The 57534-nt window shown below is 70.6% G+C and carries 50 protein-coding genes (2 of these 50 running past the window's edge); 30 read left to right on the top strand and 20 right to left on the bottom strand.

Annotated elements, in window-relative coordinates:
* Positions 1–162 carry the beginning of a TIGR01777 family oxidoreductase gene (locus tag OG734_RS10965; protein ID WP_330287308.1) on the bottom strand. The gene continues 837 nt to the left of window position 1, outside the view, so 162 of the gene's 999 nt are visible here — the first part of the coding sequence; it begins with the start codon at positions 160–162; its stop codon lies off the left edge, out of view.
* A 73-nt stretch (positions 163–235) separates the two neighbouring features.
* Complete coding sequence (locus OG734_RS10960; protein ID WP_330287307.1) at positions 236–427, bottom strand: hypothetical protein; 192 nt, start codon at positions 425–427, stop codon at positions 236–238.
* Between the two features lie 185 nt (positions 428–612).
* Here OG734_RS10960 and OG734_RS10955 point away from each other — a divergent pair, with 185 nt between their 5' ends.
* On the top strand, positions 613–1278 hold the full coding sequence (locus OG734_RS10955) for a hypothetical protein (RefSeq protein WP_330287306.1): 666 nt from the start codon (positions 613–615) through the stop codon (positions 1276–1278).
* 248 nt (positions 1279–1526) lie between these two features.
* A complete protein-coding gene (locus OG734_RS10950) occupies positions 1527–2198 on the top strand; it encodes a sigma-70 family RNA polymerase sigma factor (RefSeq protein ID WP_443064851.1) in 672 nt (223 codons plus the stop codon).
* 49 nt (positions 2199–2247) lie between these two features.
* Here OG734_RS10950 and OG734_RS10945 read toward each other — a convergent pair whose 3' ends face one another.
* On the bottom strand, positions 2248–2745 hold the full coding sequence (locus OG734_RS10945) for a MarR family winged helix-turn-helix transcriptional regulator (protein WP_330287305.1): 498 nt from the start codon (positions 2743–2745) through the stop codon (positions 2248–2250).
* 128 nt (positions 2746–2873) lie between these two features.
* Here OG734_RS10945 and OG734_RS10940 point away from each other — a divergent pair, with 128 nt between their 5' ends.
* Positions 2874–3389, top strand: coding sequence for a YceI family protein (locus tag OG734_RS10940; RefSeq protein ID WP_330287304.1), 516 nt, complete (start codon positions 2874–2876; stop codon positions 3387–3389).
* Here the strand turns inward: OG734_RS10940 and OG734_RS10935 are convergent.
* Both OG734_RS10935 and OG734_RS10930 read right to left on the bottom strand, forming a co-directional pair.
* Positions 3386–5170, bottom strand: coding sequence for a hypothetical protein (locus OG734_RS10935; RefSeq protein ID WP_443064850.1), 1785 nt, complete (start codon positions 5168–5170; stop codon positions 3386–3388). The genes OG734_RS10940 and OG734_RS10935 overlap by 4 nt on opposite strands.
* A gap of 121 nt (positions 5171–5291) precedes the next feature.
* The gene (locus OG734_RS10930) at positions 5292–9425 is read right to left on the bottom strand and encodes a bifunctional nitrate reductase/sulfite reductase flavoprotein subunit alpha (RefSeq protein ID WP_330287303.1); all 4134 of its coding nucleotides are present in this window, start codon (positions 9423–9425) and stop codon (positions 5292–5294) included.
* A gap of 293 nt (positions 9426–9718) precedes the next feature.
* On the opposite strand from OG734_RS10930, the gene OG734_RS10925 reads away from it, so the two are divergent.
* From OG734_RS10925 to OG734_RS10910, 4 genes are all read left to right on the top strand, one after another.
* Entirely contained in the window at positions 9719–10108 is a 390-nt protein-coding gene (locus tag OG734_RS10925) for a cell division protein SepF (protein ID WP_330287302.1), read from the top strand.
* A gap of 93 nt (positions 10109–10201) precedes the next feature.
* Positions 10202–11374, top strand: a complete 1173-nt coding sequence (locus OG734_RS10920; RefSeq protein WP_330287301.1) for an AAA family ATPase — start codon at positions 10202–10204, stop codon at positions 11372–11374.
* Entirely contained in the window at positions 11371–11712 is a 342-nt protein-coding gene (locus tag OG734_RS10915; protein WP_330287300.1) for a nucleotide pyrophosphohydrolase, read from the top strand. The genes OG734_RS10920 and OG734_RS10915 overlap by 4 nt, the downstream gene beginning before the upstream one ends.
* A 159-nt stretch (positions 11713–11871) precedes the next feature.
* Positions 11872–12345 (top strand): DUF6099 family protein, encoded by a 474-nt coding sequence (locus OG734_RS10910; RefSeq protein ID WP_330287299.1) that lies wholly within the window; start codon positions 11872–11874, stop codon positions 12343–12345.
* A gap of 144 nt (positions 12346–12489) precedes the next feature.
* Here OG734_RS10910 and OG734_RS10905 read toward each other — a convergent pair whose 3' ends face one another.
* Entirely contained in the window at positions 12490–12660 is a 171-nt protein-coding gene (locus OG734_RS10905; protein ID WP_330287298.1) for a hypothetical protein, read from the bottom strand.
* Between the two features lie 271 nt (positions 12661–12931).
* Here OG734_RS10905 and OG734_RS10900 point away from each other — a divergent pair, with 271 nt between their 5' ends.
* Positions 12932–13855 (top strand): LLM class F420-dependent oxidoreductase, encoded by a 924-nt coding sequence (locus tag OG734_RS10900; protein WP_330287297.1) that lies wholly within the window; start codon positions 12932–12934, stop codon positions 13853–13855.
* Positions 13856–13928: 73 nt separating this feature from the next.
* Here OG734_RS10900 and OG734_RS10895 read toward each other — a convergent pair whose 3' ends face one another.
* On the bottom strand, positions 13929–15443 hold the full coding sequence (locus OG734_RS10895; RefSeq protein WP_330287296.1) for an alpha/beta hydrolase: 1515 nt from the start codon (positions 15441–15443) through the stop codon (positions 13929–13931).
* 155 nt (positions 15444–15598) lie between these two features.
* On the opposite strand from OG734_RS10895, the gene OG734_RS10890 reads away from it, so the two are divergent.
* The 10 genes from OG734_RS10890 to OG734_RS10845 all read left to right on the top strand — a co-directional run bounded on the left by OG734_RS10890 (position 15599) and on the right by OG734_RS10845 (position 27295).
* Complete coding sequence (locus OG734_RS10890; RefSeq protein ID WP_330287295.1) at positions 15599–16858, top strand: ATP-grasp domain-containing protein; 1260 nt, start codon at positions 15599–15601, stop codon at positions 16856–16858.
* Entirely contained in the window at positions 16855–17694 is an 840-nt protein-coding gene (locus tag OG734_RS10885; protein ID WP_330287294.1) for a Rossmann-like domain-containing protein, read from the top strand. The genes OG734_RS10890 and OG734_RS10885 overlap by 4 nt, the downstream gene beginning before the upstream one ends.
* On the top strand, positions 17691–18776 hold the full coding sequence (locus OG734_RS10880; protein WP_330287293.1) for a PLP-dependent cysteine synthase family protein: 1086 nt from the start codon (positions 17691–17693) through the stop codon (positions 18774–18776). The genes OG734_RS10885 and OG734_RS10880 overlap by 4 nt, the downstream gene beginning before the upstream one ends.
* A complete protein-coding gene (locus OG734_RS10875) occupies positions 18773–19930 on the top strand; it encodes a dipeptide epimerase (RefSeq protein ID WP_330287292.1) in 1158 nt (385 codons plus the stop codon). The genes OG734_RS10880 and OG734_RS10875 overlap by 4 nt, the downstream gene beginning before the upstream one ends.
* Positions 19914–21161 carry an MFS transporter gene (locus OG734_RS10870; protein WP_330287291.1) on the top strand — a complete coding sequence of 416 codons (1248 nt, stop codon included), beginning with the start codon at positions 19914–19916 and terminating at the stop codon, positions 21159–21161. The genes OG734_RS10875 and OG734_RS10870 overlap by 17 nt, the downstream gene beginning before the upstream one ends.
* 347 nt (positions 21162–21508) lie before the next feature.
* Positions 21509–22294, top strand: coding sequence for a class I SAM-dependent DNA methyltransferase (locus OG734_RS10865; RefSeq protein ID WP_330287290.1), 786 nt, complete (start codon positions 21509–21511; stop codon positions 22292–22294).
* A 69-nt stretch (positions 22295–22363) separates the two neighbouring features.
* On the top strand, positions 22364–23947 hold the full coding sequence (locus tag OG734_RS10860; RefSeq protein WP_330287289.1) for an ABC transporter substrate-binding protein: 1584 nt from the start codon (positions 22364–22366) through the stop codon (positions 23945–23947).
* Complete coding sequence (locus OG734_RS10855; protein ID WP_330287288.1) at positions 23944–24897, top strand: ABC transporter permease; 954 nt, start codon at positions 23944–23946, stop codon at positions 24895–24897. Before OG734_RS10860 ends, OG734_RS10855 begins: the two co-directional genes overlap by 4 nt.
* A complete protein-coding gene (locus OG734_RS10850) occupies positions 24894–25736 on the top strand; it encodes an ABC transporter permease (protein ID WP_330287287.1) in 843 nt (280 codons plus the stop codon). Before OG734_RS10855 ends, OG734_RS10850 begins: the two co-directional genes overlap by 4 nt.
* Positions 25733–27295, top strand: a complete 1563-nt coding sequence (locus OG734_RS10845; RefSeq protein WP_330287286.1) for an ABC transporter ATP-binding protein — start codon at positions 25733–25735, stop codon at positions 27293–27295. The genes OG734_RS10850 and OG734_RS10845 overlap by 4 nt, the downstream gene beginning before the upstream one ends.
* A gap of 46 nt (positions 27296–27341) precedes the next feature.
* Here the strand turns inward: OG734_RS10845 and OG734_RS10840 are convergent, their stop codons facing one another.
* A complete protein-coding gene (locus OG734_RS10840) occupies positions 27342–28742 on the bottom strand; it encodes a M1 family metallopeptidase (RefSeq protein WP_330287285.1) in 1401 nt (466 codons plus the stop codon).
* Positions 28743–28956: 214 nt separating this feature from the next.
* Between OG734_RS10840 and OG734_RS10835 the strand changes: the two genes are divergently transcribed.
* Both OG734_RS10835 and OG734_RS10830 read left to right on the top strand, forming a co-directional pair.
* Positions 28957–30486 carry a 3' terminal RNA ribose 2'-O-methyltransferase Hen1 gene (locus tag OG734_RS10835; protein ID WP_330287284.1) on the top strand — a complete coding sequence of 510 codons (1530 nt, stop codon included), beginning with the start codon at positions 28957–28959 and terminating at the stop codon, positions 30484–30486.
* Positions 30483–33095, top strand: a complete 2613-nt coding sequence (locus OG734_RS10830) for a polynucleotide kinase-phosphatase (RefSeq protein WP_330287283.1) — start codon at positions 30483–30485, stop codon at positions 33093–33095. Before OG734_RS10835 ends, OG734_RS10830 begins: the two co-directional genes overlap by 4 nt.
* Before the next feature lie 120 nt (positions 33096–33215).
* Here the strand turns inward: OG734_RS10830 and OG734_RS10825 are convergent, their stop codons facing one another.
* Together OG734_RS10825 and OG734_RS10820 are read right to left on the bottom strand one after the other, a co-directional pair.
* Complete coding sequence (locus OG734_RS10825; RefSeq protein ID WP_330287282.1) at positions 33216–34115, bottom strand: hypothetical protein; 900 nt, start codon at positions 34113–34115, stop codon at positions 33216–33218.
* The gene (locus tag OG734_RS10820; RefSeq protein WP_330287281.1) at positions 34112–35113 is read right to left on the bottom strand and encodes an SPFH domain-containing protein; all 1002 of its coding nucleotides are present in this window, start codon (positions 35111–35113) and stop codon (positions 34112–34114) included. Before OG734_RS10820 ends, OG734_RS10825 begins: the two co-directional genes overlap by 4 nt.
* 200 nt (positions 35114–35313) lie before the next feature.
* Between OG734_RS10820 and OG734_RS10815 the strand changes: the two genes are divergently transcribed.
* Both OG734_RS10815 and argF read left to right on the top strand, forming a co-directional pair.
* Positions 35314–36540: an arginine deiminase gene (locus OG734_RS10815; protein WP_330287280.1), complete on the top strand. Its 1227-nt coding sequence runs from the start codon at positions 35314–35316 to the stop codon at positions 36538–36540.
* Positions 36541–36655: 115 nt separating this feature from the next.
* Positions 36656–37663, top strand: a complete 1008-nt coding sequence (argF, locus tag OG734_RS10810) for an ornithine carbamoyltransferase (RefSeq protein WP_330287279.1) — start codon at positions 36656–36658, stop codon at positions 37661–37663.
* Between the two features lie 284 nt (positions 37664–37947).
* Here argF and OG734_RS10805 read toward each other — a convergent pair whose 3' ends face one another.
* On the bottom strand, positions 37948–38400 hold the full coding sequence (locus tag OG734_RS10805; RefSeq protein WP_330287278.1) for an ATP-binding protein: 453 nt from the start codon (positions 38398–38400) through the stop codon (positions 37948–37950).
* 324 nt (positions 38401–38724) lie between these two features.
* Here OG734_RS10805 and OG734_RS10800 point away from each other — a divergent pair, with 324 nt between their 5' ends.
* Together OG734_RS10800 and OG734_RS10795 are read left to right on the top strand one after the other, a co-directional pair.
* Complete coding sequence (locus OG734_RS10800) at positions 38725–39555, top strand: enoyl-CoA hydratase family protein (protein ID WP_330287277.1); 831 nt, start codon at positions 38725–38727, stop codon at positions 39553–39555.
* Positions 39540–41945 (top strand): bifunctional salicylyl-CoA 5-hydroxylase/oxidoreductase, encoded by a 2406-nt coding sequence (locus OG734_RS10795; RefSeq protein WP_330287276.1) that lies wholly within the window; start codon positions 39540–39542, stop codon positions 41943–41945. Before OG734_RS10800 ends, OG734_RS10795 begins: the two co-directional genes overlap by 16 nt.
* Positions 41946–42020: 75 nt before the next feature.
* Here the strand turns inward: OG734_RS10795 and OG734_RS10790 are convergent, their stop codons facing one another.
* Together OG734_RS10790 and OG734_RS10785 are read right to left on the bottom strand one after the other, a co-directional pair.
* Entirely contained in the window at positions 42021–42836 is an 816-nt protein-coding gene (locus OG734_RS10790) for a PaaX family transcriptional regulator (RefSeq protein ID WP_330287275.1), read from the bottom strand.
* Between the two features lie 114 nt (positions 42837–42950).
* Positions 42951–44621, bottom strand: a complete 1671-nt coding sequence (locus OG734_RS10785) for an AMP-binding protein (RefSeq protein WP_443064849.1) — start codon at positions 44619–44621, stop codon at positions 42951–42953.
* A gap of 140 nt (positions 44622–44761) precedes the next feature.
* Between OG734_RS10785 and OG734_RS10780 the strand changes: the two genes are divergently transcribed.
* Together OG734_RS10780 and OG734_RS10775 are read left to right on the top strand one after the other, a co-directional pair.
* Positions 44762–45901, top strand: a complete 1140-nt coding sequence (locus tag OG734_RS10780; RefSeq protein ID WP_330287274.1) for an acyl-CoA dehydrogenase family protein — start codon at positions 44762–44764, stop codon at positions 45899–45901.
* Positions 45898–46296, top strand: a complete 399-nt coding sequence (locus OG734_RS10775; protein WP_330287273.1) for a RidA family protein — start codon at positions 45898–45900, stop codon at positions 46294–46296. The genes OG734_RS10780 and OG734_RS10775 overlap by 4 nt, the downstream gene beginning before the upstream one ends.
* Before the next feature lie 15 nt (positions 46297–46311).
* Here the strand turns inward: OG734_RS10775 and OG734_RS10770 are convergent, their stop codons facing one another.
* The gene (locus OG734_RS10770) at positions 46312–46500 is read right to left on the bottom strand and encodes a DUF5999 family protein (protein WP_053747071.1); all 189 of its coding nucleotides are present in this window, start codon (positions 46498–46500) and stop codon (positions 46312–46314) included.
* Positions 46501–46758: 258 nt separating this feature from the next.
* On the opposite strand from OG734_RS10770, the gene OG734_RS10765 reads away from it, so the two are divergent.
* A complete protein-coding gene (locus OG734_RS10765) occupies positions 46759–47238 on the top strand; it encodes a DUF6299 family protein (protein ID WP_330287272.1) in 480 nt (159 codons plus the stop codon).
* Between the two features lie 76 nt (positions 47239–47314).
* Here OG734_RS10765 and OG734_RS10760 read toward each other — a convergent pair whose 3' ends face one another.
* The 6 genes from OG734_RS10760 to OG734_RS10735 all read right to left on the bottom strand — a co-directional run bounded on the left by OG734_RS10760 (position 47315) and on the right by OG734_RS10735 (position 54844).
* A complete protein-coding gene (locus OG734_RS10760) occupies positions 47315–47620 on the bottom strand; it encodes a hypothetical protein (RefSeq protein WP_330287271.1) in 306 nt (101 codons plus the stop codon).
* A gap of 76 nt (positions 47621–47696) precedes the next feature.
* Positions 47697–49322 carry a M6 family metalloprotease domain-containing protein gene (locus tag OG734_RS10755; RefSeq protein WP_330287270.1) on the bottom strand — a complete coding sequence of 542 codons (1626 nt, stop codon included), beginning with the start codon at positions 49320–49322 and terminating at the stop codon, positions 47697–47699.
* Positions 49323–49587: 265 nt separating this feature from the next.
* A complete protein-coding gene (locus OG734_RS10750; protein WP_330293624.1) occupies positions 49588–50949 on the bottom strand; it encodes an aminopeptidase P family protein in 1362 nt (453 codons plus the stop codon).
* Positions 50950–51448: 499 nt separating this feature from the next.
* Entirely contained in the window at positions 51449–52153 is a 705-nt protein-coding gene (locus OG734_RS10745; protein WP_330287269.1) for a GntR family transcriptional regulator, read from the bottom strand.
* A 304-nt stretch (positions 52154–52457) separates the two neighbouring features.
* Entirely contained in the window at positions 52458–53669 is a 1212-nt protein-coding gene (locus tag OG734_RS10740; RefSeq protein ID WP_330287268.1) for an allantoate amidohydrolase, read from the bottom strand.
* Complete coding sequence (locus OG734_RS10735) at positions 53666–54844, bottom strand: FAD-dependent oxidoreductase (protein ID WP_330287267.1); 1179 nt, start codon at positions 54842–54844, stop codon at positions 53666–53668. Before OG734_RS10735 ends, OG734_RS10740 begins: the two co-directional genes overlap by 4 nt.
* A 440-nt stretch (positions 54845–55284) precedes the next feature.
* Here OG734_RS10735 and OG734_RS10730 point away from each other — a divergent pair, with 440 nt between their 5' ends.
* The 3 genes from OG734_RS10730 to pruA all read left to right on the top strand — a co-directional run.
* Positions 55285–56196, top strand: coding sequence for a proline dehydrogenase family protein (locus OG734_RS10730; RefSeq protein ID WP_330287266.1), 912 nt, complete (start codon positions 55285–55287; stop codon positions 56194–56196).
* 83 nt (positions 56197–56279) lie between these two features.
* Complete coding sequence (locus OG734_RS10725; RefSeq protein WP_330287265.1) at positions 56280–56969, top strand: GntR family transcriptional regulator; 690 nt, start codon at positions 56280–56282, stop codon at positions 56967–56969.
* Positions 56970–57042: 73 nt separating this feature from the next.
* Positions 57043–57534, top strand: partial view of an L-glutamate gamma-semialdehyde dehydrogenase gene (gene pruA, locus OG734_RS10720; RefSeq protein ID WP_330293623.1) — the beginning only. 1134 nt of this gene lie beyond the right edge of the window; 492 of the gene's 1626 nt are visible here — the first part of the coding sequence; the start codon lies at positions 57043–57045; its stop codon lies off the right edge, out of view.

Raw genomic sequence — 57534 nt, 5'->3', positions numbered from 1 at the left:
GACCGCCTCGGCCCAGGCGCCCAGGGTCTCGCCGTCCCAGCCGATCTCACGGTCGCGCGTCGGTCGTCGGGTGAGGACGGTGACGTCGTGACCGGCGGCGGTGAGCGCACAGTTCAGGACAGCGCCCACCTGGCCGGTTCCTCCGGGTATGACTACCTTCATGGCTCCCCCTCGAGCTTGGAACGTGTCCCGTGAGCGTAGCGCAGAAAGTTGAACACGTTCAAAACTGGTTGGCCTACTTCACGGAGCGGGCGATTTTCGTCGCGTCCCCCTTAAGGCGTTCCAGGGACCCGGCGGCCGTCATCAGGATGATCGAGAAGCCCGCCAGGAAGGCGAAGCGCGCGGAGGAACGGCCGTGGAACAGTGCCATCACCTGGCCGGTCACCCCGCCGGAGGAGGGGGCGGGGCCGACAACAGGGGCGTACATCCAGGGCTGACAGGAACTGTGGGTTCGATCTGAATGCGGAGCGACGAGTTCGGCGGGGAGGCGTTCTGCGCCATGCTTCCGGCCTGGAAACTCGCAGTTCGCCACAGTATCCGCCGAACGGTTGATCAGTAATTTACGTACCCACCAGTGACGTTCGCCCCCTGGATGGGAGGATGAGGGCCGTCATGACTGCCGGGTGGGGTTCACGCACGCTACGGGCCGCGGTGTTCGCGGCCGTCTGTGTGCTGCTCGCCGCCCTCGGGCACGTCCTGATGTCCGGCTCGACCGTCGCCTGGTGGACGCTGGCCGCAGGGGCTTTGGTCACGGGCGGTGCGGGCTGGTGCCTGACCGGCCGCGAGCGCGGACTCCCGCTGGTCGTGGGCGTGGTGGTCGTCGCCCAGGGCGCGCTCCACTCGGCGTTCTCCTTCGCGCAGGGCTCGGGCTCGGGCGCGGGCTTGGGTTCCGGCGGCATGCCGATGGACTCCATGGACATGGCCCACGCGGACACCGGCTCGGACATGGGCATGGACATGAGCGTGGGTCACATGGCCCACGGCGGCCACGGCATGGACGTCCTGTCGTCCTCGTACGGCATGCTCGCCGCCCACACGCTCGCCGCGCTGCTGTGCGGTCTGTGGCTGGCGTACGGCGAGCGGGCCGCGTTCCGCATCCTGCGGGCGGTGGCCGGCCGGCTGGCCGCTCCGCTGCGGCTGGCGCTCGCGCTGCCGGCGACGCCGGAACGTCCCCGTCCGCGCCCGCGACACGGCAGCTCGGACCGGGCGCCGAGGCTGCTTCCGCTCGTCCACACGATCACTTCTCGGGGCCCGCCGACGGGGATCGCTGTCGTCTGAGACAGCTGGTTCCCCGGGCCGCTCCAGGTGACGCCGACACGATCCACGTCGGCCGGCCTCCGCAGGCGCCTCGGGCCTCGGTCGTACCCGTCCACGCGCGTACGGCCGTCCTCCCTCCACCGGTAGCGGCGTGCGCCCACGGCTCACGCAATGCATCGCAACGCATCGTCATGCCTTGCGTCGCGGCAGCTTCGTGGGCCGCCGCCCTGCCGGATTCCGGATGATCGATGATCCGAGAAGGACACCAGGTGATCACTCCTGTACCGCCCGCCCCGACCCTCCCGGCCCCTGCTGCCTCGCCGGCCTCCCCTGCCTCGCCGACCTCCTCGGCTCTCCCGCTGGACGAGTCGATAACCGCCTGGGCGCTCGCGGCCCGTGGTGGCGACGCGGCCGCCGTCGAGCGTTTTGTCGGCGCCCTGCACCGCGATGTGGTGCGATACGTCGCCCATCTGTCCGCCGATCCGCAGGCCGCCGACGACCTCGCCCAGGACACGTTCCTGCGGGCGCTCGGCAGTCTGCACCGGTTCGAGGGGCGGTCCTCGGCGCGCTCCTGGCTGATGGCCATCGCGCGGCGCGCGGTGATCGACAGCTTCCGGCACGCCGCCGCCCGGCCCCGGCTGTACGACGCCGAGGACTGGCGGCTGACCGTCGAACTGGCCCAGCCGCGCGGGCTGCCCGGCTTCGACGACGGAGTCGCGCTCCTCGACCTGCTGGCGGCGCTGCCCGACGAACGGCGCGAGGCATTCGTCCTCACGCAGCTGATGGGGTTGCCCTACGCGGAGGCGGCCGAGGTCAGTGACTGTCCCGTCGGGACGGTGCGTTCGCGCGTGGCCCGGGCCCGCGCGACCCTCGTCGACCTGCTCACGGAGGCCGAGTCCGAGACGGAAGCGGAGTCGCGGTCGGCGGTTCTGGCCGCCTGACGGCGGGGAGATGGGGGAGGCGGGGGAGACGGCGGGCGCGACAGGAGAGTCACCGCTTCTCCTCGACGGCCTCCTCCGGCAGCAGCCCGCACATCGTCTCGCGCTCCTCGGGGCCGATCTGCTCGAGCCCCGAGACGACGGTGTCGGCCAGGGCCGGCGAGGCCTCCGTGAACAAGCGGCGGCCCTTGCCGGTGAGGGCCACCTCGACGCCCCGCTTGTCGCCGCACACCGAGCGCCGGGTGACCAGCCCGGCGTGCGAGAGGCAGGCGATCTGGTAGGTGAGCCGGGTCTTGGGGCGGCCGAGGAGCTCCGCGATCCGGGTCATCCGCAGCCCTCCGTCGGGCCGGTCCGCGAGCAGGCACAGCACCAGGAACTCGTCGTGGGAGACCCCGAGCGTCTCTTTGAGGACGGGGCCGAGCCGCTGCTCGATCGCACCGGTCGCGGCGAGCAGGACCATCCAGCCCCGTAGCGCGGCCGGGAGCAGCCCGCCCTCCTGTGCGGCGGGACATTCGGGCATGTCGGCGGGGTGTTCGGAAGGGGCGGCCATGCCGTCGATTCTACCGGTAGTCCAATTTTGCACGATGGGGTTGTTCATATTTGGATAACGAGCTACCTTGGGATCATCACCCCGTCGTCCAAATTTGGATGACTCTCGTTCCTGTAGGAGACAAGCTCATGACCGTTGCCGTCGAAACCGGCCTCTGGCAGCTCGACCGGACGGCCTCCACTGTCGCCATCGCCCACAAGACGATGTGGAACCTGGTCACCGTGAAGGGCACCTTCGCCATCACCGGCGGCGGTGGCGAGGTCCTTCCCGACGGCACCGCCACAGGCACCCTGACCCTGGACGCCGCCTCCCTGGACACCAAGCACGCCAAGCGCGACAAGCACCTCCACGGAGCCGACTTCTTCGACGCCGAGAACCACCCCGAGATCACCTTCGCGGTGCGCGGCGCCGAACTCCGTGACGGCGACTCCGTCCACGTCACAGGTCAGCTGACCGTGCGCGGCATCAGCCGCCCCACGAGCCTCACCGCACGCCTCACCGGCGCGGGTGCCGACGCGCTCACCCTGGACGCGGAGTTCAGCGTGGACCGGGACCAGTTCGGCCTGGGCTGGAACCAGCTGGGCATGATCCGCGGCCGTACGACGGTCACGACCAGCCTCCGCTTCACCCGCGCCAAGGCTTAGGACACAGGCCGGACGGCGTCCTGCGACCGCCCGCCCGGCAGGCGGATGTCCATGCTCGACACGGTGTCCGGCGACGCCGTGAAGACGCGCAGCCGGATGCGCGTCCCCGGGCGCCGGGGCACCCGGAACACCGGCCCGGGTGGCTGGAGCCGGTAGACGGCGCTCGCGCGCGCGGGCAGCGTCGCCGGCCCCTGGGCCACCGTCCACCAACGGGTCATGCCCTGGCCGGTGGTGAGCGTGAAGTGGGGTACGAGGGCGCTGTCGTCCGTGTTCGTGACCCGGACGGTCAGTTCCGACACGGCGGCCGGACCGATCGTGAGCGCCCTCGTCACCCGCAGCCGCAGCGGCGGCGATCCCGTCGTCGCCACAACGGCACACGTCAGCGCCGGTACGAGGAGCAGCGCCGCCGCCGCGACCAGTGCCGGGCGCCGGCGCGGGCCCGACAGGAAGCGCGGCCGGGGCTGCCACGCACCGGCGAAGGACGCGACCGGTGTGGTCACCGCGGCCGCCAGCCACAGCGGGGTCATCAGCAGGTAGTAGCCGTCCTGCGAGCGCGTCGCCAGGAAGAAGGCGCACCACGGCAGCACCACCGTCGCGGGACCCAGCCGCCGCACGAACAGGACGAGCAGCGCCAGCAGGGCCCCCGTCAGCAGCACGCTCGCGTGCGAGTACCAGGCCAGCCGGTCGCTGCCGTCGGTGAAGTAGAGCGCGACGCCCACCAGGCCCTGCCCGTGGATCGTCGCGTCCTGCGTCAGCGGCAGTGCCACGCCGGTCGCCCAGGTGCGTGGCTCGCTGACGATGAAGTAGGTGTTGATCAGCAGCCATGCGATGCCCGCCGCACCGGCGATCCGTAGCACCACCCCGGCGGCAGGACGGGCGCCCAGCTCACCCCGGCGCACGGCGTAGATCCCGGCCAGCAGGAACGGCACGAGGAACCACGGCAGTTGCTGCGCCGCGCAGGCCGCGCCCAGACAGGCGGCCCGCGCGAGTCCGCCCCACCCCAGCCGTCCGCCCGCGCCGATCCGCGGCCAGTGCACCACCACCGGGATGAGCAGCGCGAGAGCGACGATCGCCGGGTAGCCGAGCCGCGCGTAGCTCGGCAGGAAGCCGAAGCCCAGACACACCATGGTCGCCGCCGACCGCCACGGCACCGGCAGCAGCCGCCACAGCGTCACCGCGCCGACGAGCAGCGCCCCCGTCGTCACCGCGGTCGCGGCGAGTGCGCCCTGCCCGAGCCACAGAAGCGGCGCGGTCAGCAGCGGGACGAGGGGCGGGTAGCCGTACGTGAGGTCGTAGCCGCCGTTCGCCGTCGGGGTCAGGGCGACGTCGGGGTTGTGCTGGAAGAGCCATGGCCAGGGCTGCCCGTACACGGGGTGCCCGGCGACCAGTTCGCGAGCGGCCTGCGCGGTGAGGACACCCTCGTCCCCGCCGGCGTGGTTCAGGGCGAACGTGCACAGGGTCAGCGTCATGGCCGTGACCAGGACGCACAGGTCGAGGCGGGCGAGCGTTCGGGTCCGCCGCACGGTCAGCGCCAGCACTCCGCTGACCAGGATCGACAGATAGCAGAGCGAGATGACGGCGGCGATGACGAGCCGGTGACTGGCGGCCTGCGTCCACACCGCGCGCGTACCGATGAACAGACTGACGGTTGCGAGCAGCGTCAGGACACGATGCCACTGCGCGGGGGCGTCGGACCCCGGTACGGCCGCCGGGGTCCGGGGCCGGGTCCGGAGAGGGCTCGTCTTCGCCGCTGCGTCCGGCGCTGTTTCTGCCAAGTGCACGACACCGGAAGGTAATCGGGCCCGGTGTGCCGCGCGCGTTCGGAGGTGAAGCTTCCGGTGTGATGTCGGTAAGAATGTCGGCCAGTAGTTATTTATGCGTATTCAGTGGGCGAGCAGGTATTCAGTAGACATCTCGCACATAACGCTTCGCCGCCGTGAGCTGCTTCACGTACACACCCGCCTCGTCCTCGCTCAGGCCGCCGTGCGCCACCGCGATGTCCCGCAGCGCCCGGTCCACGTCCTTGGCCATGCGTGAGGCGTCACCGCAGACGTAGAAGTGGGCGCCCTCCTGCAGCCAGTGCCACAGCTCCGGTCCGTGCTCACGCATCCGGTCCTGGACGTAGACCTTGTTGCGCTGGTCGCGGGAGAAGGCGGTGTCCAGGCGGGTCAGCGTGCCCTCGGCCACCAGGTCGGCCAGCTCGTCCGCGTAGTAGAAGTCGGTGGCGCGGTGCTGCTCGCCGAAGAACAGCCAGTTCGGTGCCGAGTGCCCGAGCGCCCGCCGCTCCTCCAGGAACCCCACGAACGGCGCCACCCCGGTCCCCGGCCCGACCATCACCATCGGCGTCGAGGCATCCGCAGGGGGCCTGAAGTGCGGCGAACGCTGTACGAAGACGGGCACCGCCGTGTCCGGCCCGGCGTCGGCCAGGAAGGGCGAGCAGACTCCGCCGCGCGGTCGGCCGTGCAGGTTCTCGTACCGCACCACGGACACCGTCAGCGACACCCGCTCCGGGTCGACGAGCGGGCTCGACGATATGGAGTACAGGCGGGGCTGAAGCCGCCGCAGCACATTCGCCCACTCCTGCGCGGACGCCCGCACCCCGTACTCGGCGACCACGTCGACGGCCTGGCGCCCCCACGACCAGCGGGCCAGCCCGTCCTTGTTGTCGGACCGCATCAACTTCTTCAACTCACGGTTGTCCCGCGCCCGTTCGGAGACGAAGCGCAGCAGGTCGGGCGTGATCCGGGTGATGTCGAGCTGCCGGTGCAGCGCCTCGGAGAGCGAGAACATTCCGACTCCCTCCACCTCCACGCCGGTTGACGCGCCCAGCCCGGTCGCGGCCAGCCATTCCTCCACCAGGGACGTGGAGTTGACGGGCCGCACCCCGAGCGCGTCACCCGCTTCGTACGTCAGTGCCGTACCGCTGATGTCGAAGGTGAACCGCCGCACTTCCTTGGTCGCGCCGGACAGGCTGAGCAGCCGGTTGCCGACGAGTCGGGCGGGGGAGGGGGCGGGCTTGGCGGTCCGGACGGCGGGAGAGGGGGCGGCAGCGGGGGCCCGAGTGGCCGCACTGCCCGCTCGCTGCTCCTGCTCAGCCTCCGTGTTCTGCGTGTCCTTCGTGTCCAGCACGTCGAGCACCTGGTCGAGCCACGCGTCCGCCGACGGCTCGAAATCGGGCTCGCAGTCGGTGCGCGGCGCGATGCGCACCGCCCCCAACTCGTCCAGCCGCGCGTCCAGTCGGCGCCCGTGCCCACAGAAGTCGTCGTACGAGGAGTCGCCCAGCGCGAGTACGGCGTACCGCACGCCGTCGAGCCGCGGTGCCTGCTCCCCGGAGAGCGTGTCCCAGAAGCCGGAGCCGTTGTCGGGGGCGTCGCCGTCGCCGAACGTACTGGTGATGAAGAGGAGATCGGCACTGCGCGCGAGGGCGGTCACATCGGCCTCGTCCATGCCGACGAGCCTCGCCCGGTGACCGCCGGCGTTCAGCCGCTCGGCGGCCGCGCCGGCGAGTTCCTCGGCGTTGCCGGTCTGTGAGGCCCACAGAACGACGACTTCGCGGCCGTCCACCTCGACCCCGACACCGACCCGTTCCTGCGGCGGCGCGTCCACCGCCCTGGAGTACATGCCGGCGAGCATCCCGTTCACCCAGTCGGCGTGCTCGGCGCTGAACGGAGCGGAGGCGGGCAGCACGGGAATCCCCACGGAGCCGCTGGGCAGCCCGGCGAGGAAACCCGAGAGGTACTGGCGCTCCTGCGAGCTGAGAACGGGCGGGGGAGCGGGCGTGAACGCGAACTCCGGTACAGCGACCGGCACTTGAGGGAGGACTTGAGGGAGGGAGGCGGGAGGGGCTGCGGGCTGCTGCACCGGGGACGCGGGGCGATGCACCTTCACCAAGGACACCGCACACACCTTGAACTCCGGCTGCAGGGACAGCGGATCGACCGCGTCACTCGTCACCGCGTTGATGCTGAGGTATTCCCCGAAGAGGTCGTTCCAGTGGAAGGGCGCGAAGACGCACCCCGGCCGCACCCGGTCCGTGACGACCGCCGGCAGCACGGCCCGTCCACGCCGCGACGCGACCTCGACCGAGTCGCCGTCCACGACCCCCAACTCCCGCGCGTCCTCGGGATGCACCTCCACGAACGGCCCGGAGTTCAGCTTGTTGAGCTTGGCGACCTTCCCCGTCTTCGTCAGGGTGTGCCACTGGTGCTGCACGCGCCCGGTGTTGAGGACGAACGGGAAGTCGTCGTCGGGCAGTTCGGCGGCGGGCAGATACGGCCGACCGAAGAAGACACCACGCCCGCTGGCCGTGGGGAACCGCAGCCCCTCGCCCTCCATCTCCCGGTACCGGATGGGATTGCGCGCGGGCCCGTCCGCCGAGGCGGCCGGCCACTGCACGGGAGTCTCCCGCAGTCGCTCGTACGTGACTCCGCGAATATCCCACCCGGTCTTCGGGTTCCACGCCCGCTTGAGCTCCTCGAAGACGTCCTCAGCACTCTCGTACGAGAACCCCTCGAACCCCATCGCGCGCGCGACGGCAGCGATGATCCGCCAGTCGGCCATGGCGTCACCGGGCGGGTCGACGGCGGCCTGGGCCAGGGTGAGATTGCGCTCGCTGTTGACGAGGACGCCCTCCGCCTCGGTCCACATCGCGCCGGGCAGGACGACATCGGCGTACGCGTTGGTCTCGGTCTCGGCGAACACGTCCTGGGTGACGACGAACTCTGCCGCCTCCAGGCCCTCGATGACGGTACGGCGGTTGGCGACCGAGGCGACCGGATTGGTACAGATGATCCAGCAGGCCTTGATGTGCCCCTCGGCCATCCGCCGGAACATCTCGATCGTGCCGTGCCCGGCGCCGTCCTTGCGGAGCGTGCCGGCCGGCAGCTCCCACAGATCCTCGACGAACGCCCGCTCCTCGTCGACGAGTACGGACCGCTGCCCGGGTAGTCCCGGCCCCATGTACCCCATCTCCCGGCCGCCCATGGCGTTGGGCTGCCCGGTGAGGGAGAAAGGACCGCTGCCGGGGCGGCAGATCGTGCCGGTGGCGAGATGCAGATTGACCAGGGCGTTCGTGTTCCAGGTGCCGTGCGTGGACTGGTTGAGCCCCATGGTCCAGCAGCTCATCCACTCACCGGACGCACTGGCCTCACCGATGATCCGCGCCGCCTCCCGGATGTCGTCCTCGGGGATACCGGTGATCGCGGAGACGGCGTCCGGCGCATAGTCGGCGAGGAAGGCCGGCATCTCCTCCCAGCCCTCGGTGTGGGCGGCGATGAACTCCGGGTCCGTGTACCCGTCGGCGTGCAGGAGATGGAGGAGACCGTTGAGGAACGCCAGATCCGTCCCGGGCTTGATCTGCAGGAACAGATCGGCCTTGGCAGCGGTGGCGGTACGCCGTGGGTCGACGACGATGAGCCTGGCCCCCGCCTTGACCCGCTCCATCATGCGCAGATACAGGATCGGATGGCAGTCGGCCATGTTCGACCCGATGACGAGGAAGGCATCGGCGTGGTCGAAGTCGTCGTACGAGCCGGGCGGCCCGTCGGCGCCCAGCGAGAGCTTGTATCCGGTGCCCGCGCTCGCCATGCACAGCCGGGAGTTCGACTCGATCTGGTTCGTGCCGACGAACCCCTTGGCCAGCTTGTTCGCCAGATACTGCGCCTCGAGGCCCATCTGCCCGGAGACGTAGAAGGCCACGGCGTCCGGCCCGTGCTCGTCGACGATCGCACGCAGCCGTCGCGCGGTCTCCGCGATCGCGTCCGCGACGGGCGCGGGGACCAGTTCCTCGCCCCGGTCGTCCAGACCGTCCCGGACCAGCGCGGTGGTCAGCCGGCCGGGCGCGCTGAGCATGTCGGCGGTGGTCGCACCCTTGGTGCACAGCCGCCCGGCGTTCGCGGGGTGGGCCTTGTCCCCGGACGCCTTGAAGACCGTCCGCCTGCCGTCGGGTCCCAGTCCGACGTCCAGCACGATTCCGCAGCCCACCCCGCAGTACGAGCACACGGTGCGCACCTGCGTTGTCGTGGGGGTTGTGGTCACGTGCTGCCTTTCTCGTCTCTCTCCGTCTTTCGCCGGCCTTCGCTGGCTTTCTCCATGCCGGGCCTGCTACCGGTAAGCGTACGAATTGCCCGTTACGTCGATGTCACGTGATCCGATCATGAGCGGTTACGCCCGCTGCACAGCCAGAGTGTCAGTGCTGTGAGGTACGTATAGATGTTCGGATGTTTCTCACATAGGGGGTCGCTGAGCGTGTCGTATTGGGCCGATCGGGTGACCATGAGTAAGAATTGGCTGATGCAGACTGTCAGTGCGAGCCAGGGCGGAGTGCGCCGATGAACAGCCACGATGTCACCGACGAACAGTGGGAGGGGCTCGCTCAGGTCGTACCGCTGAGAGGCCGGGACGCCTGGCCGTCCGCTGTGGGCCACCGGTCGATACCCGAGGCGGAAACCGAGGCCAGGCGGCGTTTCGTCGTCCTGCGCGTCAATGTCTTCGCGGACGCGCGCGAGGTCGCCGAGACGCTGATGGCGGGCATCCCGGTGCTCCTCGATCTGACGGGCGCCGAGACGGACACCGCCAAGCGGGTCCTCGATTTCAGCACGGGCGTCGTCTTCGGCCTGGCGAGCGGGATGCACCGGGTCGACCGGAACGTGTTCCTTCTCACCCCGCCCGGCACGGAGGTCGCGGGGCTCATGGGAGGAGCCGGCCACCCCGGACACTGAGACCGGCCTCACAGGCGGATCCGGTCCCCCGTTCGTAGGAAGGTGCGGCGGGCGGAACGGTTCGCCTTGCCGGCGGAGGCCTACGGTCCGGATATGACCCTGTCACTGGACTTACCGCCTTCCCCGGCCGCCGCAGCGCAGAGGGCGCCGCGTCCCGACCGGCCGAGCCTCACCGAGCTGAGGCTGTCCGCCTACGCGGGGCACCGCCGGGCCGGTTTCCCGATCGGACGGCTCACCCTTCTCGCCGGGCCGAGCGGCAGCGGCAAGTCGACCGCCCTCAGGGCGTACGAGTCGCTGGCCCGCCTCGGCTCCGGCGCCGCCGTCGGGGAGGCGTTCCCCGACCCGGCCGCCTGCGTACCGGAACGCGCCCGCCCCGACGCCCAGCGCCGGCGCGGCTTCCGCATCGGCTGCACGGCGGACGGCCCCGAGGGTCCCGTACGGCTCGACGTCGCCGTCCAGGCCGAACCCGAACTGCGCATCGTGGGCGAGCGGTTGAGCGCCGGCGGGGTGGTCCTGCTGGAGACGGCCCTCCGCGATCCCAGCCGGCGCGCCGTCCAGGCCGCCTGGCACACCGCCGGTTCGGCGTCGGTCACCCGCGCCCCGATGCCGGACGACCGGCTCGGTACGGCCCTGCTGCCGCTGCGGGTGGCCGGGAAGACGGACGGGCAGCGCCAAGTCATCGCCGCCGCCGAGCAGATGGTGGTCGCGCTGCGCTCCGTCTTCGCCTGTGATCCGCTGCCCGATCGGATGCGCGGGGCGGTCCCGGTGAGCAGCGGGCGGCTCCTGCCGGGCTGCGACAACCTGGCCGAGGTCCTGTGGCGCACACGGTCCGAATGTTCCATCCGCCACGGGCTGTTGGTCGCCGCCGTCCGCGAGGGCTGCGCGGGCCCGGTCACGGACGTACGGGCCGACCAGGTAGCCGACGGCCGCGTCCGTGCCGTACTCGACCGGGGCGACGGTCTGCTCACCCACTTCGGCAGGCTGGGCGACGGCGAGTTGAGGTACGCGGGCCTGGCGCTGGTCCTGCTGACCGGCCCTGGGGTCCTGGCGGTCGACCGGCCCGGCGAGGTGCCAGACGCCCTCCAGTCACTGACGGTCCTGGCCGACGGTTTCGACCGGGCTCTCGACGTGCACCAGCGCGCGGAACTCCTGCGGCTGGCGGCCCGGATGTGCGACCGCGGGCACATCCGCCTTCTCGGGACGGTGAGCGACGCGTCCTGGGCGGAGGGGGTGGAGGGGGTGACGGTGGTACACCTTAAGCCGTGACGGACAAGGGGCATGCCGAGTTGGACGTGGCGCAACTCCAGCGCAGACTGGCCGACTTCGCGGCGGCACGGAACTGGCAGCCGTTCCATACCCCCAAGAACCTCGCCGCCGCGCTCAGTGTGGAGGCGTCCGAACTGGTCGAGATCTTCCAGTGGTTGACGCCCGAGGAGTCGGCGCGGGTGATGGAGGACCCGGACACCGCCCACCGGGTGACCGACGAGGTCGCGGACGTGCTCGCGTATCTGCTCCAACTGTGCGAGGTGCTCGGGATCGACGCGCTGACGGCTCTCGACGCGAAGATCGACCGCAATGAACGGAGGTTCCCGGCGGCAGAATAATTACTCTCCGGAGTAAAGCGGCGGTCCGTTTCCCATTTGTTGTCCGCAGATTTCCGCCTTCCTCTGGCTTTTCGCCCCACAGGCCTTCACTCTGGGTAGTGGACGGTGGAGTTCGGGCGGACGTGCGAAAAGCGCGTCGAGGACAGACGGGGGCAGCGCATGGACGCGGTGCAGCTCATTCTGACGAGCAGACATGCCCTCGCGATCAGCGAAGGTGTGTCCCAGACCCTGGCGGAGGTGTGGCAGGCGCAGGCCCTCGCGCAGGCGATAGGCAGCCGCCTCGCAGTCACCGGGCCACCCGAACTGCGGGGCGAGGCACTGGGGTTGACCGAACTGGCAGGCCGGGGCTGCGGTGTACTGGACGAACCAAGCCTCGCCATCGGCGACTTACGCGCGGCCCAGCTCACCGAGCTGGGTGACGCCCGCCAGACCCTCCTCTGCCTCGGCAACCTCCTCGGCGAGGCCGGCATAGCCCTCGTCGGCATCGCCAGCGCGGCGGACGACGAGACGACGTACTGGCAGTGCATGGAATCCATCGACGCGGCGGACGAGTCCCGCGACCGAGTCCTGGAGATGCTCCGCAAACTGGCGGCCAGGGAGGCGGCGGGGGGAGCGGAGCGGGTGGCTGGGTAGCCCTGTCTAACAGGGGGCCGAGCTTTGCAGCTCGGCCCGGGCAATCTCGGCCCGTCTGGGGGTCCCCCCTCTGGGGGAGATTGAGGACGAGGCCGTTCAGGCCGAACGGGGGTCTGGGGGCGGAGCCCCCGGCAGGGGCCGCCGTCAACCCGCCTCAGTCTCCTTCGCGGACGCCGACGACACCCCCGCCGACTGAAGGTCCGCATCCAGCGCGGACAAATCCGCGTTCAGCGCGGCCATCATCTCCTCCATCTGCTGCAGCAGCCCCTTCGGCTGTGCGGGCCCCGCCTGCTGCGGCACGACTTCTTCGGACAATGGACGGCCTCCTCGGCCCCTGGCCCCCGAAGGGGCCGACACGGGTGCGCGCCGGAAACGAGCGGGCCGGCAATCGAACTGGCCGGCCGGTCGATGCCGGTGCGGGCGCCGGTCGGGCCGGCACCGACGGAGCCAACGATCACCGCCGTGAGGGGTCACTGGTGCGGAGCCGCACCTCACGCGGGGTTGACGGTTTTTCACCCGCCCGGGGAGGCGTGGGGCAGGGGGCACCGGTGGGGTTGACCGGTGTTCGACCGTGCAGGATGGGGGCATGGATCTTCGCATCTTCACCGAACCCCAGCAAGGCGCTACCTACGACACCCTGCTCGCCGTGGCGAAGGCCACCGAGGACCTTGGTTTCGACGCGTTCTTCCGTTCCGACCACTACCTCCGCATGGGCGAAGGGGACGGCCTGCCCGGCCCCACCGACGCCTGGATCACCCTCGCCGGACTCGCCCGTGAGACCAAGCGCATCCGCCTCGGCACCCTGATGACCGCCGCCACGTTCCGCCTCCCGGGCGTCCTCGCGATCCAGGTCGCGCAGGTCGACCAGATGTCCGGCGGCCGGGTCGAACTCGGCCTGGGCGCGGGCTGGTTCGAGGAGGAGCACAAGGCGTACGGCATCCCGTTCCCGCAGGAGAAGTTCGCCCGCCTCGAAGAACAGTTGGCGATCGTCACCGGCCTGTGGGGGACAGGGGCCGGTGAAACGTTCAGTCACCACGGCACGCACTACGACCTCACCGACTCACCGGCCCTACCGAAGCCGGCGCAGGCGAAGATCCCCGTACTCGTCGGCGGCCACGGCGCGACCCGCACCCCGCGGCTGACCGCGCAGTACGCCGACGAGTTCAACATGCCGTTCGGGTCGGTCGAGGACGCCGAGCGCCAGTTCGGGCGGGTGCGTGCGGCGGCCGAGCAGGCGGGCCGCAAGGCCGGCGAGCTGACGTACTCGAACGCGCTCGTGGTCTGTGTCGGCAAGGACGACCAGGAAGTGGCCCGGCGCGCCGCCGCGATCGGCCGCGAGGTCGACGAGCTGAAGGCCAACGGCCTGGCGGGCACCCCGGCCGAGGTCGTGGACAAGATCGGCCGGTACGTCGAGATCGGCTCCCAGCGGCTCTACCTCCAGATCCTCGACCTCGACGACCTGGACCACCTGGAGCTGATCTCCTCGCAGGTGCAGTCGCAGCTGTCGTAATCCCGGCGTGTGGCCGGTGCGTACCCCGTCGGTCGCCCCCCTTCCGGTTGCGACGGGGTACGCCCGGGTCGCGCTACGGACCGGCCACCACCGGCAGCCCCGGCCCCGCGCACCGCATGTCCGTCGACGGCACCCGCCCGTCGACCAGATAGGCGGCGGCCGTCGAGTCCACGCACGCGTTGCCCCGGCTCGCGAACACGCCGTGGGAGTAGTCGTCGTCGAGGGTGACCAGGCGGGAGCCGGGCAGCAGGCGGCGCAGTTCGCGAGCGCCCTCGATCGGGGTGACCGGGTCGTGGGCGGAGGCGATCAGGAGGACGGGCGGGGCTACGGGGCTGCCCAGGGGGGTGCGACGGGCGGGCCGGTGCTGCCAGAACGCGCAGGCCGATGCCTCCATGCCGGTCAGTACGGGCTGTGGGTCCAGGCGGCGGGTGCGGTGGAGGTCGGCCAGGATGCGTCCGGGTGTCGGACCGGGGCCGTCGGCGCACTTCACCGTCCGGTTCGCCGCCTCGAAGGTGCGTGAGTCCGCAGAGTCGAGGGCGGACGCGGGGCGGAGTGTGCCAGGCGTACCGTCCCGCAGGTACGTACGCAGTCCGTCGGCCAGGCCCGCCCAGCGTTCGGTGCGGCCGAGGGCGCGGTAGACGGCCCGGTCGAAGGCCGCCGCCCCGAACCCGTCCACGGGACGCTCGCGAAGCCCGTCCCGAACCCGTAGATACGCGCCGCGCACCGCCGGGCTGTCGTCGCCGAGTCCGAACCGGTGCGGGTGCCGGGCGGCCCAGGTGAAAAAGGTGTCGCGCTGACGCAACAGCGCCCGGCTCTGTACGACGTCGAACTCGTACCAGTCCCACGGCCCGACGACACTGTCCAGCACCATCTTCCCTACCTGGTAAGGGAATTGGGCCGCGTAGGCGGCGCCGAGATAGCTTCCGTACGAGACACCGAGGAAGCTCGTCCTGCGCTCGCCGAGGGCGGCACGGATCGCGTCCATGTCCCGTGCCGTCTGCTCGGTGGAGAGGTACGGCAGCGCCTCGTCGCCGACGCCCGCCGCGCAGTCGTCCGCGAGGGCGCGCAGTGAGCGGAGGTACGCCGACTCGGCCCGGGGGCCCACGGGTACAGGGTCCGCACCCGGACGGTCGCCGTCGAACAGGCCGCCCATCGCACCGCAGTCGGCGGGTGAACTCAGGCCGGTGCCACGCGCGTCGAAGCCGATCACGTCGTACGCCCGCCGCACGCTCTCGGGCAGCTTGGCCCGCTTGGTGACCGCGTAGGGCAGCCCGGAGCCGCCCGGTCCGCCCGGGTTCACCAGGAGGATGCCGCGCCGCTCCGCGGCCGTACCGGAGGCGCGGACCCGGGAGACGGCGATCCGCAGCCGTGGGCCGTCTGTCGTCGGGGCGTCCCAGTTCAGGGGTACCTCGATCCAGCCGCACTCGACGGTGTCGGGCGCCGTCGGCCTCGGTACGGAGTCGGGGCAGGTGCCGAAGTGGATGTGTGTGGGGGTGGGGGTGGCCTGGGCTGTCGGTGCGGGGATGAGGGTTGCGGCGCCGGCCAGGAGGGCGCACAGCAGGGCCGTACGGCGTGGGGGACGGGTCACGGGTCTCGCAATCTCGGTTCGGTAATCGTCGGGTCATCAGATGACAATGAAAACGATTGTCGATAACGTGTCCACGGTCAAGTCTGGAGCCCTCCCTGAGGGGGTGCCTTCGCGCTGCCCTGACGGCTGTGGCCGCCAGGGTGGAAAGGGGAGTTGTGGCTCATTTGCTGGTGGTCGAGAGCTGGGTCGGGTCGATGAGCAGGCTGCTGCCACGGGCGATCCGGGAAAGCGGGCACGAGTTCACGTTCCTCACCCGTGACCTGCACCACTACCTGCGCAGCGCGCCCGAGGGAGCCGCGCATCCGCTGCTCGGCGCCCGCAACGTGGTCACCGCGGACACCAACGACCTCGACGAACTGCTGCCGTACGTCGAGCTGTTGCACGGGGCGCTGGGCTTCGACGGGGTGATCACCTCGTGCGACTACTACCTGCCCACGGCCGCCCGGATCGCCGGGCACCTCGGACTGCCGGGCTCCGGCCCCGAAGCCGTGGAGAACGCCTGCCGCAAGGACGCCACCCGGCGCGTCCTGGCGGACGCCGGGGTGCCCGGGCCGCGCTTCGCCGTGTGCGAGGAGTGGGGCGACATCGTGCGCGAGGCGGCCGGCATCGGCTATCCGCTCGTCGTCAAGCCGGTCGACCTGTGCGCCGGAATGTACGTCCGCCGGGTCGACGACGAGATCCAACTCGCCGAGGCATGCCGGGCGTTGAGCGCGTTCCCGGTCAACGCGCGGGGGCAGCGGCGGCCGCCCGTCGTGCTTCTCGAAGAGTTCCTCGACGGGCCCGAGGTGAGCGTCGAGACCGTGTCCTACGCAGGCGCGGTCCAGGTGGTCGGGGTCACCGACAAGAGCATCGGCGGAGCGCCCGCCTTCATCGAGACCGGCCATATGTTCCCGGCCGCGCTCACGGCCGCCGACACCGAGGCCGCCGAGCAGACCGCGCTGGGCGCCCTGAAGGCGCTCGGGCTGGTGGAGGGGGTCGTGGCGCACACGGAGATCAAACTGACCTCCGCAGGGCCGCGCGTCGTCGAGGTCAACCCTCGCCCGGCCGGCAACCGGATCACCGAACTCGTCCGCCACGTCACCGGCATCGACCTCGCCGCCGCCTTCGTGGACGTCTCCCTCGGCCGCGCCCCCGACCTGCGCCGCACCGACACGGGTCTGCGCAGCGCGGCCATCGGCTTCCTCGTCCCGGAGACGGCGGGGACCTTGGAGTCGCTGGACGGGGGAGACCAACTCCACGACCAGGAAGGCGTATTGGAGGTGCAGCTCGCGCAGCCGGGAACCATCGTCAAGGCGGCGGGCAGCAACAACGAATACCTGGGGCACGTCATGGCCGCAGACCCGGACGGACTCGGCGCGCGGGATCGTGTGGACGCCCTGCTGGATGAGCTGCGGACCGGGCTGGTGATCCGGTGAACGCCGGACTGCGCACGCCCGCAGTGACCTACGAGGAACTCGCGGCCCGTGCCCTCGCCGGTGAACTCGGCCCCGACCCGCGTACGGAACGCCTCGTCGTGGCCTTTGCCACCCGGCAGGCCGTACGGCACGACGGACGGGGGAGCGGATACCGCAACGAGGTGCTCAGCCTGCGACTGGGCGCGGCCGTCGGGTCGTGCGCGGTCGAACCCGGGAAGCTGCCGGAGGACGCGATCGACACCTGCGTCGGCGCGGACGTCGCCCGGCTCCTCCAACACCCCCTGCTGCCCGTGCGGGTGGCCGCTCTCGACGCCTACCTCATGCACGTCACCCCGCACACCCCCGAGCATGGCGCCCGGACGGTCCAGCTCCCGGCCGGGTCCTCTCTGGTGAAGTCGCGGGCGCGGGCGAAGGCCGTCGTGGCGCTGCTCGACCTGCCCGCCGGGGCCACGGTCCTTGTCGTCGGGGTCGTCAACTCTCTTCTGGAGGCACTGCGTTCACGCGGACTGAACTATGTGCCGTGCGATCTCAAGGGCGGTACCACGGAGTGGGGCGAGCCGGTGGTCACCGACGCCCTCGCCGAGGTGGAGAGCGGACGCTGTGACGCCGTACTCGCCTCCGGGATGACCCTCGGCAACGGGACGTTCGAGCCGCTGCGACACCACGCGCTCGCGCACGGACGGCAGTTGGTGATGTTCGCCCAGACCGGCAGCGCGATCCTGCCCCGCTTCCTCGGGCACGGAGTGAGCGCGGTGTGCGCGGAGCCCTACCCCTTCTTCTGGCTCGACGGCGGCCCCGGCGCCATCCACTGCTATGGCGGCGGTGGCCTCCGATGACCACGGCCGCCATACGGTCCGCCCCCGCCGCACGCCATGAGCTGCTGGCACTCCTCGGCCGCACCCCGCTCGCCCGGATCACCGCCGAACTCCCGGGCCCACAACCGGGGTTCTGGGCCAAGCTCGAAGGACTCGGGGCGGGCGGCATGAAGGCGCGCGCCGCCGTGTCCATGCTGCTCGGCGCCCGTGAGCGGGGGGAACTGCGCCCCGGCGCACCGGTGGTGGAGTCGACCTCCGGCACCCTCGGAGTCGGACTGGCCTTCGCCGGGCAGGCCCTCGGGCATCCTGTCGTGCTGGTCGGCGACAGCGAACTGGAGCCGTCCATGCGGCAGTTGCTGCGCTCACACGGAGTACGGCTGGAGATCGTCGACCGGCCGGCGGCACAGGGCGGCTGGCAGGCGGCGCGGCTCGCCCGCCTCCGTGAACTCCTCGCCGCGCTGCCCGACGCCTACTGGCCCGACCAGTACAACAACCCCGACAACATCGCCGGATACGCCTCCCTGGCCGCCGAACTCACCGCCCAGCTCGACCACTTGGACATCCTGGTCTGCAGCGTCGGCACCGGCGGGCACAGCGCCGGAATCACCGCACCACTGCGTCGACGTTGGCCCGCGTTGCGACTCATCGGCGTCGACGCGACCGGCTCCACCATCTTCGGCCAGCCCGCCCGCCCCCGCCTGATGCGCGGCCTCGGCAGCAGCATCCACCCGCGCAACGTCGCCTACGACGCCTTCGACGAGGTCCACTGGGTCGGCCCCGCCGAAGCCGTGGACAGCTGCCGCAGACTCGCCCGCCAGAGCTTCGTCAGCGGCGGCTGGAGCACCGGCGCCGTCGCCCGTGTCGCCGCCTGGGCGGCCCGCGTCAACTCCGGCGCCGTCGTCGCCACCGTCTTCCCCGACGGCCCGCACCGCTACCTCGGCACCGTCTACGACGACGACTTCGCCCTCGCCCACGGCCTCGACGCGAACACGGCGGCGACCCGCCCGGTCGAGATACCGCACCCCCGCGCCGCCGAGGCCACCGGCTGGGTGCGCTGCGCCCGCGTCACCGATCCGCTCTCCCCGCAGGAAAGGAACCAGTGAAGGCCAGCCTGCGCACCGTCCGCCTCGAACTCACCGAGCCGCTGCGCATCTCCCGCTCCACCATGGCCGCACGCGACGCCGTGTGGCTCGGCATCGAACACGAAGGGCTGCACGGCCACGGTGAGGCCGTCACCAGCGTGTACTACGGCCTCGACGCCGACACGCTCCAACGGCATTTCAGTGGCGTGGAGTTGAGTCGCTTTGCCACTCCCGAGGACGCCTTGGAGGCTTTGCGGGAACGGGAGTTGGCGTCCGGCGACAACACGCCGGCCGCTGTCACCGCCGCCGTCGAGGCCGCGCTCCTCGATCTCGTCGGCAAGCGCGCCGGAGTGCCCGTGCACCGGCTGCTCGGGGCGTCCGCCGCGCCCGTCGCCGTGACCGCCCGCACCATCGGCATCACCTCGGTGCGGAACGCGGCGCACGAGGCCCGACGGTTCGCCGCGAGCGGCTTCCGGATCCTCAAGGTCAAGGCGGGAACGCCGGACCCGGAGGACGACGTGGAGCGCGTACGCGTCATCCGCGACGCCGCGCCCGGTGTACGACTGCTCCTCGACCCCAACGGGGCCTGGAACATCGCCCAGGCGCGTGAGTTGCTTCCTCGGTTCGCCGAACTCGGCGTCGAGGCAGTGGAACAGCCCGTCGCTCCCGGCGACCCGGAGGCCTTCGGCGCCTTGGCCGAGAGGTCGCCGTTGCCGCTCATCGCCGACGAGGACGCGGTGGACCTGGAGGACGCGCGTCGGCTCGCCGGGCGCGTGCAGGGCATCAACGTCAAGCTCGCCAAGTGTGGCGGGGTGCACGCGGCCCTACGTATCGCCAGGCTGATCGAGGGCAGCGGTACGGAGCTGATGCTCGGCTGCCTCACCGCCAGCACCCTCGGCATCGCACCCGCCGTCCACCTCGCCGACCGCGCCCGCTGGACCGACCTCGACGGGCATCTGCTGCTGGCCCGGGACCCATGGTCCGGAATCGGCGGCACCGACGGCGTTGTACGCACAAGTGGCCGACATGGACTGGGAGTTGAGGAGACCGGAGTCCAGGGCCTCGGGGCCGAGAGGTTCGGAGCCGAAGAGCTTGGAGCTGAAGAGTCTGGAGCCGAAGAGTTTGGAGCCGAAGAGTCTGGAGCCGAGGTGGTCGAGCATGAAGACGTGGCGTGAGATGCGGCGCTTCCCGGTCGCCATCCAACTGCTCCTCGTCAACCAACTCGGCGTCAACACCGGCTTCTACCTGCTGATCCCCTACCTCGCGACCCACCTCAGCGAGGACCTGGGGATGTCGGCGGCTGTCGTCGGGATCGTCCTCGGGGTGCGCAACCTCAGCCAGCAGGGTCTGTTCATCATCGGCGGTTCCGCCGCCGACCGGCTCGGCGCGCGTGGGGTGATCATCGCCGGGTGCGGGCTGCGGACGGTCGGGTTCGGGCTGTTCGCGCTCGGCGACGGACTGCCGGTGCTGCTGGCCGCGTCCGTGCTGAGCGGGCTGGCCGGGGCGCTGTTCAACCCGGCCGTACGTGCCTACCTCGCGCAGGAGGCGGGGGACCGGAAGGCGGAGGCGTTCGCGCTGTTCAACGTGTTCGCCACCACCGGCGCGCTGGTCGGACCGCTGCTCGGCAGCGCGCTGCTCCTGGTCGACTTCCGGGCGTCCGCACTCACCGCCGCCGCGATCTTCGCGGTCCTCACGGTCGCCCAGGCACTTGTCCTGCCGGCGCGAGAGGTCGAACCCGCGAAGGGCGGGGTCCTCGCCGACTGGCGCGAGGTGGTGAGCAACCGCGCGTTCGTGGCGTTCGCGCTCGCCATGGTCGGCATGTTCACCCTGGAGAACCAGCTCTACCTGCTCCTCCCCGACGGTGCCCGCCGGGCAACCGGCTGGGACGGCGCGGCCGGCCTCGTCTTCCTCGTCGGCACACTCGCCAACCTCGCACTCCAGCTCCGGATCACCCGCTCGCTCAAGTCGCGAGGGATGAGGGCCCGCTGGATCGCGACGGGGCTGGCGCTGATGGGGCTGGCGTTCGTCCCGCCGATGCTGGTGGCGGGGGAGGGGGAGGCGTCGTGGTGGGCCGCCGTACCGGTTCTGGTGGGGGCGCTGATCCTCTATCTCGGCGTGATGGTCGCCTCGCCGTTCGTCATGGAGCTGATCCCGGGCTTCGGGCGGCCCGAGCTGACGGGCACCTACTTCGGCATCTTCTACGTCGTCTCCGGTATCGCCGCCGCCGTGGGCAACACGGTCGTCGGCTGGGCCATGGACGCCGGTGACCGGGGCGGCGCCGAGTGGCTGCCGTGGGCGTGGTGCGCGGCGTTCGGCCTCGCCTCGGCGGGAGGCGTGGCCTGGCTGCACCGGTTGGGGGCGCTGCCGGTGAGCCCGGCGCCCGTGGCGGAGAGGAGCGCGGTGTGAACAGAGCGGGAGAGGCGGGGGCTGTGAACCGGCGTGGGGAGGCGGCGGCTGTGAACCGGAGTGGGGAGGCGGCGGCTGCGAACCGGTGTGGTGAGCCAGGGGCTGTGAACCGGCGTGGGGAGGCGGCGGCTGTGAACCGGAGTGGGGAGGCGGCGGCTGCGAACAGTTGGGTCGGCGAGCGCAGTGTGAACAGCTCTGGCGCAGACAGCGGTGTGAACGGTGGCCGCGCGGACAGCGGTGTGAACAGTTCTGGCGCGTGCCGCAGTGTGAACGGCGTCAGCGCGGACCGTGCTGTGAACAGTGGCAGCGGCGAGCGCGCTGTGAATCCCCACGCCGGGAATCCCCCTGTGAACAGCGGCAACCTGCTCACCGACCACCCCGAGCTGTACGAGGCCCGCTTCCCCGACCGAGACCACCTGGCCGCGCGCTGGGCCGAGGACTGCCTGCGTCGGCACGGCGACGGTAAACGGGTGCTCGACATCGGGTGCGGTACAGGGCGCGACGCCGAGTATCTGCAGCACGCCGGGCGTACCGTCACCGGAGCCGATCTCTCCGAGGCGATGCTCGCGCACGCCCGCGAGAGACATCCGGGGCCCGAATACGTCAGCGCCGACCTCACCGGGTTCGAACTGGGCGCCGGTGCCTTCGACGCCGTGGTCTGTCTCGACAGCGCGCTGCTGTACTGCCACACCAACGACCAACTCGACGGGTTCCTCGCCTCCTGCCGGAGAGCCCTCGCCCCCGGCGGGCTCCTCGTCGCCGAGATGCGCAACGGGGCCTACTTCCTCGGCCGTACCGACCTGCTCGACACCCCCGCCGTCGGAGGCTTCAGCTGGCGGGGCACCGCCTACCGGTCCGTCACCACGCTCACCGTGGACCGGACGGCCGGGCTTCTGCGACGCGTACGGGACTGGACGGCGGACGACGGCACGCCGCCCGTCCAACAGCGCTCCGCCTGGCGGCTGCTGTTCCCGCAGGAGCTGCGTCACGTACTCGCCGCGCACGGCTTCGACGTACTCGAACTGCACGACGGCCCGGGGCCGCGCACCGAACCGCCCTGGCAGGAGGGCGAGTTGCCCGGCGAGACCGCCGACGCGGACCGGCTGCACCTCGTCGCGCGCCGCCGGCACTGACGGCGACGCGATCGCCGGCAGCCAGGCCCACACATGTCTCCGTACCTCCCAAGACACTCAAGGACTCCCATGAACGACTTCCCTGCCCTGCGCCGGCGCGGTTTCCTCACCGCCGTGGGCGGAACCGCCGCGCTCGGTGTGCTCGGCCTCGCGGGCTGCGCCGACTCCACGGACGACACGTCCGACGGCAGCGGCTCCGGCAGCGGTACGCCCAGACGTGGCGGGCGACTGCGCGCCGCCTTCGCCGGCGGGGGTGCCAGCGAGACCCTCGACCCGCATCTGGCCAGCCTGTTCGCCGACGCGGCCCGCGCCAAGGCGCTCTACGACAAGCTCGCCGACTACGGCGCCGACCTCTCCGCGCAGCCCCGCCTCGCCGAGAAGTGGGAGGCCAACAAGACCCTGGACCGCTGGCAGGTCACCCTGCGCAGGGCCACCTTCCACAACGGCAAGGCGGTCACCGCCGAGGACGTGCTGTACAGCTACCGGCGGATCGCCGATCCCGACCAGGCGTTCCGCGCGAAGGCGTCCCTGGAGCCGATCGACCTCGACGCCAGCCGGGCCACGGGCACGCACGGGATCGAGTTCGTGCTGAAGCGGCCGACAGCCGAATTCCCCAACATCCTCGCCGCGTTCGGCGCGTACATCGTGCCCGACGGCGCGACGGGAACCGACTTCGACAGCAAGCCCGTCGGGTCAGGGCCCTTCCGGTTCGTGTCCTTCGCGCCCGGCCGTTCCGCCCTGTTCCGCCGCTTCGACGACTACTGGGAGGGTGCCCCGCACCTCGACGAGATCGAGTTCCTCGTCGCCAACGAGGAGTCCGCACGCGTCAACGCGCTGCTCGGCGGCCAGGTCGAGTACGCCCACGAGCTGAATCCGACCACCGCGCGGGCCCACCAGGGCAAGGGGCAGATCGAGATCGTGCGGCTGCGCAACAGCTCCATGCAGGGCTTCGCGATGAAGACCGACCGTGCGCCCTTCGACGACAAGCGTGTCCGCGAGGCCTTCTTCCTCATCGCCGACCGGCAGGAACTCGTCGACGGCGCGCTGTCCGGCGCCGGCGTCGTCGGCAACGACCTGTTCGGGAAGGGGTACGAGTACTACGCCGCCGACCTCCCGCAGCGCGCCCAGGATCTCGACCGGGCCAAAGCCCTGCTGAAGCAGGCCGGAGCCGAGAACCTCAAGGTCACGCTCGACACATCGACCGTCGCCGCCGGATTCACCGAGGCCGCCGGGATCTTCCGCGACCAGGCCGCGAAGGCGGGCGTCACCGTCGACGTGAAGATGGGCAGCAAGGACTCGTACTGGAGCGATGTCCTCGACTCCGGTGAGATCTGCTGCTACCGCTCCGGCGCCATGCCCATCGAGGCCCACATCTCGCAGCGGCTGCTCACCGACTCCACCACCAACGCGACGAAATGGCACCACAAGGACTTCGACGCGCTCTACCAGCAGGCCCAGTCGACGAAGGACAAGACCGAGCGGACCGCCGTGTACGAGCGGATGCAGCGCAGGCTGTACGCCGAGGGCGGGTTCCTGGTGTGGGGGTTCGCGGACTGGATCCTCGGAACTGCCAAGAATGTCAAGGGGGTTGAGGTGAAGGCGCCGGCCAACTCGCTCGACTGGGCGCGGTTCGACAAGGTCTGGCTGGCGTGAGCGGACTGCGTTCCTTCGTCGTCCGGCGGCTGCTCCTCGGCGGCGCGCAGACCGTGGCCGTGGTGCTGCTGGTCTTCGCGCTCACCGAGGCGCTGCCGGGCGACGCGGCCGTCGCACTCGCCGGGGACCAGCCCGACCCGGCGCGTGTCGCGGCCATCCGCGAGGCCATGCACCTCGACCGGCCCGCGTACGAACGGCTGCTGGACTGGGCGGCCGGCCTCGCACACGGGGACTTCGGCACCTCGCTGACCTCCGGGCGCCCGGTCGCCACGTACATCGAGGACGGGTTCGGGCCGACACTGCTGCTCGCGACCATCACGGTAACCCTGCTGATTCCCCTGGGAGTCGGGCTGGGCGTGCTGGCCGCCCGGCACGAAGGGCGGTTCGTGGACCGGCTCGTCAGCTCCGTCACCCTCGGCGTCTACGCCGTACCGGAGTTCGCTCTCGGGGTGCTGCTGGTGACCGTCTTCGCGCTCCGGCTGGGCTGGCTGCCGCCGACCGCCGTCGGCTACGGCACCGACCTCCTCGGCCACCCCGCCGCCCTGGTCCTGCCCGTCCTGATCCTGCTGTCCCGACCGGTGTGCTCACTGTCCCGGCTCGTACGCGCCGGCATGGTCGACGCACTGAACTCGCCGTACGTCGCCCAGGCGCGCCGATACGGCATCCCGGGCGCCCGCGTCCGGTACGCCCACGCCCTGCCCAATGCCGTCGCCCCGGCGGCGCAGCAACTCGCGCGCACCGTCGACTGGTTGCTGTGCGGAGTCATCGTCGTGGAGGCGCTCTTCGTGATTCCGGGTCTGGGAACCGTGCTGATGAACGCCGTCGCCGAACGTGATGTGCCGGTGGTGCAGGGGCTGGCGGTGGTGTTCGGTGTGCTCACCGTCGTCCTCAACCTGGGCGCCGATCTCGTCGCGCACCGGTGCGCACCCAGGGCAGGGGCGGCCGCGTGAAGGGCCGTTCGCGGTTTGTGTTCGGGGCCGCCGTCATCGGCGTACCCCTCGTACTCGCCCTCCTGGGACCGCTGTTCGCGGGTGAACCGGGGCCGCGGGCCGTCTCGTTCACACTCGGGGGCGGGCACTGGCTGGGCACCGACTTCGTGGGCCGCGATGTGTGGCAGCAGGTCCTGCACGGCGGCAGGCCGGTGGTGGTGACCGCGCTCGCCGCGACCGCGCTCGCCTACGTCGTGGCGCTGCCGCTCGGCCTCATCAGCGCGCTCACCCACCGGAGTTGGCTTGAAGAGCTGCTGATGCGGCCCCTGGACGTGCTGATCGCCGTGCCCTCGCTGCTGCTGATCCTGCTCGTGGCCTCGGTGTTCGAGCCGGGTGCGGTCGGGCTCGCCCTGCTGGTCGCGCTGGCCAACATCCCGGACGCGGCCCGTATCGTGCGCGCGGCAGCAGCGGAGGCCGCCGCCCGCCCGGCCGTCGAGGCGCTGCGGATGCAGGGCGAGACGTGGTGGCGCCTGGCCGTCGGCTATGTCGGCCGCGCCATCCTCCGCACCCTCGCCGCCGACGCGGGCATCCGGCTCACCGGTGTGCTGTACCTGGTGGCCACGGCCGCCTTCCTCGGCGTCGGGGTCGCACCGGACGCCGCAGACTGGGCGGTCATGGTGGACCGCAACCGCACCGGGCTGTTCGTGCAGCCCTGGGCCGTGGTCGTGCCCGCACTGCTGATCGTCGCGCTGACGACGGGCAGCAACCTGCTCTTCGACGCGGCGCTGGACCGGCGTACCGGCGGCAACCGACGCCCCGGCGACGACCAACGTACTGGTGAGAAGGGACAACAGGCATGAACGCCCCCGTCGGCGCCGCTCACAGCGCTCACCTCGACGCTCCTGTCGCCGAGATCGAGAACCTCCGCGTCGAGATCGACGGCCGGGCCATTGTCGACGGAGTCAGCTTTCGTGTCCTTCCCGGCCGGGTGACCGCGCTGGTCGGCGCGTCCGGCAGCGGCAAGACCACCACCGGCCTGGCTCTCCTCGGCGAACACCCGCCCGGCGCCCGGGTGTCGGGCGAGGTACGAGTGTCCGGCGGCGGGCCGGTCGGATACGTCCCCCAGCATCCCGCCGCCGTCCTCAACCCCGCCCGCCGGGTGGGTGCCCTCCTCGTCGACATCGCCCGCGAACAGGTACGGGACCTGCCCCGGGCGACCCGCCAAACGGAGGCTCGCACTCGCGTGCTGCGCGCCCTGGCGGATGCCCAACTGCCGGTGGGCGCAAGTTTGTTGAGCCGCTACCCCCATCAACTCTCCGGCGGCCAGCAACAACGGGTGGTGCTGGCCCAGGCGCTGCTGCTGGGCGCCCGGGTCGTCGTCGCGGACGAACCGACCACGGGCCAGGACGCGTTGACGAAGAGCCGCATCGTCGACGAGCTGACGGCCGTCGTCGCACAGGGCATCGCCGTGGTCCTGCTCAGTCACGACCTCGCCGTCGTCCGCGCGCTGGCCGACGAGGTGCTGGTGATGCGTGAGGGCCGGGTCGTCGAATCGGGCCCGACGGAGCGCGTGTGGTTCGCGCCCCGACATGAGTGGACCCGTGAACTCCTGGCCCAGCAGACGCAGTTCACCGGCGGGAGCACCAGTGACGGTGACACCGTCGACCGGGCCGGCGCCGCCGTCCTTCACGTCCGGGACCTCACCGCCCGCCACCACCGCACCCAGGTCCTTCGCGTCCCCGAACTCGCCCTGCACGCGGGTGAATGCCTCGCCGTCGTCGGCCGTTCGGGCAGCGGCAAGACCACCCTCGCCCGCTGTCTGGCCGGACTCCACCGGGATCACGACGGTCGGGTGACCCTCGACTGCGGCACCCTTCCGCGCAGCCTGCGCGACCGCGACCAAGGTCAACTGGCCGCCGTGCAGTACGTGTTCCAGGACGCGCGAGCCGCGTTCGACGAGTACCGGCCCGTCGTCGACCAGGTCGCGCGTACGGCCGTACGACTGCGCGGCGCCGAAGCCCTGGCCGCCGAGGCGGAGGCCCTCGCCGTCCTCGCGGAACTGGGCCTCACCAAGGAGCAGGCCCACCGCCTCCCCGGCCGGCTCTCCGGCGGCGAACTCCAACGTGCCGCGCTTGCCCGGGCGTTGCTGGCCAGGCCCCGCGTCCTCATCTGTGACGAGATCACCTCGGGCCTGGACACGGTCACCCGGCGCGGCCTCCTTGACGTCCTCGCCGGGCTCCGGCGCGAGCGCGACGATCTGTCCGTCGTACTCATCACGCACGACCTGGACACCGCGGCACTGGCCGACCGGATCGCCGTACTCGATGCGGGGGAGGTGGTCGAACAGGGGCCGGTGGCGCGGGTGTTGACCGCGCCTTCGCACCCGTTCACGAGGCGGCTGTTGGCGGCAACGGGCTAGAGGGAGCCCGGGGACGAGGGGGAGTGGTGCGGTCGGCGCGGTGGGCTCACCGGATGCGGTGTTGCTTCCAGAAGGGGCCCAGGTCCCTGCCCGTCATGGACTGGGCGGCCTTCTTGAAGTCGGCGGTGGTGGAGACGCCGTACCAGTGGTCGCGGGCGTACTGCCTGAGGAGGCGCGCCATGGTGCCGGCCCCGAGAGTGCGCTCCAGATCGGCCAGGGCGCAGGGGCCGGCCGTGTACACGAGGTGGTACTCGCCACGGTGCGTGGACCAGTAGGCCATCGAGTTGGTGAGGGCGGCGCGGTCGCTCGGCCAGTCGTCCTCCGACCAGCAGCCGCGGGTGTCCCAGCCGTAGAAGCGCGCGTTGGCGTACTGGGCGAAACTCTCGTCCAGCCAGGGCGAGTTGTACTCGTCGTTGCCCACGATGCCGTACCACCACTGGTGGGCCACCTCGTGGACGACGGCGCCGCCTTCCTCGGTGGTGCCGAGAACGACCAGGCCGGGATACTCCATGCCACCGCCGAAGCCGCTGGTCATCACGAGGTCGATCTCGCCGTACGGATAACGGCCGAACTCCTTGCCGAACCGGTCGACGGCGGCGACGCCGTCCTGGCGGGTGAGGCGGACGCCCGCGAGGGGCGTGTCCGGCGACCAGTACGACTTCACGCGTACGCCCCCGGGCGACGTCTCGGTCGCGGTGCGGAACGGGCCCGCCGCCCACGCGAAGTCCCGTACCCGGTGGGCGACACTGTGGGTGACCGTGCGCCCGGGCCTGCCGTGCCGGGTCCAAGTGCGGCCCGTCGCCGGGACCTTGAGAGCCGTCGGGTGGTCGAGGCGTACCCGGAAGTCGCTTGCCAGCGCGTAGAAGCTCTCGCCGGTCGACACATACGGGTCGAGGTGCCAGCCCAACGCGTCGTGCACGGCCAGGACCGGCAGCGCATTGCCGAGGAAGCGGAACGCGCCCTCGCGGCCGAAGCGACTGTTTCGATCAGGCACGGTGATGGACACGTCGAAGGCGACGGCCGTCCGCTCGCCGCGGGTGAGCGGCTTCGGCAGGGCGATGCGCAGCGCAGTGCAGCCCACGGTGAGGCGGCCCGGAGTGCCACCGCGCACCTTGGACACCCTGATGGGGGACGGTTTGCCGGGCGTGCCGCACCCGTCGTCGCCATTGCCCCACAGACGGACATACACCTCACGCAGCGGCCGGGCGGAGGCGTTGCGGAACGACACCCGTTGCCGGCCCGTCCAGTGGGAGCCGTCGGTGTCGCCGCGCAGGGCCACGTCGTAGCGGCGGTGGTCGGGCGTCGCGGCCTCGGTGGCGGCCCCCGCCCGACTACCGGGCGCCGGCACGGCCTCGGCCACGGTGGAGCCCGCCGCCACGAGTAGCGCGAGGAGCACAACCAGCGGACGGAGAGCGGTTCTTGACGACCACGCGGGCAGCGACGACATGGCAGCGGATCATGCCACATCGCTCCGGATCCTGGCCCCGACCTGCGGAAAGCGAGGGAACGGGCTCCGCTTGGGCGGCGGATCCGGGCGCCGGCTCCCGGACGGCCTGTGAAGTCGTCGCGGGGGAAAATGCCTGAGTGCGCCGGGAGCGTTCGCTGTACGTTGACGACAGCAAGAATCCCCAGTTCGAACCCTTGATAAAGGCCTACCCACCGTGTTCCTGACGATCAGCACCACCGGCACCCCGGAACGTCCCGCGACCGACCTCGGCTACCTGCTGCACAAGCATCCCGACAACGCGCAGACGTTTTCCACGTCCTACGGCACCGCGCACGTCCTCTACCCCGAGGCGTCCGCCGAGCGCTGCACGGCCGCGCTGCTGCTGGAGGTCGACGCCGTGGCACTGGTCCGGCGCGGCAAGGGCAAGGGACGCGGTGGCGCACCCGACGCGGCACTCGCGCAGTACGTCAACGACCGCCCGTACGCGGCCTCTTCGCTGCTCGCGGTCGCGCTCAGCGCCGTGTTCAGCAGCGCCATGAAGGGTCAGTGCCGGGCGAAGCCCGAACTCCCCGGCGAGGCACGGCCGTTGAGCATCGAGGTGCCCGCGCTCCCGGCCCGGGGCGGCGCCGATCTCGTACGGAACCTCTTCGAGCCGCTCGGCTGGACGGTGACGGCCGAACCGGTCGCGCTGGACACGGAGTTCCCGGACTGGGGCGACTCCCGGTACGTGCGTCTGCATCTCGAATCCGAGACGCTGACCCTTGCCGAGGCGCTGCGTCACCTGTACGTCCTGCTGCCGGTCCTCGACGACGCCAAGCACTACTGGGTGGCGCCCGACGAGGTCGACAAACTCCTGCGGGCCGGCGAGGGCTGGCTGCCCGCGCACCCGGAGCAGAAGTTGATCACCAGCCGCTATCTGTCCCGCCGTTGGTCGCTGACCCAGCAGGCGATGGAACGCCTGGAACTGGTCCGGCTGGCCGAAACCGACGACAGCGACGTCGAGGAGATCGACAACGCGGTCGAGGACGAGACCGAGGCCGAGGAGAAGCCGACTCCGCTCGGCGTACAGCGCCGGGACGCGATCATCGCCGCGCTGAAGGCGTCCGGGACCGCCCGGGTGCTCGATCTCGGATGCGGACAGGGCCAGTTGGTGCAAGCGCTGCTCAGGGACCCGGCGTTCACCGAGATCGTCGGCGTGGACGTGTCGATGCGCGCGCTCACCATCGCCTCGCGGCGGCTGAAGCTGGACCGGATGGGCGAGCGTCAGGCGTCGCGCGTCAAGCTGCTCCAGGGTTCGCTCGCCTACACCGACAAGCGGCTCAAGGGGTACGACGCCGCCGTGCTGTGCGAGGTCGTCGAACACCTCGACCTGCCCCGCCTGCCGGCCCTGGAGTACGCGGTGTTCGGCGCGGCGCGTCCCCGTACGGTGCTCGTGACGACGCCGAACGTCGAGTACAACGTCCGCTGGGAATCCCTCCCGGCCGGGGACAGCCGCCACCGCGACCACCGCTTCGAGTGGACGCGGGAGGAGTTCCGCACCTGGGCGGGCGCGGTGGCCGAACGGCACGGCTACGAGGCGGAGTTCGTGCCTGTCGGGCCGGACGACCCGGAAGTGGGTCCGCCCACGCAGATGGCCGTGTTCACGATGAAGTCCGAGACCGAGACCGAGTCCGAGACCGAGCGCGAGTCCGAGACCAAGTCCAAGAACGTCATGAAGGAAGAGAAGGAGGCGAAGGCCGCATGAGCAGCGTCGAGAACGTCGTAAGTGTCGAGAACAAGGGGCGCGTGCTGCCCGTCACCGACCTCTCCCTCGTCGTTCTGATCGGGGCGTCCGGTTCGGGCAAGTCCACGTTCGCCCGGCGGCACTTCAAGCCGACCGAGATCATCTCCTCGGACTTCTGCCGAGGTCTCGTCGCCGACGATGAGAACGACCAGAGCGCCAGCGGGGACGCCTTCGACGTCCTGCACTACATCGCCGGCAAGCGACTCGCTGCGGGCCGCCGTACGGTCGTCGACGCGACCAACGTCCAGGAGAGCAGCCGGAAGCAGCTGATCGAGCTGGCGCGGCAGTACGACGTGCTGCCCATCGCCATCGTCCTCGACGTGCCCGACGACGTGTGCGCCGAACGCAACGCATCGCGCACAGACCGGGCCGACATGCCGCGCCGGGTCATCCACCGCCACATCCGCGAACTGCGCCGCTCCCTGCGCCACTTGGAGCGCGAGGGGTTCCGGAAGGTGCACGTCCTGCGCGGTGTGGAGGAGATCGAGAGTGCCGAGGTCCGCACCGAGAAGCGCTACAACGACCTGACCCACCTCACCGGCCCCTTCGACATCATCGGAGACATCCACGGTTGCGCCGCCGAACTGGAGTCGCTGCTCGGCAAGTTGGGCTACGAGGACGGAGTGCACCCGAGCGGCCGTACCGCGGTCTTCGTGGGCGACCTCGTCGACCGCGGCCCGGACAGCCCGGGCGTGCTGCGTCGCGTGATGTCCATGGTCGGCTCGGGCAACGCGCTGTGCGTGCCCGGCAACCACGAGAACAAGTACGGCCGTCACCTCAAGGGCCGCAAGGTCCAGCACACCCACGGGCTCGCCGAGACCATCGAGCAGATGACGAAAGAGAGCGACGAATTCCGGGCCCAGGTACGGGAGTTCATCGACGGTCTCGTCGGTCACTACGTCCTCGACGGCGGACGGCTGGTGGTCTGCCACGCCGGTCTGCCCGAGAAGTACCACGGCCGTACGTCGGGCCGGGTGCGCTCGCACGCGCTGTACGGCGAGACGACCGGGGAGACCGACGAGTTCGGCCTGCCGGTGCGCTACCCGTGGGCGGAGGACTACCGGGGCCGGGCGGCCGTGGTGTACGGCCACACCCCCGTTCCGGAGGCCAGCTGGCTGAACAACACCATCTGCCTCGACACGGGTGCCGTCTTCGGCGGCAAGCTGACCGCGCTGCGCTGGCCGGAGCGGGAACTGGTCGACGTACCGGCGGAGCAGGTCTGGTACGAGCCGGTCAGGCCGCTGCGGTCGGAGGCGCCGGGCGGGCACGACGGCCGGCCGCTGGACCTGGCGGACGTCCATGGCCGCCGGGTGGTGGAGACACGCCACGCGGGCCGGATCACCGTCCGGGAGGAGAACGCGGCGGCGGCCCTGGAGGTCATGAGCCGTTTCGCGGTGGACCCGCGTCTGCTGCCGTACCTGCCGCCGACGATGGCCCCGACCGCCACGTCTCATGTGGAGGCCCGCGGCGGAGCCGCTGATGGAGGCTTTCTGGAGCACCCGGCGGAGGCGTTCGAGCAGTATCGGGCGGACGGGGTTCAGCGGGTCGTGTGCGAGGAGAAGCACATGGGTTCGCGGGCGGTGGTCCTGGTGTGCCGCGACGCGGAGGTGGCTCGCAAGCGGTTCGGTGTGAACGGTGCGGGAGGTATCGGCGCCGGTGACGGTCCGACGGGGGCGCTGTACACGCGCACCGGGCGGCCGTTCGTCGACGACCCGACGGTGACCGAGGAGATCCTCGGCCGGGTGCGGGCGGCGGCGGACGGGGCCGGCCTGTGGGAGGAGCTCGGCACCGACTGGCTGCTGCTGGACGCCGAGTTGATGCCGTGGTCGCTGAAGGCGTCCGGGCTGCTGCGCTCGCAGTACGCGGCGGTCGGCGCCGCCTCCGGGGCGGTGTTCCCGGGGTCGCTGGCCGCACTTGAGGGTGCCGCTGCGCGCGGCATCGACGTACGGGACCTGCTGACGCGCCAGCGTGAACGGGCGTCGGACGCCTCGGCGTTCACGGCGGCCTATCGGCGCTACTGCTGGCCGACGGAGGGACTGGACGGGGTCCGCCTGGCGCCCTTCCAGGTCCTCGCGACGGAGGGGCGCAGCCTGGCCGGGCTGCCCCACGACGAGCAACTGGCGTTGCTGGACCGGCTGGTGGAGCACGACGGTACGGGCCTGCTGCAGACGACGCGTCGGCTGTACGTGGAGACAGGGGACGCGGAGTCGGTGCGGGCCGGCGTCGACTGGTGGCTGGAGATGACCGGGCAGGGTGGTGAGGGCATGGTCGTGAAACCGCTGGGAGGGGTGGTGCGCGACGAGAAGGGGCGGCTGGTGCAGCCCGGGATCAAGTGCCGGGGGCGTGAGTATCTGCGGATCATCTACGGTCCGGAGTACACGCGGCCGGAGAACCTGGCGCGGTTGCGGGGGCGGTTCCTGAATCACAAGCGGTCGCTGGCGATCAGGGAGTACGCGCTGGGGCTGGAGGCGCTGGACCGGTTGGCGGAGGGGGAGCCGTTGTGGCGGGTGCATGAGGCGGTGTTCGGGGTGCTGGCGCTGGAGTCCGAGCCGGTGGATCCGCGGCTGTAGGGGGTTTTCGCCCCCGCCGCCCCTACCTGTCCCATCCCGTTCCTGGGGGCTGCCGCCCCCAGGAACGGGATGTCGGCCTGAACGGCCTCGTCCTCAAACGCCGGACGGGCTGGAGGGGCGTCAACCCACCAGCCGCAGTCGCTCCCCGCACACCCCCACCCGGACTGTCTGCCCCCACGTCAACTGCACTGCATCCCCCTCCATTCCGTCCCCGAACGCCACCAACCGCTCCGACTCCACCGTGAGCCGAAGCCCCGACCCCACCGCCAGCTCGCCCGCCACCAACGACGTTCCGGTGACCGGCGAGGGCCACGCCTCCCGTACGAACCACAGCAGGCGGTCGTCGGTGGGCCGGGGCAGGGACAGGGCACCGCCCCGTTCCTGCCACACCGAGCGCAACCAACCGCTCGCGCCGGTCCCCGTCCCCACCAGCACCCCGGACGAGGCCTGGGCCTCGACGGCACCCCTGTCGTCGTCGAGGCCCAGGCGGTACCGGACCGTCTGGTGGCCGGGTGCCCCCAGGTAGATCTCGTTGAGGGCGACCAGCCGCTGCGTGTCGTCGGCGACCGCCTCGACCATGGTGAGTTCGTCGACGCCGGTGCCCCGCGCGAGCACCGCGGGCAGCAGTCCCGCCACGTCCCCCGGCCGGTGCCGCACCAGCACGCCGGGATTGCGCCCGGGATCGGTGTCGACGCCCAGTACCGGCTGGCCCGTGAGGTACTTGGCGACATTCGCCACCAGCCCGTCCTGCCCGACCACGACGACCACGTCCTCGGGCGCGAAGAGGAAACGGTCCAAGTCGGCCCGCTCGACCCGGGTCTGACGCCAGGTCAGAGGGACTGCCGCCGTCACCTCCGCCATGGACCGACGGGTGCGGCGGTGGCGTTCGGTGACCTCCTCGATGTCCCCTCCCCGGGAGCGCAGAAAGAAGGCGGCCTGGCCGTGCGTGCCGTGCCGGGCCACCAACTCCTCGTACTCCGTGGTGCGGTGGACCAGGACGGCCCGCGGAGCGAGGCTCATTCCTGTGCTCCTCCCAGCCTGGCGAGCAGGCCAGTCAGTACGTCCGGTGACACCGTCAGGCTGTCGATCCGGGGCAGGTTCTCGGCGAGCCGGGTGCCTGTCAGGGCGTGCAGCATCGCCACATCCGCGTCGGCGTGGGCGCGCAGCCACGCCGTCTGGGCCTGGGCCCGCGCTTCACCCACCCCGCGCACGCTCGCGGCCTCCGCCTCCGCCAGCCGCACCACTCGCGCTGCCTCCGCGTCCGCCCGGACCGCGTCGGCCGCCGCGTACTCCTCGGCTTCCCGGCGGGCGTTCGTACCCCGCTGGTCGACCAACTGCTCTTCCCTGCGGGCGAGTTCGATCTGGCTGGCCAGCTCGTTCTCGGCGATGGTCCGCTCGCGTTCGACGGCCACCGCACGGCGTTCGTACGTCGCCCGGTCGGCCTCCTGCTGGATCTGTTCGCGGGCAGGAGTCCGCAACGCTCGCTCCACCTCGGGCTCCGGCCGCAGTGCCACCACCCGTACGGCCACGACCTCGATGCCCGTGGCCGGCAGGCGTGGCTCGGCGGCCAGCCCTGCCGCGACCCGTTCCCGCACCGACGCCACCCCGTCGACCAGCGCGGACGACAGTGCCGTACGGGCCAGGACGTCCAGGGCGTGCTGCTGGGCCGTCTCCGTCAGCAGCGTCGCCAGCTGCTCCAGGGGCGCGCTCCGCCAGACGCCGGTGTCCGGGTCGACGGAGAAGTCGAGGCGGGCGGCGGCCAGGGCGGGGTCGCTGATGCGGTAGGTGACGGCTCCCTGGACCGTCACGTCTTGGAAGTCGGACGTACGGGCGTGGAAGGTCATCGCCAACTCCCGGTCGTCGACCGGGACTTCGGAGAGGGTGGCGGTCAGGGCGCGGAACCAGAAGCTGAGCCCGGGGCCGTCGTGCGCCAGTCGGCCGGAGCGGTGGTGGCGGATGTGGGCCGTGGGTGTGCCACGCAGATGGCGCCAGCCGAGGCGCCGGGTGATGTCGGCCATGTGCCTGTCGTCCATCCCTCGTCCGGTGCGGGAGCGTCTGTCCGCAGGCACTCCCGCACCACTAATCGTCATGTAGACGATATCCGGGGAAGCCACTTATCGTCAAGAGGACGAGATGGAGGGGGCGGGGTGGAGAGGCTTATCGCACATATACCGCCGACCAGCGGGTGAACAGGGTGCGGAGTGGTCAGGATGGAGGTATGGGATTCCATGTCGACTCCGAGGCCGGGCGGCTGCGCCGCGTCATCCTGCACCGGCCGGATCTAGAGCTCAAAAGGCTCACCCCCAGCAACAAGGACGCCCTCCTCTTCGACGACGTCCTGTGGGTGCGCCGTGCGCGCGCCGAGCACGACGGCTTCGCCGACGTCCTGCGCGACCGGAGCGTCGCCGTCCACCTCTTCGGCGACCTGCTCACCGAGGCCCTGGCGATCCCGGCGGCCCGCACCCTCGTACTCGACCGCGTCTTCGACGAGAAGGAATACGGGCCCCTGGCAACCGACCATCTCCGGGCCGCCTTCGAGAACCTGCCCGCCGCCGAGCTGGCCGAGCTGCTCGTCGGCGGCATCACCAAGCGCGAGTTCCTGGCCGCGCACGCGGAACCGACCTCGGTCCGCTTCCATGTCATGGACCTGGACGACTTCCTCCTCGGCCCCCTCCCCAATCACCTCTTCACCCGTGACACCTCGGCCTGGATCTACGACGGCGTCTCCATCAACGCGATGCGCTGGCCGGCGCGCCAGCGGGAGACCGTGCACTTCGAGGCGATCTACCGGCACCACCCGCTCTTCCGTGACGAAACCTTCCACCTCTGGTCGGAGGGCCAGGCGGACTACCCCTCCACCATCGAGGGCGGGGACGTCCTCGTCATCGGCAACGGCGCCGTACTCATCGGGATGAGCGAGCGCACCACGCCCCAGGCCGTCGAGATGCTCGCGCACAAGCTCTTCGCCGCCGGTTCGGCCGAGACGATCGTGGCGCTCGACATGCCCAAGCGGCGCGCGTTCATGCACCTCGACACCGTGATGACGATGGTCGACGGGGACACCTTCACCCAGTACGCCGGACTCGGCATGCTCCGCTCGTACACCATCGAACCGGGCGTCGGTGACAAGGAGTTGAAGGTCACCGACCATCCGCCGGAGCACATGCACCGGGCCATCGCCGCCGCGCTCGGCCTGAGCGAGATCCGCGTTCTGACCGCGACCCAGGACGTGCACGCGGCCGAGCGCGAGCAGTGGGACGACGGCTGCAACGTCCTCGCAGTCGAGCCGGGTGTGGTCGTCGCGTACGAGCGCAACGCGACCACGAACACGCATCTGCGCAAGCAGGGCCTTGAGGTGATAGAGATCCCCGGCAGTGAGCTGGGGCGGGGGAGGGGTGGTCCGCGCTGTATGAGCTGCCCGGTGCAACGGGATCCGGTGACGTGACGTAGACGGCGTTCTACGAGTCTCGAAAACCTGACCGCATAGAAATGTAAGGAGTCGTATAGACTTCCATTCGTCTATGTCCCTGTACGCCTGCCGGATCACCTGGAGCGCCCCCATGGCGACTGTCCCGACCGCCCTCGCCGGGCGCCACTTCCTCAAGGAGCTGGACTTCACCGGGGAGGAGTTCCGCGGGCTGCTCGACCTCGCCGCCGAACTGAAGGCGGCGAAGAAGGCCGGGACCGAGACGCGGTATCTGGCGGGGAAGAACATCGCGCTGATCTTCGAGAAGACCTCGACGCGTACGCGCTGCGCGTTCGAGGTCGCGGCGGCGGATCAGGGCGCCTCGACGACGTACCTCGACCCGTCGGGCTCGCAGATGGGGCACAAGGAGTCCGTGAAGGACACCGCGCGGGTGCTCGGGCGGATGTACGACGGGATCGAGTTCCGGGGCGACAGCCAGGCGGCGGTGGAGGAGCTGGCCGCGTACGCGGGGGTGCCGGTGTTCAACGGCCTGACCGACGACTGGCACCCGACTCAGATGCTGGCCGACGTGCTGACGATGACCGAGCACAGCGACAAGCCGTTGACGGAGATCTCCTTCGCCTACCTCGGCGACGCGCGCTTCAACATGGGCAACTCGTATCTGGTCACCGGCGCGCTGCTCGGCATGGACGTACGGATCGTCGCGCCGCGGGCCTACTGGCCTGCCGAGGACGTCGTCGCAGCCGCGCGGAAGCTGGCGGAGGCGAGCGGTGCGCGGGTGACGCTGACCGAGGATGTGCCGGAGGGTGTGCGGGGCGTCGACTTCGTCGCCACCGACGTGTGGGTGTCGATGGGGGAGCCGAAGGCGGTGTGGGCCGAGCGGATCGCGGCGCTGGCTTCGTACGCCGTGACCATGGATGTCCTGCGGGCGACCGGGAACGCGGACGTGAAGTTCCTGCACTGTCTGCCGGCGTTCCACGATCTCGGTACGAAGGTCGGGCGCGAGATATACGAGACGTACGGGCTGGAGTCCCTGGAGGTCACGGACGAGGTGTTCGAGTCGGCGCACTCGGTGGTGTTCGACGAGGCGGAGAATCGGCTGCACACGATCAAGGCGGTGCTGGTCGCTTCGCTGGCGTGAGGAGTTCTTCGCCCCCGCCGCCCCTACCCGTCCCATCCTGTACCTGGGGGCTGCGCCCCCAGACCCCCCTACGGCCCTGAACGGGCCTTGTCCTCAAACTCCCCCAGAGGGGGGACCCCCAGACGGGCTGAAGATGCGGGCCGGCGCTGAGGATGCTTGAGCCGCGCTGGGAATGTCAGCCCCGGCCGGGAAAATCCAGCCCCTCCGGCGTTTGAGGAGCGGGGGTTCGGGGGCAGCGCCCCCGAGGACGGGACGGGTAGGGGCGGCGGGGGCGAAAGACCGCCCTACGCCCGACGCCACTGCGCCGGCACCACAGGCACCCTGAACCACACCGCCTTGCCCGACTCCGTGGCCCGGTGTCCGCAGGACGAGCTCAGCGTTCGGATCAACAGCAGCCCCCGGCCATGTTCCTGCCAGGGATCCGGCTCCTCCGACACCGGCCGCGTCAGATTCCCCGGCGGCGCGGGGTCGGGATCGTGCACCTCGACCTGGCAGCTGGTCGGCAGCAGCTCCACCACCAGCTCTATCGGCGCGTCCCCGGCCGTGTGCTCCACCGCGTTCGCCACCAGCTCCGCGGTGAGCAGCTCCGCCGTGTCGCAGTCCGCCGCCGCATGCTCCAGCTCGGCCAGAGCCGTGCGGACCAGTGCGCGGGCGACAGGCACCGCCGCGGCGGTGTGCGGCAGGGCGATACGCCAGGAGGCGGGGGCGGGGGGTTCTTGCAAGGCGGTTCCGTTCATGGAGCAGGCTGTCCTGCTTTCAACAATAGGAATGGTACGGCGAGGTCCGGCAGAAGTACTGGTCGGGCGCCGCGCGGGACCTTCGGCCCCGCTTACCGTTCGGCTTACCCAGACCAACGGCCCCTCTCCCTCGACCAGTCCCACTGTTACCGCGCTATTGACACCTCGTGACGGGACCGGATCACCGAAACAGCCGGACCGATCCGTCGCGCTATCGCCTGACCGCCTGACCGCCTGATTGCCTTATCGCGTTCCCGTGACGACAGTCACAGATCAGTGATAAATTCATGGGAAGCCGTCCCCCGCTCGACGAGGAGGCCGCGCATGAGTCCCTTCACCGGCTCGACCCCCCGCACCTCCGCCTGGCACCACCTCCGCCTCGACGTCACCCCCACCGGCGTGGCCACTGTCACCCTCGCCCGCCCCGAGAAACTCAACGCCCTCACCTTCGGTGCCTACGCCGACCTGCGCGACCTGCTGGCCGAGCTGTCCCGGGAGCGATCCGTACGGGCGTTGGTGCTCGCCGGAGAGGGCCGCGGCTTCTGCTCCGGCGGTGACGTCGACGAGATCATCGGGGCGACCCTCTCCATGGACACCGCCCAGCTGCTCGACTTCAACCGGATGACCGGGCAGGTCGTGCGGGCCGTACGGGAGTGCCCGTTCCCGGTGATCGCAGCGGTGCACGGGGTGGCGGCGGGCGCCGGCGCTGTCCTCGCACTGGCCGCCGACTTCCGTGTCGCCGACCCGTCCGCGCGCTTCGCGTTCCTCTTCACCCGGGTCGGCCTCTCCGGCGGCGACATGGGCGCCGCCTATCTGCTGCCCAGGGTCGTCGGACTCGGCCACGCGACCCGCCTGCTGATGCTCGGCGAGCCGGTCCGGGCACCCGAGGCCGAGCGCATCGGCCTGATCAGCGAGCTGACCGACGAGGGCCGCGCCGACGAGGCGGCCCAGTCGCTGGCCAGCCGCCTCGCGGAGGGCCCGGCGCTGGCGTACGCGCAGACGAAGGCCCTCCTCACCGCCGAACTGGACATGCCCCTGGCAGCAGCCGTGGAACTGGACGCCGCCACCCAGGCCCTCCTCATGCACGGCGAGGACTACGCGGAATTCCACGCGGCGTTCACAGAGAAACGCCCTCCCAAATGGAGGGGACGGTAACTGTGTCCACCCAAGGGGCGCGGGGCGGTATCGATTTGCGGCTCCGCCGCGGGGCGCGACAAGCCACAACGCACCCGTACCCGCCAACGAATCCGAGCCACCCCCACCGAATCGCGATCATCGGCGGCGGCCCCGGCGGCCTGTACGCCGCCGCCCTGCTCAAACGCCGCCGGCCCGATCGGGAGATCACCCTCTGGGAACGCAACGCCCCTGACGACACCTTCGGCTTCGGCGTAGTCCTCTCCGACGAAACCCTCGGCGGCATAGAACACGCCGACCCAGTCGTCTACGAGGCCCTGCAACAGCACTTCACCCGCTGGGACGACATCGACATCGTCCACCGCAACATCCGCCATACCTCCGGCGGACACGGCTTCGCCGCCCTCGGCCGGCGCCGGCTCCTGGAGATCCTGCACGCCCGCTGCCGCTCGCTCGGCGTCGAGCTGCGCTTCCGTACGCAGGCGCCGTCCCCGGCGTGGCTGGCGGAGACGTACGACCTGGTCATCGCCGCGGACGGCGTGAACAGCGCCACCCGCGAGGCCTACGCCCAGGAGTTCCGGCCCCGGCTGACCACCCACCGCTGCCGCTACCTCTGGCTTGCCGCCGACTTCGCCTTCGACGCCTTCCGCTTCGAGATCGCGGAGACGGAGCACGGCGTGATGCAGCTCCACGGATACCCGTACTCCGCCGACGCCTCGACCGTCATCGTCGAGATGCGCGAGGAGGTATGGCGTGCGGCAGGCTTCAACGAACCGACAAACGAACCGACAGTGGATGTCCCCGCGTCCGTCGAACGCTGCGCCAAGATCTTCGCGGACGCCCTCGGCGGACGGCCGCTGCGCGCGAACAAGTCGGCGTGGACCACCTTCCGTACGGTCGTCAACGACCGCTGGTCGCACGGCAACGTCGTGCTCCTCGGGGACGCCGCCCACACCGCCCACTTCTCCATCGGCTCCGGCACCAAGCTCGCCGTCGAGGACGCCCTCGCGCTCGCCGCCTGTCTGGAGGAGCGGCCGACCCTGGCCAAGGCGTTGGCGGCTTACGAGGAGGAGCGGCGGCCCGTCGTCGCGTCCACCCAGCGGGCGGCCCGCGCCAGCCTGGAGTGGTTCGAGAACCTGCCCCTCTACCTGGACCAGCCGCCCCGCCAGTTCGCGTTCAACCTCCTCACCCGCAGCCGCCGCGTCACCCACGACAACCTGCGGCTGCGCGACCCGCACTTCACCGCAGCCGTGGAGCGGGAGTTCGGCTGCCCACCCGACACCCCGCCGATGTTCACGCCCTTCCGGCTGCGCGGACTGACCCTCCGCAACCGCGTTGTCGTGTCCCCCATGGACATGTACTCGGCAACGGACGGCATACCCGGCGACTTCCACCTCGTCCACCTGGGCGCGCGGGCGCTGGGCGGCGCCGGCCTCGTGATGTCGGAGATGGTGTGCGTCAGCGCCGAGGGACGCATCACCCCGGGCTGCACCGGCCTCTACACGGACCGGCAGACCGAGGCCTGGCAGCGCATCGCCGCCTTCGTGCACTCCCAGGCCCCCGGCACCGCCCTCGGCATCCAGCTCGGCCACTCCGGCCGCAAGGGCTCGACGAAGCTGATGTGGGAGGGTATCGACGAGCCGCTGGAGAAGGGCAACTGGCCGCTGGCCGCCGCGTCCCCGATCCCGTACGGACCCGGCAGCCAGACCCCGCACGAACTGACGCACACTCAACTAACCCTGATCCGCGACCAGTTCACAGCAGCCGCCCGGAGAGCAGCTGCCGCGGACTTCGACCTCCTCGAACTCCACTGCGCCCACGGCTACTTGCTTTCCGGCTTCCTCTCCCCGCTCACCAACCACCGCACGGACGGGTACGGCGGCCCGCTCACCGCCCGCCTCCGTTTCCCCCTCGAAGTCTTCGACGCCGTACGGGAGGTGTGGCCGGACGACCGGCCCATGACCGTCCGTATCTCGGCCACTGACTGGGCCGACGGCGGTACGACGGCCGAGGACGCCGTCGCGATCGCGCGGGCCTTCGTCGCCCACGGCGCGGACGCCATGGACGTGTCGACCGGTCAGGTGGTGTCCGACGAGCGTCCGGAGTACGGCCGTTCGTACCAGACCCCGTTCGCCGACCGGATCCGCCACGAGACCGGCGCCCCGGTGATCGCCGTCGGCGCGATCTCCTCCTGGGACGACGTCAACTCCCTGATCCTGGCGGGCCGTACGGACCTGTGCGCGCTGGCCCGCCCCCATCTCTACGACCCGAACTGGACCCTGCACGCGGCCGCCGAGCAGGGGTACGAGGGTCCGGGGGTCGTCTGGCCGATGCCTTACCGCGCGGGCGGCCGACGCCCGCGCACCGGACGCACGGACGCCCCCAAACCCCGGCTCACGCTAGGGAGTTGAACGCGGCTCGGCGCCGTCGAGGAACCTCCACCGGCGTTCCTCCCCTCGCAGCCCCGCGAATCGCAGCCCCGCGAATCACAGCCCCGCGAACCCGGCCCCCGCGTCCCGCAGCCGAGCGTGCAGCCCCCGGAAGACGGCCGCCGAGCGAACGCCCGGCCAGTTGGCCGGGAGTAGATGGGCGGGCAGGCCGGGGTCGGTGTAGGGCAGGTGGCGCCAGGAGTCCAGGGCCATCAGGTAGTCGCGGTACGCCTCCTCGGGCGGCGTGTCCTCGCGCTTCTCCCACTCGTGCAGCACGGGCGCGTGGCGGTCGAGGAACGCCTCGTGCTCCTTGGCGATCGCGGCGAGGTCCCACCAGCGGGACACCGCCTCGGCCGTCGCCGCGAAGCCCAGATGCTCGCCGCGGAAGAAGTCGACGTACGGATCGAGGCGCAGCCGCTCCAGGGTGTGGCGAGCCTCCTCGTAGAGGCGCGCGGGTGCCACCCATACGCCCGGCGCCGCGGTGCCGAAGCCGAGTCCGGCCAGCCGGGAGCGGAGGACGTGGCGTTTCTGGCGCTCCGACTCGGGCACGGAGAACACGGCGAGGATCCAGCCCTCGTCGTGCGGGGGAGGAGCGGCGGCGTACACGCGCCGGTCGCCGTCGTCGAGCAACTGGCGGGCGTCCGGCGAGAGTTCGTAACCGGCCGCGCCCTGTGCGGTACGGGCCGGCAGGAGCAGGCCCCGCCGCTTCAGGCGGGACACGGACGACCGTACGGAAGGCGCGTCGACGCCGACCGCGGCGAGGAGCCGGATCAGCTCGGCGACGGGTACCGGGCCGGGCATGAAACGGCCGTACGCGCCGTAGAGAGTGACGATGAGGGACCGCGGGGCGTGCTGTTCGGACACGTTGATCATTTTAAGCCGCCGGAATCCCTATTGTTCGCCATTTCCGCTGGTCAACTACGTACAGTGAGTGATTTTTGGTCAAGATCACTTCGCGTGCGGGGGTAGGTCGGAGTCGGCTCGGCGTCAGGTCGGACTCGGATCGGTGCGCAGTCGGAAGCGCTGGAGCTTTCCCGTCGCCGTCCGTGGCAGGGCGTCCAGGAAGACGATCTCGCGCGGACACTTGTACGGTGCCAGCTCCTCCCTGACGAACGCGCGCAGCGTCTCCGCGTCCCGCAGGGCGCCCTCCCTGAGTACGGCGTACGCCACCACGACCTGCCCACGCGCCTCGTCCTCCCGCCCCACCACGGCCGTCTCCAGGACATCAGGATGGCGCAGCAGCGCCTCCTCGACCTCCGGGCCCGCGATGTTGTACCCGGCCGAGATGATCATGTCGTCGGCCCGGGCCACGTACCGGAAGTACCCGTCGTTCTCCCGGACGTAGGTGTCCCCGGTGATGTTCCAGCCGCCCCGCACATACGCGCCCTGGCGCGGATCGGCGAGATAGCGGCACCCGACCGGACCGCGCACCGCTAGCAGCCCGGGCGTGCCGTCCGGCACCGGCTCGCCGCTGTCGTCCTGCACGCGCGCGTGCCACCCCGGCACCGGGATCCCGGTCGCGCCGGGCCTGATGTCCTGGTCGGCCGCCGAGATGAAGATGTGCAGCAGCTCGGTCGCGCCGATGCCGTTGATCAGCCGCAGGCCGGTGCGCTCGTACCAGGCCCGCCAGGTGGCCGCGGGCAGGTTCTCGCCCGCCGAGACGCAGCGGCGCAGCGAGCCGGTGTCGTACGCGTCCAGCTCGTCGAGCATCGCGCGGTACGCCGTCGGCGCGGTGAACAGCACCGACACACGGTGCTCGGCGATGGCCGGCAACAGCTGTCCGGGGCCCGCCTGTTCGAGGAGCAGCGCGCTCGCCCCGGCCCGCATCGGGAAGACCACCAGACCGCCGAGCCCGAAGGTGAAACCGAGCGGCGGACTGCCCGCGAACACGTCGTCCGCGCGCGGCTTCAGCACGTGCCGCGAGAAGGTGTCCGCGACGGCGAGCACATCCCGGTGGAAGTGCATGCACCCCTTCGGGCGGCCGGTGGTGCCGGACGTGAACGCGATCAGCGCCACGTCGTCGGCCGCGGTGTCCACGGCGGGGTACGGGGTGCCGGGCACCGGACGGTTCAGCAGGTCGTCGCGGCCGTCACCCCCGTACGGCATGATCCGCAGCCCCGGTATCTCCGCCTTGACGAGGTCGTCGACGGCCCGGATGTCGCACAGGGCGTGGTGCACCTGGGCGATCTCGCACATCGTGCGCAGCTCGTGCGGACGCTGCTGGGCCAGCACGGTGACCGCGACCGCGCCGGCCTTCAGCACCGCCAGCCAGCAGGCCGCGAGCCATGGTGTGGTGGGGCCGCGCAGGAGGACCCGGTTGCCGGGCACGATCCCGAGGTCCCGGGTCAGGACGTGCGCGACCTGGTCGACGCGGGTCCGCAGCTCGCCGTACGTCCACACCTCACCGGCGGCGGTACGGAACACCGGGCGCCCGGGGCCGACGCCGCTCAGCAGCTCGGCCGCGCAGTTCAGCCGGTCGGGGTAGCGCAGCTCGGGCAGGTCGAAGTGGAGCTGGGGCCACTGGTCCGGGGGCGGGAGATGGTCGCGCGCGAAGGTGTCGACGTGGGCTGAGGGGATCCGCCGGGCGGGGTCGGTGCGGTCCTCGGGAACACTGCCGGACCTGGGCTGCCCGGGTTGCGCGGGTTGCATGGGGTCCATCGAGGTGCGCCCCCTTGCCGTGCGTGGTGGCGTAGTGGTGGGCTCGCCCTAGGAGCGTATCGTGTTGGTGACGACAGTCAACGGTGCGCGATACCGTCGGGGAGGGGCCGCGAACGACGGCCTCGGAGGGAGGACCGGCGATGCCCGCATTCTCGCTCGAACCGGCACAGGCCGCCTGGTGTACCGAACTGCGCACACTGGCCGCCGACCGGCTGCGCCCGCTCGCCGAGAAGGGCGAACCGGGCCGCGTCAACCGTCCCCTCGTCGCCGAACTCGGCCGACTCGGCCTGCTCTCCCGGCTGTTCACCTCCGGCGCGCTCGACCTGTGCCTGATGCGGGAGTCCCTCGCCCATGCCTGCACCGAGGCGGAGACCGCCCTCGCCCTGCAGGGCCTCGGCGCCCACCCGGTCCACGCCCATGGCACCCCGGCCCAGCGCGAACGCTGGCTGCCGCGGGTGAGCGAGGGCAGTGCGGTGGCCGCGTTCGCGCTGAGCGAGCCGGGCGCGGGTTCCGACGCGGCGGCCCTGTCACTCACGGCAGCCCCCGACGGCCCCTCCGGCTGGCGCCTCACCGGCGAGAAGTGCTGGATCTCCAACGCCCCCGAGGCCGACTTCTACACCGTCTTCGCCCGTACGACAGCGGGGGCGGGGGCCCGGGGAGTCACCGCCTTCCTGCTCCCTGCCGACCGGCCCGGCCTCACCGGCACCGCCCTCGACATGCTCTCCCCGCACCCCATCGGCGCCCTCGCCCTCGACGCCGTACCGGTCACCGTGGACGACGTCATCGGCGAACCCGACCGTGGATTCCGCGTCGCCATGGGCACGTTGAACCTGTTCCGGCCGAGCGTCGGCGCCTTCGCCGTCGGCATGGCCCAGGCGGCCCTGGACGCGACTCTCGCCCACACCAGCCAACGGGACGCGTTCGGCGGCAAGTTGAAGGACCTCCAGGCAGTCGCCCACCAGGTCGCCGAGATGGCCCTGCGTACGGAGGCGGCCCGGCTGATGGTCTACGCGGCAGCGGCGGCGTACGACGAAGGCGCCCAAGGTGTCCCGGGGCGCGCAGCGATGGCGAAGCTGCTGGCCACCGAGACCGCGCAGTACGTCGTCGACGCGGCCGTCCAACTGCACGGCGCCCGGGCGCTGCGACGCGGCCATCTCCTCGAACACCTCTACCGGGAGGTACGGGCGCCGCGTATCTACGAGGGCGCGAGTGAGGTCCAACGGACGGTCATCGCAAAGGAGTTGTACAAGGAGCCGCGTGCGACGGGGGCGGCTCTGTGACCGCCGAGCGCATCAACCCCCCGGGCCTGTCTCCGGCCACCGGTTTCTCGCATGCGGTCGTCGCCACCGGCTCCCGGCTGGTGTTCCTCGCGGGTCAGACCGCGCTCGACGCCGAGGGGAAGGTAGTGGGAGACACGCTGCCCGAGCAGTTCGAGTGGGCCCTCGGGAATCTGCTCGCCGCACTGCACGCGGCAGGCGGTACACCCGCGGACCTGGCCCGGGTCACGGTGTACGCCACGGACGTCGCCGAATACCGCGCTCAGGCCCCTCAACTCGGCCGTATCTGGAGGAGGTTGGCGGGGCGCGACTATCCGGCGATGGCGGTCGTCGGGATCGTGCGGCTCTGGGACGAAGAGGCTCTGGTGGAGCTCGACGGTTTCGCGGTACTGCCGTAGGGAGTCAGAGGCCGGTCAGGCCGCGGTCGTCAGTCGGTGCGGGGAGACCACGCTGCCGTCGGGCAGCAGCTCGCCGGTGTCGTCGAAGACGATCGCTCCGTTGCACAGGAGGTTCCAGCCCTGCTCGGGGTGGAAGGCGACGATGTGCGCGGCGTCCCGGTCGGGACGGTCGGCCGAGGGGCACGGGGGCTGGTGTGAACACATGGTGTGCCTCCGGATCGGATGCTGGTGCTCGGGTGCGGTGCTTCCTTGCTTCCTTGCTTCCTTGCCACTTCTGACGATGCCCGTGCCGGGGCCCGGCGCCAAGTCGTGTCGAGGAAGCGTGACAGCACGCGGACGTGCTGTGACACCACGCTGACATTCGGACAGTCGGCGTGCACGACTCGCCGACGAAGGAGTGATGATCACGCGCGCGGGCGCGTGGGGCCAGTACCTGTGGAGTCCCCCCAAGGAGGTTTCCCCATGTCACTGTCCTTCGAGCCGTCCTTTTCGGCCTTCTCGTCCCTCTCCCGTGCCGCCCTCTCCCGTGCCGCGGCCGTCGCCGCCGGTGCTGTGCTGCTCACCGTGGCGCCGGTCGCGACGGCGGCCCAGGCCGCGGACGAGGGCTTCGACCAGGTGACGGTCGAAGCCGGCAGCATCACGCCCGACGGCGAGCTCACGCTCTCCGGCAGCTACCGCTGCCTCAGCACCGGCGACTCCGTCCGCGTGGCGGCCTCGATCGAGCGCGGCGAGAACGTCTGGTACGGCATGGACAGTGTCCTCGCGAGCTGTGACGGCTCCTGGCACCAGTGGTCGAACACCAAGGCCACCGAGCCGGGCGCGTACGAGCCCGGCCCGGCGCGGGTGAAGACCAGCCTGGTGGAGTTCCGCCGCTCGGGCTTCATCCCGATGCCCACCGTCCACTCGGAACGAATCCACGAGGTCGTCCTCGCCGAGGCCTGAGGCACAAACACCAAGGCCCTGTCCTCAGGACAGGGCCTTGGTGTTCGCCGGGCCCCTTCCAGGGGCTCGTGGGATGTCAGGGCGGCGGCTCAACCACGAAAGTGCCCGGTGGAGGACGCTTCTCGGCCAGGGCCTCGCCCCCGGCGAGTCTGGCCCGCAGGCGGACGACGGCGCCAGGCACGAGACCCGCTGTGAGGCTGCTCGGCACGGCGAGGTCGAGACGGTGTCCGACGTGCCGTGACAGAAGGTCGGCGTAGCCGACGACCGGTTGGGCGCCGAGGACATCGGCGCCGAACCGGTCCCAGCCCCTCAGGCGTGGATGCGGACCCGTCGTGACCAGGCGGACGGTCAGCGCGGTGAGATTCTCGGTCGCCTGCACCATGGCTCACGGCCTCCGCCTGTCCTGGGTCCTCGGTCCTCGGTCCTCCTGCCGACAGCCGTCGGCACGGCGGGGCGTCCTAGGGCCGACGGTGACCGCGGTCGACGCCCGGGGCGGACTCCACAGCCCGCGATGTGCCGTCACGCTCGTACCGTGGGCCGCCTTCGAGGGCCGGCTCGGCGGACCTCCGCGGGTCCCTGGCCATGGCCTGCTCCAGAGCCTCCAGCCGCGCCTGGACGGAGTGGATCATCTCTGTCAGCCCGGCCGAGCCGTCCGCCTCGGCCCGCGTCGCCATGACGCCGACCGGTACGTGGACCGGTCCCGGTACGGTGACCGCGACCGTTGCCGTCATCGTGGGCCCGGACGCCGAGATGCCGGTGACCGACACCCCGGTCGGGGCGCCCGAGTGGGAGTGGGAACCGGGGGCGCTCGTCGGGCCGAACGCGGTGTTCCCGGTGCTTCCGGGATAGGGGTCACCCGCATCGCCGCGATTCGCCGACCACTCGAGGTCCTGTTCGTTGTCGGCCTGCACCAGTCCCACCATGTAGTGGGTCTCGTCGGAGTTGTCCGGCTGGTGCTCGTCGACGTGCCAGATCAGGAGCCCGTCGCCGGGCAGCGACGCATCGTAGCCGGAGCGCTGGCGGTTCTCGACCAGGAAGTACTCGCTGCCCGGCAGTCCGCCGGACCACAGCCGGTGCACCTGGTGGCTGTTCTTCACGTCGGGAATCGACAGGGTCGTCGAGCCGGCGACGTTGGACACCGTCGCCCAGCCCTGGTCGACCTTGCACCAGGCGGACGGGTGCGTCGGCCTGTCACCCCCCTCGCCCCATGAACCGCCGGCCATCAGGCACCAGTTGCCGATGCCTTCCGAGGTGCCGTCGATGTCGTACAGGTCGGGGAAGCCGAACAGCAGATGCCCCAACTCGTGGGCGCAGACGCCGATTTTGGCGTCCTCGGGGATGGTGAGGTAGGCGAAGATGCGCGCGCCATCAGCGTTGTGGGCGTTCGGCAGGGTCCACTTGTGCGACCAGATGTCTCCCGGGTCACCGGTGACCTCGCCGCCCGGCCCCGCGTGCAGGACGATGAAGGCGTCGACGAACCCGTTGCCGTCGTTGTCGTACGGGGCGTAGTTGACCTGCGGGTCCGCGGCCATGGCGGTGTCTCGCGCCATGAGGTGTGCCCTGGGCCGTCCGGAGGGCTTGCCGATGCCGTAGTTGCCGTTCGCGTACCAGGAGAGCTCGCGCGGCAGCCGGACTGGTCCGACGACCTCACCGACGATGTCGACCAGCCCGTGGGTCACCTCGCGGTAGTACTCGCGGACGCTGCCCTTCGGCAGCGCGCCGAGCGAGAAGAACAACTCCTCGAAATCCTGCTTGTCACGCGTCATCTGCTTGTCGCTGAAGTCGGCGAGGACGACAACGACGCGTACGGCGCCGGTGAGCGGCCTGCGATCGGCGGCAGCGGCGGCGATGGTGGCACGCGGCGTGCCGACAGGGAACTCGCCGGGCGGGACAATCGTGCCGTCATCGAACCCGAGGGGGCGCGGAGCGCCGCCCACGACGAACTGGCCGCCGAGCGGCGAGGCGCCGCGGATGCGGAGTTGCTCTTCCTGGAACCGCTCCCGCAGTTCCGGACTGGGGCACACGGCACAGAAGTCGGACCAGACGGCGCGGGCACTGGGGCGGTGAGGAGGGCAGTCAGCCATGACGATCTCCCGATGAGGAGAGAGGCGGGGTCTCCACCAGTCACACATGGCGCAGTGGCACCCGCAACCGCAGTGGCGGAACGGGTCGGCACGCATACGAACTGTCATGCGCGAACCGTCATTTCGGCGCCCGGCATCTCGGGACCCGGGACCCGGTTTGTCGACGCCCGGGCCCGCGAGACGCTGTCGGACGTGGGGCGCCCCGCCCGCGGACCCGGAACCGGGATCCGCACGCCCGACGTGAGCGGGCTGACCGGTGACGGTGCTACGCGCCGGTCAGCCCCCGCATCCATGCCTCGACCTCGTCGGACGTACGGGGCAGCCCGGCCGACAGGTTTTCGTGACCGTCCGCCGTCACCAGGATGTCGTCCTCGATACGGACCCCGATGCCCCGGTACTCCGCCGGCACGGTCAGGTCGTCCGGCTGGAAGTACAGGCCCGGCTCGACCGTGAGGATCATGCCGGGTTCGAGGGTGCCGTCGACGTACAGCTCGGTACGCGACTTGGCACAGTCGTGCACATCCAGGCCGAGCATGTGACCGGTGCCCGCCATGGTGAAGCGGCGCTGGAGGGCCAGCTCGTACACGTCCTCCGGGTCGCCCTCCAGGAGGCCCCACTCGACGAGCTTTCCGGCCAGGTACCGCTGGGCGGCGACGTGGAAGTCCCGGTAGGCGGCACCTGGCTTGACCGTCCGGATGCCGGCTTCCTGAGCCTCGTACACCGCGTCGTAGATCTTGCGCTGGAGCGGGCTGAAGGTGCCGCTGATGGGCAGGGTGCGGGTGACGTCGGCGGTGTAGAGGGAGTTCGTCTCCACGCCGGCGTCGAGCAACAGCAGCTCACCCGGGCGGACTTCGCCGTCGTTGCGCTGCCAGTGCATGATCGTGGCGTGCTCGCCGGCGGCGCAGATCGAGCCGTAGCCGATGTCGTTGCCCTCAAGTCGGGCGCGACGGAAGAAGGTTCCCTCGATCCAGCGCTCCGAGGTGGCGATCGCGGTCGCCAACTCCTTTACGACATCCACGAATCCGCGCACGGTCGAGTCGACCGCCTTGCGCATCTCGCCGATCTCCCAGTCGTCCTTCACCAGACGCAGCTCCGACAGGACCGACGTCAGCTCGGTGTCGCGGTCCTCGTCCGTGGCCACGGCGGCTTCGAGCCCGGCGTCGTAGCCGCGCACGATCCGGGTGGGGACGGCGGGGGCCGCGCGCAGCTCGGCGGCGGCCTCGCGGACGTCACGGCAGGGCAGGCCGAGGAGCTGTTCGGCCTCGGCGAGGGAGTGGCGCCGGCCCACCCACAGCTCGCCCTGGGCCGCGCCCTGCCAGAACTCGCCGCTCTCCCGGTCGGAGCGGGGCAGGAGGTAGGCGGTGGCGTCGTGGCCGTCGGCGTCCGCGCGGGGTTCGAGGACGAGGAGCGCGTCCTCGGTCTGGTCGCCGGTGAGGTGGACGTACTCGGTGGACGGGCGGAACGGGTAGTGCGTGTCGTTGGCGCGGACCTTGAGATTGCCGGCCGGGACTATCAGACGCTCGCCGGGGAAGCGGGCGGAGAGGGCGGCGCGGCGCTCGGCGGCGTAGGGGGCCTGCTCGACCGGGCGCAGGTCCTGCAGCTCGGTGTCGGCCCACCCCGTGGTCATCAGCTCGGCCAGCTGGGGGGAGACGGACGGGTAGAGGCGATTCTTGCGGTTCCTGGTCTCGGCGGTCTCGGCGGGCTCGGTGATCTCTGAGGTCTCGGCGGGCTTGGTGGTCTCCGTGGATTCCCTGGACACCTGTGGGCACCTTCTTCGTCTTGAGGTGAGGTTCTGCGTCTTGAGGTCGGGTCGGATCAGGTCGTCGGCGACAGCGGCTGAGAGCGGCCGCTGAAAATGAGCGTTGACAAGGCCTCTGACCTGCGCACTATCAGTTCGAGAACCATCGTACTAGCGCGAGTTTGGGACATTGGAAATGAGAGTGGCGCTGACCTGCGCTTGTCGAGAGGCGCAGCGGTGATCTTTGCGTGGGGCCTCCGGCCGGTGCCCCGGCGGGCGCAGTGCTTCTCGCGTCTCTCGCTACAGGTGGCTATCACGTTGTTGTGATCAGAGGCGCTTTTCGTTTGTCTGACCACCCGTCGGACACATGCTTCATGAAAGCGCGAGGTCAGGAGATCTGGTCTGAGTCCTCCGGGACTCGCATCTGTCGCACGAGGCGTCGGCGGGCGCTGAGAAGGGAATCACGCGTGATGGTGACGGCCAGGTCCGCGTCGCCGGCCGAGAGAGCGTCGATCAGCGCGGGCTGGGGAGTCCACAAGGACGAGTCGTGAGCTTCCAGGGCCACGCGTGCGCCGATCACCTTGTAGGGCCGGCATTGGATCCACAAGGAGTCGATGGTCGATACCAGGACGTCGTTGCTGCCTGCCCGGTACAGGTGCCGCAGAAGGTCCTCGTCCTCGTCGAGAGCATCGGTGACGCGCCCTTGGACTACGGCCCGGTACATGCGTTCACAAGCGTCCCGCATCTTGTCCAGGTCGTCGCCGGTGACGGACGCCGCGCCCTTCCGGGTGGCCTCTACTTCGAGGATTGTCCGGACCTCATAGAGATTCAAGAGCTCGTGAACGGTGAACTCGCGGACCCGGGCGCCACGATGCGGGTGCGCCACGGCGAGGCCGTTCTTCACCAGTAGCCGAATCGCCTCTCGAACCGGCATGACGCTCGTTCCCACCTGCTCGGCCAGGTCCCTGACGGGCAGGCGATCTCCTGCGGCGAGTTCGCCGTCGAAGATGCGTTGGGCGAGGACCTCGTAGACCTGGTCCGCGACGAGGGTCGGGTTGACGTTGTGGCTCCCGCGGCCAGTTCCTGTGACCACTGAGAACTCCATCGCGTCGGCAGAAAGAGAAGACAGGAACACGATAGCCGCGCACGAGAGCGGTCCAACCCGGCAGGACGTACGGTCCAGGCGGGCGGGCCCATCCTTGCCGGGCCGTGACGGGCGGGAGCTGGAGTGTCGGCGGCTGGGCGACGGCATTCCGGTGTCAGCAGCTGGGTTTCGGGTTCGGTGCGGATGTCACTGTCCGAACCGAACCCGGAGCGGCCCTTTCTCGTTCGGGACCTCTCAACCCTTGCCCGTCCACAGCATCCCGGCCCGCAGCCAGGCCGAGAGAGGACGAAAACTACTCGGACGACAGATCCATCAGGATCAGGGCGAGCGCGTCTGCGCCGGCGTCCACATCGGCGTCCTCGGCGTACTCCTCGGGGGAGTGTGAGATCCCGCTGGGGTTGCGCACGAACAGCATCGCCGAAGGGGTGAACGGCGCCAGCACTCCCGCGTCGTGTCCGGCGCCCGTATCGAGCAGCGGCGCGGACGGAAGGACCTCCGTGAAGCGCTGGATCAGGTCGGCGTCGAAGGTCGCGGTCGGGCTGTAGGACTCACGGCTGACCGACGAGCGGCAGGCTGCCGCGCCCGCGAGTCCGTGTGCCCGGGCCGTGATCTCGTCGACGAGGGGCTGCAGGGCCGACTCGTCCGCGTGCCGTACGTCGAGCCAGACGTCCACGGCTGAGGCGATGACGTTGGAGCCGCCGGGCACCGGAATCACCTTTCCGACGGTCGCACGGGCACCAGGGACGGCCAGCGCGGCCTCCTGCACCACAAGGATCGTCTGGGCCGCGGGGATCATCGGATCGCGGCGGTCCGACATCAACGTCGTTCCGGCATGGTTGCCCTGGCCTTCGAAGTGCAGCTTCCAGCGGCCGTGCCCGATGATGCTGCGACCGATGGCCACGGGCTCGGACAGGTCGACGAGGCCTCGGCCCTGCTCGACGTGGAGTTCCACGAAGGCGCCTATGCGTTTGACGGCTTTCGCGTCGGGTCCGACCCGGTCGGGGTCGATTCCGTTGCGGCCGAAGAGGTCGGCGAGGGTGTCGCCGTTCTCGTCCTTCAGTGCGAGGGCTCGGTCCACGGAGACCGTGCCGGCCATGAGCCCGGAGCCGAGGCAGGGCAGGCCGTACCTCGATCCTTCCTCCTCCGGGAAGACGACGATGACGACAGGGCGGCTCGGGCGGAAACCGGAGGCCTGCATCAGCTCGACCGCCGCGAGGGCCGAGACGACTCCCAGGGGACCGTCGAACGCGCCGCCGCCGGGTACCGAGTCGAGGTGGCTCCCGGTCGCGACGGCGTTTTCACGAGCTCTGCCTTGTGCGTCCCACCAGGCCCAAATAATGCCGTTCCGGTCCGTGTCCACGTCGAGCCCCAGACGCTGGGCTTCCCCGACGAACCACTCCCGCAACTCGAGCTCCGCCGGCGAGAACACGGGACGGCTGTAGCCCCCGCGCTTCGGATCGCGGCCGATGCCGGACAGGCCGGCCATCATCGACGAAGCGGTCATCGCCGTCCCCCGTCCCGGAGGGAAGCGGCGCCCAGGCTGCCACCGACCAGGAACTCCCGGGGGACGGCGGCGCGACCGGCGGCAGGAGTGCCGGCGCCGGCGAGATGGGCGGCGAGAACGCCGATGAGTGGAGCGAACTTCGCGCCGTGCCCGGAGCACGGGGAGATCACTGTGAGGTTCTCGGTACGGTCGAGCACGAAGTCCTCGCTCGGGGTCGTCGTGAAGAGGCAGGTCGTCTCCGCGTACGGCTCGGGCACGAGGCCGGGGAGGTTGTCCTTGACGTAGGCGATCAGCCGTTCGCGGTTCGCGGGATCGATCTGCCCGTCCTGCTCGTATGCCGAAGGCAGCGCCCTCCCCACGGCGTACTCCGCGAGCTTCTGGCCACGGAAATCCGCGTCGCGGCCACCCGGAAGGCTGTAGGTCTGGATCGCCTCGGTCTTGTGGATGAAGGTGGGCCAGCCCTCGGCGCCGTCGCGGTAGGGGAAGTGGTAGGCCCCCTCCTGGGTGACCGTGAACCGCGGCATCGCCGCCGTGAACCGCTCGTCGGCACCGGTGTTCCGCAGGAGTCGAGGCAGGAAGCCGCCGGCGCAGAGGACCACTCGCTCGGCATCGAGGGTGCCACCCGCAGCGTCATACAGACGATAGCCGGACGCCGTCCTGTCGATTCTCTGTACGTCCCATCCTGTTCGCAGTCGGGCACCGTGGGAGGTCGCGAGAGAGACCATCGCCTCGACCGACCTCTCTGCGTCGATCACCCCGGCGTCCGGATGCCACAGCACCGGCGAGTCGAACTCGATCTGCCAGCGCGCCGAGGCCGCCGCGGGACTGAGCAGTTCGTGCTCGATACCGACCGTCTCCAGCGAGCGCGCGAGCGCGCCCGGGTCGCGCCGTTCGCCCCAGTCCAGGCACCCGGTCCGGCTGATCAGCCGGACTCCGGCTGCTGCCTCAAGCTCCGACCAGAGAGGTCGCGAGCGGAGGACGAGGTCGGTGTAGAGCGTGGACGGGTAGGCGTAACGGAAGATCCGTGCGGAGCCGTGCGAACTGCCTTCGTGGTCGGCCGGCAGACCGCGTTCGACGAGCGTGACGTCGTGGCCGGCTTCCGCGAGGCGCCATGCGGTCGCGGCGCCGGCCAGACCCGCGCCGACAACGGCAAAGGTGGACTGCTCAGTTGCCATGGTGTGTGTTCCTGTGTCGCATCGAAGCGGGACCTCGCCGTGGACCCGCCGTGGCACCCGGTCGCTCCCGTGTGTACGACGGCAATGCGAGCGTGGCATGTGATCACATTCAATGTCCAGAGCATCCCGTCAGTAACTTGCGGCGAAGAGCCTGCGGGTCCCAGTTGTGGCCGTGCGCGGTTGTCTGCTTGATGGATCAGACTCTTCGGTAGACATGGACTGGGGGTTTGAGCTGGGAAAATAAGAAGTTGTCGCCGATGATGTCAGGTCGTGTGCGGTGCGCCCACCGGTCGATCAGGTGGCGTGCAACACTTCATGAGAGTCCAGTCTTGTGTGATCTGTGATCACAAATTACGGTGAAGACCTCCCCGCGGAGAGCCCGGAGCCGTCGCGTACCCACGTTGCTCCAGACGCTCTACTCCGATCAGAAGGGCATCCCCGTGCCGAACAAACTCCTTCTTGTGGCGTCCGAGAACAAGAAGCTCGGGCGGATCGTCACCAAGAGCAAGCTGACCCGGCCCATCGTGCAGCGCTACGTCGCGGGCACCACTCTCGCCGAGGCGCTCGACGTCACCGAGCAGCTCAACTCTGTCGGGATCGAGGTGAGCCTGGACCTGCTCGGTGAGTCCGTTCACGACCTGAAGCAGTCGGAGGCCGCGACCGCGGAGTACATCCGTGTCATCGAGGGCATGGCGCCGCGGAGCGCGAGTGCGACCGTGTCGGTCAAGCTGTCCCAGCTCGGCATCGTCATTTCCGCGGAGAGCTGCGAGAAGAACCTGCGCCGGCTCCTGGAGGCTGCCCGTGCCCACGGCTGCGAGGTCGAGGTCGACATGGAGCACAGCTCCGTCGGTCGGGAGACGTTGGAGATCTTCCGGCGCTGCCACGTGGAGTACCCGGAGACTCGCGTGGCCATCCAGGCCTGCATGCGCAGCACTTTTCAGGACCTGTACGAGTTCGGTGACACCCCGCCCAGGATCCGGCTCGTCAAGGGCGCCTTCGACGAGAAGGTGGACGTGGCCATCCTCGACCGCGACGACGTGACGGCGCAGTACCAGCACTTCGCCAAGTGGGCACTCGCCAACCTTCCCGACCCCGCCTTCGGTACCCATGACGACGCCTGCATCGAGACCGTGAAGCGAACCGCCCGCGAACTCGGCCTCGACAAGCGCTCGTTCGAGTTCCAGATGCTTCAAGGCGTGCGTCGCGAACTGCAGGAGGAACTGGTCCGCGAGGGCTACCGCGTCCGTGTGTACCTGCCCTACGGCACCGAGTGGTATCCGTACCTGACGCGCCGCATGGCCGAGAAGCCCGCCAACCTCCTTCTCTTCCTCCGGTCGGTCGTCGGTTCATGACGCAGCTGACTCGGCGTCCTCAAGGGCGACCGGACGATCGGCATCGGCTCGCTTTTCCCCGCCCACGTGCACAGTCGGCGCGGATGACCACCACCACCCATGCCGCCGAGATCCCGGTCGGAGTCAGCCCCACGCTCGTCGCCGACCAGGTCTACGAGGTGCTCGCGGGCCGCGTCTTCACCGGTGAACTACCCGCGGGCGCGCGGCTTCGGGTCCGTGACATCGCGGAGCAGGTGGGAACCAGTGCCACGCCGGTGCGTGAAGCGGTCCGTCTGCTCGTCGAGAACGGGCTGGCCGTCAGCCACCCGCATCGCGGGGCCAGGGTCCGTGAGTTCACCATCCGCGAGCTCATCGAGATCTACGACGTCCGAGCCGTCCTGGAGGTCGAGGCCACACGGCTCGGCGCGCCCCGGGTGACCGACTCGGATATCGCGGTCATGCGTGAAGCGTGCGACCGGATGTTCCGCGCGGTGGTCCACGAGGACCTCCATGACGCACTCGACGCCGACGAGGTCCTGCTCCGGCAGCTCTACCTCGCCGGAGGCAATGACGTCCTCGTCCGGACGGTCGACTCACTGTGGACCCAGTGCCGCCCCTACAAGGTCATCGGGGCCCGCGCCGCGATCCGGTCCCGTGACGCATCGCTGTGGGAACCCCAGCCTGCACTGATCGATGCACTTGAGCAGCGCGACCTCGACGCGGCGACCGCGATCACCCGGCGGTCGGTCGCGAGCGCTCGCCGGCGTCTCGAGAACCAGATCGCCGCTCACTGACCTCAGCACCGTCCGCCGTCCGCCAAGCAACCCACCTGAAAGGGAAACCCTCATGTCCGCCTCACCCGCCAACATTGCCGCGAACCCGCGGATGCCCGCACCGAAGAACGAACCGTCGCGGGACTTCGCGCCCGGATCGCCGGAGTCGCGATCGGTATCGGCCGCGATCGAGAACATCCGCGTCAACCCGCGGGAGATTCCCCACGTCGTCAACGGCGAGCGGATCATGACCGCCGAGACCACGCGCGTCGTCGAGCCGCACGCCCACCAGAGCGTCATCGGCACCCTGGCCGTGGCAGACGAGACCGTGACGAAGAAGGCGATCGCGGCCTCCCTCGCGACGGCACACGAGTGGTCCCGCACCCCCTGGTGGGAGCGCGCGGCGATCATGCTGCGCGCGGGCGACCTGGCCGCGGGGAAGTACCGCGACGAACTGGTCGCCGCGACGATGACGGGACAGTCCAAGACGTTCCACCAGTCCGAGATCGACGCCGCGAGCGAGTTCGCGGACTTCATGCGTTTCAACGTGCACCTCGCGCAGCAGATCTATGCCGACCAGCCGGCG

The organism is Streptomyces sp. NBC_00576 (assembly GCF_036345175.1).
In the GTDB taxonomy this organism is placed as follows: Bacteria; Actinomycetota; Actinomycetes; order Streptomycetales; family Streptomycetaceae; genus Streptomyces.
The sequence above is the reverse complement of the archived record's forward strand: the minus strand, read 5'-3'. Positions and strand labels throughout refer to the sequence as shown.

Coding starts and splice junctions, on each gene's coding strand:
- OG734_RS10845 (WP_330287286.1), top strand. CDS start 25,733: ATGAACGCCCCCGTCGGCGCCGCTCACAGCGCTCACCTCGACGCTCCT.
- OG734_RS10920 (WP_330287301.1), top strand. CDS start 10,202: ATGACCCTGTCACTGGACTTACCGCCTTCCCCGGCCGCCGCAGCGCAG.
- OG734_RS10910 (WP_330287299.1), top strand. CDS start 11,872: ATGGACGCGGTGCAGCTCATTCTGACGAGCAGACATGCCCTCGCGATC.
- OG734_RS10880 (WP_330287293.1), top strand. CDS start 17,691: ATGACCACGGCCGCCATACGGTCCGCCCCCGCCGCACGCCATGAGCTG.
- OG734_RS10955 (WP_330287306.1), top strand. CDS start 613: ATGACTGCCGGGTGGGGTTCACGCACGCTACGGGCCGCGGTGTTCGCG.
- OG734_RS10860 (WP_330287289.1), top strand. CDS start 22,364: ATGAACGACTTCCCTGCCCTGCGCCGGCGCGGTTTCCTCACCGCCGTG.
- OG734_RS10870 (WP_330287291.1), top strand. CDS start 19,914: ATGAAGACGTGGCGTGAGATGCGGCGCTTCCCGGTCGCCATCCAACTG.
- OG734_RS10760 (WP_330287271.1), bottom strand. CDS start 47,620: ATGGTGCAGGCGACCGAGAATCTCACCGCGCTGACCGTCCGCCTGGTC.
- OG734_RS10815 (WP_330287280.1), top strand. CDS start 35,314: ATGGGATTCCATGTCGACTCCGAGGCCGGGCGGCTGCGCCGCGTCATC.
- OG734_RS10925 (WP_330287302.1), top strand. CDS start 9,719: ATGAACAGCCACGATGTCACCGACGAACAGTGGGAGGGGCTCGCTCAG.
- OG734_RS10825 (WP_330287282.1), bottom strand. CDS start 34,115: ATGAGCCTCGCTCCGCGGGCCGTCCTGGTCCACCGCACCACGGAGTAC.
- OG734_RS10800 (WP_330287277.1), top strand. CDS start 38,725: ATGAGTCCCTTCACCGGCTCGACCCCCCGCACCTCCGCCTGGCACCAC.
- OG734_RS10740 (WP_330287268.1), bottom strand. CDS start 53,669: ATGACCGCTTCGTCGATGATGGCCGGCCTGTCCGGCATCGGCCGCGAT.
- OG734_RS10780 (WP_330287274.1), top strand. CDS start 44,762: ATGCCCGCATTCTCGCTCGAACCGGCACAGGCCGCCTGGTGTACCGAA.
- OG734_RS10820 (WP_330287281.1), bottom strand. CDS start 35,113: ATGGCCGACATCACCCGGCGCCTCGGCTGGCGCCATCTGCGTGGCACA.
- OG734_RS10900 (WP_330287297.1), top strand. CDS start 12,932: ATGGATCTTCGCATCTTCACCGAACCCCAGCAAGGCGCTACCTACGAC.
- OG734_RS10805 (WP_330287278.1), bottom strand. CDS start 38,400: ATGAACGGAACCGCCTTGCAAGAACCCCCCGCCCCCGCCTCCTGGCGT.
- OG734_RS10795 (WP_330287276.1), top strand. CDS start 39,540: ATGGAGGGGACGGTAACTGTGTCCACCCAAGGGGCGCGGGGCGGTATC.
- OG734_RS10725 (WP_330287265.1), top strand. CDS start 56,280: ATGACCACCACCACCCATGCCGCCGAGATCCCGGTCGGAGTCAGCCCC.
- OG734_RS10840 (WP_330287285.1), bottom strand. CDS start 28,742: ATGTCGTCGCTGCCCGCGTGGTCGTCAAGAACCGCTCTCCGTCCGCTG.
- OG734_RS10790 (WP_330287275.1), bottom strand. CDS start 42,836: ATGATCAACGTGTCCGAACAGCACGCCCCGCGGTCCCTCATCGTCACT.
- OG734_RS10830 (WP_330287283.1), top strand. CDS start 30,483: ATGAGCAGCGTCGAGAACGTCGTAAGTGTCGAGAACAAGGGGCGCGTG.
- OG734_RS10750 (WP_330293624.1), bottom strand. CDS start 50,949: ATGACCACGGGGTGGGCCGACACCGAGCTGCAGGACCTGCGCCCGGTC.
- OG734_RS10765 (WP_330287272.1), top strand. CDS start 46,759: ATGTCACTGTCCTTCGAGCCGTCCTTTTCGGCCTTCTCGTCCCTCTCC.
- OG734_RS10770 (WP_053747071.1), bottom strand. CDS start 46,500: ATGTGTTCACACCAGCCCCCGTGCCCCTCGGCCGACCGTCCCGACCGG.
- OG734_RS10960 (WP_330287307.1), bottom strand. CDS start 427: ATGTACGCCCCTGTTGTCGGCCCCGCCCCCTCCTCCGGCGGGGTGACC.
- OG734_RS10735 (WP_330287267.1), bottom strand. CDS start 54,844: ATGGCAACTGAGCAGTCCACCTTTGCCGTTGTCGGCGCGGGTCTGGCC.
- OG734_RS10785 (WP_443064849.1), bottom strand. CDS start 44,621: ATGGACCCCATGCAACCCGCGCAACCCGGGCAGCCCAGGTCCGGCAGT.
- argF (WP_330287279.1), top strand. CDS start 36,656: ATGGCGACTGTCCCGACCGCCCTCGCCGGGCGCCACTTCCTCAAGGAG.
- OG734_RS10940 (WP_330287304.1), top strand. CDS start 2,874: ATGACCGTTGCCGTCGAAACCGGCCTCTGGCAGCTCGACCGGACGGCC.
- OG734_RS10945 (WP_330287305.1), bottom strand. CDS start 2,745: ATGGCCGCCCCTTCCGAACACCCCGCCGACATGCCCGAATGTCCCGCC.
- OG734_RS10755 (WP_330287270.1), bottom strand. CDS start 49,322: ATGGCTGACTGCCCTCCTCACCGCCCCAGTGCCCGCGCCGTCTGGTCC.